We start from the raw sequence: 57,671 nt of genomic DNA, 5'->3' as shown, positions 1-57,671 counted from the left end.
TGAATATTTTGTTCATTACAAACCGACGATTCCGGTAAAAAAACCTTTTGTTATTGTAATAGAAACGACGGAGTCTGATGCTGATGGAGGACATTATCAGAAAGCAAAAACCTGAGTATTCCCGGCGGAAGGGCGTATAGCCTGTTGGACTGACTAAACCTTAAAGACCGCTTTTTCTCTTTAGAATTGAGAAAAAGCGGTCTTTTATTTTAAGAACGTTAGCAGAATTCCGGGAAGGGAAAAAGAAATAATTGTTTTGCAGAAATAAAAAAAATCATATATTAGCTATGTTTTTTAAGATTTATTTAAGATTTTTTGTGAAAAATTAAGAGTCAAAACGAACATTTAAGCGATTTTTTTTAAAACAAAATGTGTTCGTACCCGTTTTTAGTTTTTGCAAAATTTATCTTCGGAAAGAGGTCGTTTTTTAGCGGTATAAAATTGTAACAACCTTAATGTTAGAAATGTAAAGTCCATGCGCACAAGAGAGAACAACAGGGAGAAATTACTGGTGAAAGAACTGATGTGCCATAATGAAAAAGCGTTCCGGGATCTCTTTGATAGTTATAGCCAGGATGTATATGCGTATGGCAAAAGTATATTGAAGTATGACGTGTATGCCGAAGAGATTGTCCAGGATGTTTTTCTCAAAATATGGTTGAACAGGGAAAACCTGAATCCCGACCTGTCCTTCAGGGCCTACATATTCACTATAACCCGGAATCTTGCCATTAATTTTCTGCATAAGGTGGCAAATGACTGTAAGCTCCGGGAAGAAATATTCTATGGCAGGGGAGAAACCTATAACCACGCAGAAAACAGGATCGATGATGCCTATTATGAGAAGATCAGGCTACAGGCCATAGCAAAACTCCCGCCTAAAAGAAGACGTATTTTTGAACTGTCCAGAAAAGAAGGCAAGAGTTACGAAGAGATAAGCAGTGAGTTGGGAATTTCCGTAAGCACCGTAAAAAACCAGATGAGCAGCGCATTGGAAACCATCCGGAACTTTCTTTTTTCACATAGCGACGTCACTTTTATAATTGCAGCCTTTCTCCTGGGAAACCTGTGATTTTCATCTCCATCTCCGACATTTTTCCACTGATAGAACAACAACCGGAGTATCAAATCTTCATAAAAAGAAAAAAAATCCGTTTCGGAATAGTACCAACGGAATTTTCAACTGTATTATATATACAAAATGTGCTCGAAAACATTTTTTAATGAAAGATCATAAAAATATACGCGGACTCTTTAAAAAATATTCTTTGGGACAATGTTCGCCGGAGGAGATTGCAGAGATCGTAGCGTATTTAAAAACACATAAACATTCGGAAGAAATACCTTCGGTTGACGAAGTATTGGTCATGCTCAGGGAAACTCCCCGGATGGAAGAAAGTACAGCCGATGATGTTTACAACCGGATACGGAAAAACGCTAAAGTTATAGAGAGAGGGAAAGCGGGAAAACAGGTGCGGAGAAAATATTATATGGCCGCAGCAATGGCCGTAGTTCTGATCTCCGCAGGTAGTCTTTTCTTCGGAAGTTCCCTATTAAGAAAAGACCGGGTGATTGAGGTTCACGAGGAAATTACCCTCGAGTTGGATAACGGGCAAATAAAAGTTATAAAACCCGAAGGTTCCGGGGAAGTGCATAATGCTTCCGGCCTTGTAGTGGGGAAACAGGATAAAAACCGGATTTCCTATGTTGCAAACGGGAAGAACGAAAAGCATATTTCCTATAACACTTTAAAAGTTCCTTACGGAAAACGTTTCGATGTGGAACTCTCGGACGGCACTATAGTATATCTGAATTCGGGCAGTTCTCTGAAATATCCGGAAAATTTTCCCGGTGAAGGCAGGAGAGAAGTAGAGCTCACCGGAGAAGCATTTTTTGAAGTGGCCGAAGATAAAGAACATCCTTTTGTGGTAAATACGAAAGAATTAAATGTAAAAGTATTCGGCACCCGTTTCAATATCTCCGCCTACCCGGAAGATTATCTCACCGATGTGGTATTGGTGGAAGGGTCGGTAGGCATGTATGAAGATATACGGCATACGGAGAAAGGGACCATGCTGACCCCGGGTCACAAAGGAAGTTTTCACCGGAATGACAAAAATATAGATATAAGTGCGGTAGAAACTTCGGTTTACACTTCGTGGATAGGCGGGGAACTGGTTTTCCGGAATATGACATTCGAAAATATTCTCAAAAAGCTTGAAAGACAATATAATGTCGATATAACTATGGAAAACAGAACTCTCGCCGGGGAAGAGTTCAATGCCAGTTTCGACCGGGAACCTGTGGAGGAAGTACTGGAATATTTTAAGATGACTTATGGCATTCGGTATACGGTAGAAGGAGACAACATAACAATAAACTAACACTTAAAACTTAAATATCTATGAAACGACCAGTAAGCGAATAGCTATTATCCATGGCACTAATGCTGTTCAGGCAGGATCATCAATAAAAAATCGGAAAATGTTGGACCATTTTCCGATTTGAAAATGGTGATTAAATCAAAATTTAACCACACTTAAACACATTTAAAAGTATGAAAAAATTTCTTTCCGGAAGGAAGGGGTGGATGTTGCATGTCAAATTTAAAACAAAAATGAAGATCAGTACCATACTCTTGAGTATTGTATTGTTGACAGCACAGGCAAATACTTCCTATTCCCAAAAATCCAGGATATCCCTGGATATGCATAACATCACCATAGAACGTCTGATAGATGTTATAGAAAGTAAGAGCGATTACCATTTTGTGTACAAGACCAGGGATGTAGACCTGGAACGGAAAGTATCCGTCAAAGCCGAGGAAGAAGAGATCACCTCGGTGCTGGACCGCATTTTCGGAAACACCGGAACGACATATAATATTGTAAAAAAACAAATATTTCTCACCGTTAACGAAGCAAAAGAAAAAGAGAATGGCCAGGGAATCACGGAAAGCCGGCAAGTACAGGTAAGCGGTACAGTGAAGGACGGGAATGGAAATGCTCTGCCCGGTGTGACTGTCATGGAGAAAGGTACACAAAACGGAACAGCGACCGATTTTGACGGGAATTACGAACTTCTGGTCTCGGGGACAGATGCTGTATTATCCTTTAGCTATATTGGGTTTGTAACAAAAGAAGTCCCTGTAAACGGCCTTACCGCGATAGATGTGGTCCTGAAAGAAGACGTTTCCGAACTCGATGAGGTTATCGTAGTGGCATACGGAACACAGAAAAAGGAAAACCTTACGGGTGCCGTAGTTTCCGTAAGCAGCGAAAAACTGGCTAACCGTCCCGTAGCCTCCACGCAAAATGCCCTTCAGGGAATAGCTCCCGGGGTAACCATACTGCAACGCCCCGGGGATGTAGGACGTAATTCCGACGGAACAAGCGGCAATACCGGAGGGATAACCATAAGGGGACGCAGTAACCTCGGTTCTCCCGGTCCTATGTATGTCATAGACGGAATCCCTGCAACATCACAGGAATTTGCATCGTTGAATGCCAATGATATAGCCAGTATGTCAGTACTTAAAGATGCTTCTTCTGCTGCACTTTACGGTTCACGCGCGGCAAACGGGGTCATTGTGGTTACGACCAATCGTGGAGGAGGGGAAAAGGCCACCGTACAGTTCAATACGAGTTACGGGTGGCAATCCGCTACCAAATTACCCGATTATGTGAATTCTGCGGACTATGCTGCTTTGTATAATGAAGCATTGGGCAATAAAGGAAGAGATCCGTTATACACCGAAGACCAGATAAGAAGATTTGCAGATGGTTCCGAACCGGATCTGTATCCGGATACGGACTGGTATAAGACCGTACTGCACTCGGCAGCGCCACAAAGGGAAGCCAGTCTTAATATCAGTGCACCGGGGAAAATCACCAATTACTATCTGGGCCTCACATATTTTGACCAGGAATCCCTGATACCGGGTAAAAAACAGGACCGTATCGTTGCCAAACTCAATACCGAAAGCAATATCGTAGAGAACCTGTTGAAAGTCGGAACAAACTTCTCTTTTATCAAACAAGATTTTGATCGGGACGGAGGGAACATGAGCTGGACGGAACTCAACCGTTCTCTTCCTACATCGGTAGTACGCCAGTCCAATGGAGAGTGGGGTTCCATAGACGGAGGGGTGGCCAATGCACAAACGGCACGGCGCAACCAGTTACGTATACTGGAAGAAGGAGGAAGCGGCTGGGACAGGGACAATTACCTGCAGCTTGCCGCCAACGCCTCGCTTACTCCCCTGGAAGGACTGACCATTAATGGACTGACTTCCCTGAAGTATACCAATTCCAATTCCTGGTCTTTTAACAGTACCATGGATCCCATAAACAATTTCCTCACCGGGGATGTAATAAACTCCACAAGGGTAACGCCCAATGAAATGACGGAATACTGGAGAAAAAGACAGGAATTCCTCATCCAGGGAACTGTGGATTACGAACGCCGTTTCGGAGAGGAGCACTATGCGAAGATCACCGTAGGAGCAAGCCAGGAAAGCAATGTTTTCAGGACCGCTTTTATCGGGAGGAAAAACTTCCCCAACAACGATATGGAAACCGTGGGCAGTGGCTCCGGGAATTCGGAAGACATAAGTTCTGACGATGACGGACAGGCCAACAGGAGCAACCAGGAAGAATGGGCCATGCGCTCCTTTTTCGGAAGGTTAAATTATATGTTTGCCGATAAATACCTGCTCGAAGCCAATACACGTATAGATTATTCTTCCCGTTTTCATCCCGATCACAGGCGTGCCGTATTCCCGTCTTTCTCGGCCGGGTGGATTGTTTCAAAGGAATCCTTTATGGAAAATATTTCCTGGCTCGATCACCTGAAAGTCCGTGGATCCTGGGGTTCACTGGGGAATCAGAATGTGGTCAGAATAGGTAACTATTTCGATGTGCTGAACCTCGATTACGCCTATAATTTCGAAGATACTGCACAAGGAGGAGCCTGGCAGAGCAGGGGTTCTAATATTTCAGCCACCTGGGAAAAAGTGAAAATGCTGGATATAGGGCTTGATATTAACCTCTTTGGTAACAGGGTAAATATTGTAACCGATTACTATGTTAAAAGAACCGAAGGAATACTTACGCAATTACCTGTACTGAGTACTTACGGATTTCCGAATAGCGGCATTCCTTATGTCAATGCCGCCGAAACCAGGAACAAGGGCTTTGAATTCGCTGTTAATTATTCCGATAGGATAGGAGAGAATTTCCGGTTTACTATCGGCGGAAACCTTTCCACTATAGATAACGAGATACTGAACCTGGGACAAGGTGTCGAGGAAAGGATAAACAGCTACTGGATAGAAAGAGTAGGAGGATCCGTAGGTGATTTTTACGGTTACCGGGCCGATGGGCTTTTCCAGGATGTTGCCGATGTGGAAAATCACGCGTACCAGTCGGCCGCGACTGCTCCCGGAGATATCAAATACGAGGATATTAACGGCGATGGGGTGATCAATGCCGAAGACCGTGTAGTTATCGGTAACGATGTTCCGTGGTTCAATTACGGTTTTAACCTGAGTGCCGAATACAAAGGGATCAGTTTTGAAGTACTTACCTATGGGGTTGGTAAGGTAAAGACCTACCTGGCCAATGAAGCGTCCTTCCCTTTCTTTAATGGCGCGGGGATAAAAGAAGAACTCAAAAACAGGTGGACGGAAGCCAATCCCGATCCGGATGCAGATTTTCCACGGTTATTACTGTCCCAGGACGGAACGCATAATTACGAAAACATATCCTCCTTCTGGTTATTCAATGCTGCTTATTTCCGGGTACGTTACATTACCCTCGGGTATACTTTTCCGGAGGAGATCAGCAAAAAACTGGGAATGACCATGCTGCGCGTATACGGCACCTCCAATAACCCGCTTACGTTCATGGCAGACAAACGCCTGGCTGATTACGATCCGGAACTGGGATCGGGCCGGGGAGGTTATCCCGGGATAAAGACCTTTTCCCTCGGATTTAATTTCAGGTTTTAACCCCTTGTTAATGGTATAAAATATAAAAAATGAGAAAGACAATTCTATATACATGTACGGCACTTATAATGCTTACCGTATCCTGTTCCGATGATTTCCTGGAAAGACCACCGTTGGATGATGTTTCTGAAGAAACGTTTTGGAAAACGGAAGAAGACCTGTACAAAGCTGTAAACGGTATCTACAGCCAGTTGCCCGCTGAGGGATTTATCTATGACGACGGTTCTTCCGATAATGCGCATGCACAATATCCCTGGGAAAGTAAAGCTACGGTGATCTCTGCAGGAAGTATAATCACTGCAGATAATGCAGGCTGGGGATATGAAGATAAACGCCGGTGCAATTATTTCCTGGAAAATGCGGATGCCGTGGAAAATGCAGACCCGGACCTGCTCAACAGGTATAAAGCCGAAGTACGCTTTGTACGGGCATATTCCTATTTCCGGATGATGTGTAAGTTCGGTGCCGTTCCACTGGTGACCCGTACTCTCGAAATAGATGAAGTGGATATTCCCCGTACCCCGAGAGAAGAAGTACTGGACTTCATTGTAACGGAACTGGATGCGATAGCGGAAATTCTTCCGGTAACTTACCCGGGAGGAAAACCCGATGAAAAAGGCAGGATCACCCGTGGGGCAGCCCTGGCCCTCAAAGCAAGGGCCCACCTCTATGAAGGACAATGGCAGGCAGCCGTAGATGCCGCTCAGAAAGTAATGGACCTGAGGGTATATGACCTCTTTGAACTGGATGCCGAAAGCGAGATCAACCTGGAAGATAATTATAACCATTGGGTAGACTTCGACAATGAAGAAGACGAGCAGAACTTCAGACTGGGCTTACGCAGTTATGAGGCATTATTTCACGAAGAATACGAAGGAAATAACGAAGTGATCCTGGACAGGCAACGTATAGCCCAGATAGATGACAATTTTCTCAATACCTATCTGCCTCCCGGAACTATCGGGGGATGGAGTTCCGTAACTCCCACACAGGAACTGGTAAACAGCTACAACAATTATAAGACAGGAGAACCGGTAACCCTTCCCGCACCGGAGCAAAGAGCCGGATGGTATAACAGCGGAGACCCTGCCTTTGAAGAAGAATTCCGCAACCGGGACCCGCGCCTGTACGCAACCATAATGTTTCCCGGGGCACCGTGGAATGCCATAGAAGACGGATTTACATTCGAATGGGTACAAGGAGCTTCCAACATGTCTCAGACCGGTTATAATTTCCGGAAACTTGTCGATCCGAAGATATACCGGGAAAATATAGGGAACTACGCCAATGTTATTCTCCTGCGCTATGCCGAAGTCCTGCTGACCTATGCCGAAGCCAGAAATGAACTGAGCGGTCCCGATACCGGTATATACAATGCCCTGGACCATGTACGGGAAAGAGCGGGAATGCCGCCTGTAGACAGGAATGTATACAATACGAAAGAAAAGCTACGGGAAGTGATCCGCAACGAAAGAAGAGTGGAACTGGCCCTGGAAGGTCACCGGTATATGGATATCCGCAGGTGGAAGATCGCCCCGGAAGTGATGAAGAATATCAAAAACCTGAAAAATACCATTGCACAGGACCGGGTATGGGAAGATAAATTATACCTCATGCCCGTACCGCAATCGCAAATGGACCTGTCCGAAGGTGTATTGGAACAAAACCCGGGTTATTGACAATCGTGGTTTGATATGGTGAAATGTTCAATAATAAACCGGGAGACAAAACATAAAGTCCGATTTGAGTTGACCGGATCCGGTTGACAGAGTTAGTTAGTTGACAGGCTGTCCCCTGTCTGAAGGCAGGGGGCAGTTTTTAAAAGAACAAGAAATATTAGAACAATCGCAATACTCCGAAATTACACCTAAACAGAATTTAACCACTAAACTTTATAAAAATGAAAAGAAAAATTATTTTCAGAATTATGGCCCTTATGGCTATGGTATTGTTTTACGCCTGTGTACCGGACGATGCCGTGCCGGAAACTCCGGATAATCCCGATGAGGTAAATTATACCTCCGATTACGCTTATAACCTCAATGTCATATACTTTGTGTCCAGTGACAGGCAGGTCAACGAGGATTACGAAGAGAGAATCAGTAAAATTATGCTGGAGGGACAACAATTTTTTGCCGACTGGATGCAACATTGGGGCTACGGTAATAAAACCTTCGGGTTGCTGAAGGACGAGATTAAACAACGGGTAAAAATCCATCTTATTCAGGGAGAAAAAAGTTCCGAAAATTACCCTTACGAGGGAGGAGCATCGGCAGTAAAAGAAGAAATAGATGCCTATTTTGCCGAGCATCCGGAAGAAAAAGGCAGTGATCACAACCTGATTATCTGTGCGGTAAACGAAAAACTCGACGAGGGAGAGGAAATGGAAGTCGGCGTCCCTTTTTACGGAATCGGACGGGATGCCTACGCACTTGATTATCCAGGGATGAGTTACGATAACCTCGGAACCGGGGGAGATGTGGGGTGGAAAGCTACCGTGTGGATAGGCGGACTGTATCACGAAATGGGACATGGCCTTAACCTGCCGCATTGCGGGTCTACATTAACCGAATCCGAAAGTAGCGATTACGGAACATCCCTCATGGGGCCGGGAAATTCCACTTTTGGCATCAGCCCTACATTTCTGGCACATTCCAGTGCGGCTATAGTGAATAACTGCCAGGTTTTTTCCAAAGAAAATAAAATGTTTTATACGGATACAAATGCTCATGTAAACGCACTACGGGCCTATTACGAAGACGGGGATATTATCGTTTCCGGCACCTATGTGAGCGATGTCCCGGTGACCGATATTACCTATTACCACAAACCGGGAACTGATCCCGGGGGATACCGCGCCGTTACCTGGGTAGGTGAGCCATTGGCAGATAACAGCTTTTCCATTCGTATGCCGGTATCCGAATTTAAGGAAAAAGAAAATGACGAATATACTTTCAGTATTATCCTGCACCACGAAAACGGAAACAATACCTGGACAGGCTTCAATTATGCCTTTCAATCCGGTGTGCCCGATATAGACATTAGTATAGGACAGCAGAATATTTACGATAAAAGTAACTGGCAGGTAACGGGCTTCAGTTCCGAAGAAACGGTTAACGAAGACGGAGCAGTCATTAACATTCTGGACGGTAGCCCACAGACTTACTGGCACTCCAGGTGGAATACCAATACGGCCGGATATCCTCACTTTTTGACTGTAGATACGGGGGAAGAACTTCAAGGTAAAGGGTTTGTCATTCACCAGCGCGTGGGACGAAGGGCTGTTAAAGCATATGAAATAGAAGTAAGCAATGATAACGCCTCCTGGGAAACTGTGATACAGGGAGACCTGGAAGATACCTATGAACAGGTCATAACGCTGGAAGGAGAAAAGAATTTCCGCTATTTCCGGTTTACGGCCAAATCCTCTCATGACGGTGAACAATTTGCCGCATTGGCGGAAATCGGGGTGTATTACTGAAAAAAGTCATACATCTTGTATTAACCCCTGAAACTTATTTATTAACCATAAATCCAGATACTTATGAAACATTTTCATGTAAATCTTAACCTGGTTATGCTGCTCCTGGTCTTTGCCGGGGGAGTATTTTCCTGCGGTGTTCCGTCCGAAACAGACCCGGATGGGCCTTCCGTTCCCGATGACAGTGAAATAATTGTCAAAGAAATCCTGGAATTTAACGAAACACCTTCAGGCACACAGGAAGCAGCAAGGCTCGGTCAGTCCAATCCGGCTTCCGATTTCACGCCTACGGGTTTTTATCTCCCTCCGAATACCGAACTTGTTGTAAAGGTAGACCAGTTAGAGCCGGGAAGCGGCACTCCCGTATTGCTTATAGGTTCGTATTCGAGGTACGAAGCCAAGTGGAACCCGACGGAAGTAGCGCTGACCGATGGCATCAATACGGTTACCGGCGATGAATACGGAGGCATTATGTACATACGGTACAATACCGGTGAAGGCAATATAGCTTCCGGACAGGTTCGTATCGAGTTTATGGACGGACATCAACCCATGCCGTATTTTGTACACGGAGAAACGACCAATGGGCAATGGCAAACCATGCTAGATACCTGGACAGATGCTCCAGATGTATTGTTGGTTAGTGACAAAGCCATTATAGTAACCTCAATGGACAAAGCCCTTCAGTACCGCGATGAAGATCAGAACCAGTTACTTACTACTGCTGAACAGATACTGGATGCCGAAGCGGCCATAAGCGGCCAGGACGGTTCCGCACCGGAGCACCAACGGAATACCCATCGGTTACTGATGACGGAGACGGATATGGAAGATACTTTTATGGCTGCTACATGGTACCGAACCTGGTACCATCAGGATGTGGTAAACCATATTCTTACGGTGGACGGACTGGGTAACGACGGCTGGGGTCCCTGGCACGAATTGGGGCATATGCACCAGCAGGGGGCCTGGACGTGGGACGGATTGGGTGAAGTAACCGTGAATATTTATTCCCTTGCGGCAGAAAGAGCAATGGGTGTAACTCCTTCACGGATGGTCAGGGACGGCGTGTGGTATGCTGTAGCCGACTATCTTGCGTTGCCTGATGAAGAAAGGGATTTTAACAGTGGTGCGGCAAGTTTATTTGTACGTCTCGGTATGTTTCAGCAACTATGGCTTGCGTATGGTGACACTTTTTTTCAGCAGCTGCATAAACAAACCAGGGAAGAACAGCCCAACCCGGGAAGCACGGAAGCCGAAATGCGTTATTTTATGCTGAAAGCCTGTGAAATATCCGGTAATGACCTGGGTGATTTTTTTCAGAAATGGGGACTGAAAGTAAGTACCTCCGTTTATGATGAAATCGCGACGTTAAACCTGCCGGAACCGGAAGAGGACCTGACGGAACTGACAGACGATCCGGACTGGGAAAGCCGATGGCTGATAACAGATTACAGTTCCCAGGAAACGGGTGGCGAAAACGGAAGGGCTTCCAACATTATAGATGGTGACCCCGCAACATACTGGCATTCGCAGTGGTCCGGTGATAACGCGGCAGAATATCCGCATCATGTGAGTGTGGACATGAAAGGAACTACTGCGGTTAATGGTTTTACCTTAACACAACGCGACGGCCAGCGAAAAGTAAAAGACATGGAGATACTGGTTAGTAACGACGGTACGAACTGGGAAAGTCTCGGAGATCATGTGCTGGAAGAAACCGCTGCACCACAGAATATAGACCTTCCGGAAAGCAAATCTTTCCGGTATTTTAAACTGGTCATGAAATCGGCTTACGACGGACTTCAGTTTGCTGCAATGGCCGAGGTTACGGTATACTAAACCTGCTTAAGCTATACTTTTTTATGTACAGGCCCGGTGGTATTCCGGGCCTGTTTCTTTGTTATTTGCTATACGCCAGGTATTCTGGCCGTAGCGAGGAGATGCTGTCCGGTGTTGCTCCGGAAAGTCTCTTTTCTATAAATGCGGAGAAATCATACCGGTTTTCTCCCGGATAGTTTGCTGTGCAGCATTGGCATGGTGCGGATGTGGACATGGCTATTTGTTTTTAAGATTTGACTTTTGTACATAATTTTTAACCGATTCCGGTACCGGGATATTTCCCCCCAGTAGCGGATCACTGACCGGCATTCCGATAGTTTCGGATACCGGGATAATACCTGCCCATACAGGCAGTTGCAGGTCTTCTTTTTCGTCAACGACATCGCCTGTACGTATTTTTGCAGAGGCGGAGTCTATTTTTATTTCCATGACGAGGGTGGCACGGAGTTCTTTATCATTAGGCTGCCGTACATGTTCCCAGTGGTCCGGTACCATATGGTTTATAATACACCGGAGCGCATGCATTTTTTCATGATCCTCTTCTATGGATTTTACATTGCCAAAGATGTTTACCGACCGGTAATTGGCCGAGTGATGAAATGCAGACCGGGCCAGTACAAGTCCGTCCAGGTGCGTTACGGATACGCAGGCTTCCCCTGCTTCCAGGAGACAGGACATCATCCGGTTTTTTAACGAACCGTGTATGTAAAGTTTATCCCCGTCCCGCCCATATGCGGTAGGGATAACAATGGCCTTTCCATTCCAGGTATAGGCAATATGGCATAAGAATCCGGCATCGAGAATACCGTTTATTTCTTCCTGGTCATAAGAAGCCCGTTTTGGGCCCCGGGTCACTTTGTTTAAAGCGGAAATTCCATAATCCGGCATAATGTATCATTTTTTGATTAAGGATATACTTGTCATATATTACCCCGAACGAGACCAACAGGCTCGTGATGTATGGGAAAATTACATGAATTCGCTATAAAACACAGTTCGGAAGCCTGGTGGTGCAAAGCATCCAGTTTCTCTTTCATGGATTCCTCCTGTACCGTTACTTTCGGATGAAGAATTACCTTTGTAAAATGCCCGCCACCACCTGCGGTCTCTTCCATAAAGCCCGTGGCGCCGTCTTCGTAGTCCGTAACGATTACCCCGGCCTGGACGCACATATGCAGAAAAGAGAGCATGTGGCAGGAAGATAACGCGGCTACAAGTAGTTCTTCCGGGTTGTGCCTGGTTTTATCCCCAAGGAAAGAAGGATCGGAAGAACCCGAAATATCCGGTTTTCCATCCGTTAGTATGGTGTGGTTACGGTCATAGGCCCTGTAGCTACTGGTCCCGGTTCCTTTATTTCCCGTCCACTTTACCGTAAGTTTATATTCGTGTACTTTGGTCATGATTTCACCCTTTAAAATATATTATGTTTAAGGATTTCAATAATATATTTTGATTTATAGGATCAAAAGTAGTAGTTTTATGGGGTGTTTTAGTGGTCCGGTTTTAATATATAAAGTAGTCCGGTTATGATTCCTTACAAAACGATTATACGATTAGATAAAAAAGCCTGTGCGCCTTTGTACATTCAGTTGTGCAACCAGATCATTCAATTGATAAAGGGCGGGGTACTGCTTCCTTCCACCAAATTACCCGGAACGAGGTGGATGTCAGATACGCTTGACATTCACAGGAAAACCGTTATAGCCGCATATGATGAATTGATGGCACAGGGGTGGACCGAAGCCTGTCCGGCCAAAGGAACTTTTGTAAACGGTTCGCTCCCCATTATAGAGCAAAGATCTCTTCCGGGCACAGGGTGGAAGGAGGAAATGCGAAAAGCTAAAACAACTTCCGGTTTCCCTTTTGTACACCGGGAACATCTGAACAGCAGGGATGCCGAATTTCCCGAAGAAGGTATTATAGCCTTTAACGACGGGGTACCGGATAACCGTATAGCACCCATCGAAGAGATCGCCAGGGAATACCGGAACGTCGTAAAAAAATCGCACAATCGCAAACACCTTTCCTACGGTTCCGTATATGGTAATATGGAATTACGGGAAGTACTTACCGACTATCTCAACGATACCAGGGGATTAAATACCTCTCCGGAGAATATACTGATTACAAGAGGCAGCCAGATGGGGATTTATTTGTCCTCCCGGTTGTTGTTAACAGGTGGTGGGAATGTGATCGTAGGAGAAACGAATTACCGGTCGGCAAATAAGGTATTTATCGAATCTGGGGGAACATTGAAACGGGTGAGGGTAGATGAATGCGGAATTGTAACCGATGATGTGGAAAGACTATGCAAGGCGGAAAAAATCCGGGCGGTTTATGTTACTTCGCACCATCATCATCCTACTACGGTTACCCTTTCCGCACACCGGAGGATGCATTTGCTGGAACTTTCGCAGAAATATGGTTTTGCCATAATAGAAGACGACTACGATTACGATTTTCACTACAGCAATGCACCGATATTGCCCCTGGCGAGTAGCGATGCGGGGGGGAACGTAGTATACATAGGAGCTTTGTGTAAAATTGTAGCCCCCGCTATCCGGATCGGGTATATGGTGGCGCCGAAGGATTTTACGGATGAGGCTGCGCGGCTTCGAAGGGTTATAGACAGGCAGGGCGATGCGCTCCTGGAGCTTACCCTGGCCCATATGATCCGGGATGGGGAAATACAGCGGCATAGTAAAAAAGCGCTGAAAGCGTACCATGAACGAAGAGACCTGTTCTGTTCCCTGTTGCGTGAAAAGCTGGGGGACTATTTTGATTTCGAGATCCCGGAAGGAGGAATGGCCGTATGGGTAAAACTAAGGGGAGGGCTTAAATGGGATGAGGTAAAAGCAGAAGCAGCCAGGTATGGTCTAAGACTAGGAGGCTATTGCGGAGATGAAGAAGACGATATAGACGCGCCTTACCCTGGAATTCGCATGGGATTTGCGGCATTGAATCCCGATGAAATAAAAGAAGCCATTACCAGGTTGGAAAATACGATGAAAGCATTCCGCCCCAAATATGAAACGGCGGGGTCGGCATCCGGGGCCGGAGGACTCCGGGTATAATTTTATCACAAGCCCGTGACAAAGTTTGATTTTTTAGGGGGCGGTTGTCCTTTATACAATAAAAAAGCGGGAGATTCGCCGAATCTCCCGCTTTCATTATATAATATGAAGTGCGTAAAATCGATGTATATTATCCTTCGAAACCGCCCATATCGTCATCGCCGTTATTCCCTCGCTGTCCTCTTTCACGTTCTTTTTTATTGGGCTGGTTGAAGCGGTAGGTAAAGGAAAGGGTAAACTGGCGTTCTCTCCACTGGTTTTCACTTTCTCTCAGGAAAGTCTCCGTAGCGGTATCCATACGCATTTTTCGTGAGTTGAATAAGTCGCTTACATTCAGGGACACAGTACCTTTATCCTTGAGAATATCCTTGCTGAATGCCAGGTTGGTAGAGAATATGCCCTTGTTTTCGTTCTGGGAGTTCCTGGAAGGCCCGCGGTAAAACAGAACGGTCTGGAAATCTACCTTCCAGGGCAGATTTATCTTGGAGTTCAGACGGGTAAACCAGCTGGTGTTGTCCGCGTCGAAACTTTGTTCATTATGGCTCCCCTTTAATTCGGACCGGAAGATATTCAGATCGCTGTTAATCCGCCACCAGCGGAAAGGCGAATACATCACTGCCACTTCAAACCCGAAACGGTTGTCCGTTGCCAGGTTAATCGGCGTACGTCTCAGAATAGGATCTCCTTCGTTGGTTACTTCTCCTGTAGCTTCACTGATAAACTGGAATACATCGGTAGCATGCTGATAGTATATAGAAGTATTGAAGGTGAAATTTTCCCATTGTTTCAGGTAACCTATATCAAACATATCGGAATAGCTGGGATCCAGGTCGGGGTTTCCTTCAAAAAAATTGGTCTTACTTTCCCGGGAAGGGAAAGGGTTCAGGAATCGCGACCAGGGGCGGCGTATACGTCTGTTGTACCCGAGAGTAACGGTTTCGTTTTCTCCGACTTCATATCCCAGGTTTACCGTGGGGAACAACTTGCTGTAATTTTTTTTCGAATCCAGGTCATAACCTTCCACGGCAACGGAAATATCGGTGATCTCCGTACGAAGCCCGAGCAGCATTGTCATTTTATCAAAGAACTTGGTGCCGTATTGTACATAAAAAGCATGGACATCCTGGGTGTAGTTGAACAGGTTTGTCAGGTTCTGATTTACGTAAAAGTCTCCGTTGGCATCCTGGTTTTCTACCCGGTAGTCGTTGGACATATCCAGCAATTCCCCCCGGTAGCCCGCTTCGAATTGGGTGTTTTCTCCTATCGGATGAACATAATCCGCCTGGAGAAGTATATTTCTTTCGTCTTCAAGGGTGCTGAGTTTTTCGTAAAGCGTGGAATCGATGGGCATGGTGGTTCTCTCCATGATCAGGGAACGTTCGTCTTCCTTATTGTCACTGTGCTGCAGTATTACGGAGAGTTCGTGCCCATCGTCGTTGAACTTGTGAATGTAATTCAGGTTGAACTCTATGGTTTTGTCGAGTTCATCTTCCGAAGTATTCCGGAAAACATGACTGGTGAGCTCCCTGTCCGCATTAAACTTGTCCGTATAGTTCCGGGTAGAATTATCTCCGTTGTTATCCCGGTAAAATACGGAACCTACGATAGAATTTTTATCATCGATGTCATACTCTATACCGAAATTGGTGTTAAAGCTGTTTCTCTTGCGGTTGCGCTCCCTGGTTTCATTTAAAAATTTGTTGGCAATAGTATCCGAGCGATATTCCGTTTTATCAAAAGAGTTTCCGGGAGAATCACGATAATTGTATCCTGTGGTCGTAAAAAAGTTGAATTTCCCGGTTCGGTAGTTCAGGTTGGCGGAAATCCCGTGGTTGTCCGGTGTCCCGGTATTGGCAACGAAAGAGCCATTGAACCCGCTAAGTTTTCCTTTCTTTAGTATAATGTTGAGAATACCACCCGTACCCTGGGCATCATATCGTGCGGAGGGACTGGTAATAACTTCTACTTTTTCAATGGCATCGGAAGGTAATTGTTGTAGTACCTGTGTAGCACTTTGTCCAACCATACTGGATGGCCTTCCGTTGATGAGTATACGTACATCGTCATTTCCTCTGAGACTGACATTCCCTTCACCATCGACGGAAACAGAGGGAACATTGTCCAGGACATCGGCAACTGTTCCTCCCCTGGTAGTAAGGTCCTGGCCTACGTTATATATTTTTTTGTCCAGACGAAGTTCTACCGTAGTGCGCTGGCCGACAACTTCTACTTCGTCCAGCTGGGCCACATCGAGGGAGAGGGGGAGAACCCCGAAGTCTCTGGAACTTGTTATGGATTGGTTTTTAAGCGTAAAAGGACTATACGAAATAAACTCTACACTAACATCATAATTTCCGGGGCTTACTGTTACGTCGAATTTTCCATCCGCACCGGTCATTCCTCCTGTTACCATATCCGGATTGTCCAGGCTTCGCAACACCATGGTGGCAAATTCCAGGGGAGTTCCGGTTTCTTCATCGACAACTGTTCCGGTAAGGGTGACCGAATTCTGGGCAAAAGAGTATTGCAAAAGGAAAATACTCAGTAATAATAAGATTCTTTTCATTACTTAGGTGAGTTACTTTTTAAGATTTTTTAGTTAGATCGTAAAATTAGGGCAAGGTTTAAGGGGACTTGGTTAAATGTTTGTTAAATGTAAATTTTAACATTTAACCCTGCGAACACCTTATTTTACTGGGAATGGAGCAAAACAAAACCGCCGCGTTTGTACGCGGCGGTGATGGTATTATTTTGATCTTCCGGGAAACCGAAACTATCCCAAAAACGGGTATCGGTAATCTTCCGGAGACACGAAAGTTTCTTTGATAAGTCTCGGTGAAACCCAGCGGAGAAGATTGAGCATAGAACCCGCTTTGTCGTTGGTCCCGGAAGCCCTTGCACCTCCGAATGGCTGCTGTCCGACAACGGCTCCGGTAGGTTTATCATTGATATAAAAGTTACCCGCGCTGTTTTCCAGTGCTTGGGTAGCTTCGTCTACAGCGTAACGGTCATTGGAGAAAACAGCTCCCGTAAGTCCGTATTCCGATGTGGTATCTACGAGTTGCAGGGTTTCTGTCCATTTTTCGTCTTCGTAGACATAAACAGTAACTACAGGTCCGAACAATTCCGTGGTCATGGTCTTGTATTTCGGGTTTGTTGTCAGGATTACCGTAGGCTGGATAAAGTACCCTTTGGATTTATCGTAATTTCCTCCAATAACGATCTCCGCATCCTGGTCTGCTTTTGCCTGGTCTATATAACTGGCCAGTTTATCAAAAGAACCTTCGTGGATAACAGCCGTAATAAAGTTGCTCATATCCTCGGGAGATCCCATTTTAAAGGATTCCACATCGGCCTTAACGAAGTCGAGCACTTCCTGTGCTATGGATTTCGGAAGATATACCCTGGAAGCGGCGCTGCATTTCTGTCCCTGGAATTCGAAAGCTCCCCTGGAAATTGCGGTAGCCACCTGCTTTGGTCTGGAATTCGGATGGGCGATGATAAAATCTTTTCCCCCGGTTTCCCCTACGATCCTCGGATACGTTTTGTACGTGTTTATGTTAGAACCTATTTTGGTCCATATACTTTTAAATACATTGGTAGAACCGGTAAAGTGTATCCCGGTAAAATCCGGGCTTGCCAGTACGGTGTCGGTGATCATTACGGGATCGCCGTAAACTACGTTGATCACGCCGTCCGGTACCCCGGCTTCTTTAAATACGTCTACGATAACTTTGGCTGAAAATATCTGGCTGTCACTAGGCTTCCACACCACAACATTTCCCATCATGGCCGCACTGGCAGGAAGGTTTCCGGCGATGGCAGTAAAGTTAAAAGGAGTAATGGCATAAACAAACCCTTCCAGCGGACGGTATTCCACACGGTTCCAGATACCTTCGGAAGATTCCGGCTGATCGTTGTATATCTGGGACATGTATTCCACATTAAACCTCAGAAAATCCACGATTTCACAAGCCGAATCTATTTCTGCCTGGTAGATGTTCTTGGATTGTCCTATCATGGTGGCCGCGTTCATTTTGGCGCGGTAAGGTCCGGCTATAAGATCGGCAGCACGCAAAAATACGGCGGCACGTTGCTCCCAGGTAAGGGCAGCCCATTTTTTTCTGGCTTCCAGGGCATTAGCAATAGCTTTTTCTATATGTGATTTTTCGGCGAGGTGGTATTGTCCTATCACATGCTGATGGTCGTGCGGCGGAGTGATGGACCTGGTGTCCCCGGTACGGATCTCTTCGCTGCCTATGTATAGCGGAATGTCTTCCGAACCGTTAAAGTAAGCTTTGTACTGATTTAAAACTTCTTCTCTTTCCGGGCTCCCTGGGGTGTATGACTTTACGGGTTCATTGACCGCCACGGGAACGTGAAAAAAACCTTTTCCCATTTCTCTGATTAAATTTTAAGTGTTTAGTGTATCCTTTTAAATCCTGGCCTCTGTTACAGGAATATTGTGTAAATGAACAATATGGAGCCAAAGGTAAGAAATACGGAAGGGTTTCAACGGCATTTAACAAAGAAATTTTCCCGTTCAAATGGGGAGTCAACGGTTGGAAAAATAGGTATTTAAAGGTGTGGTGTGGTACTCGTTGCAAACGAGCACCAGAGGAGAAGTTTTTAGTACGGATTACTCAAAGTCGAGACCGGCAGAATTAACACAATATCTCGTTCCGGTTTCCGTAGGCCCGTCATCGAAAACATGGCCGAGGTGCCCGCCGCAGTTGGCACAGCGTATTTCGGTACGTATCATACCATGTGAAGTATCTTTCAGGTATTCTATACTTCCTTCTATGGCCTGGTCAAAGCTGGGCCAGCCACAGTTGCCCGAAATTTATGTGTACTTTCAAACAACGGGGTATTACAGGCGGCACAGCAATAGGTCCCTTTTTCAAAATGCAGGTTGTATTTTCCCGAATGCGGAAATTCGGTGCCTCCTTGTCTTAACACCCGATAAGACTCCCGGGAAAGTTCGGCTTCCCATTCTTCTTCGGGTTTGGTTACGGGGTAATCTTTGTCTGGCATGGTGATGTGCGGGATTGGAGTTGTAAAGTTACGGTTGTGAAATTATTTATCCAATAAAAAAGGGCGATTATCCATATGTTCAGGATAATCGCCCTTTGATTACTATGTATCTTGACCGTTATTTTAAAATGACTCTTTTAGTTATGGTTGCATTTCCTATATGAAATTTTACAATATAGATATCATTACTTCTGTAGTTAGGAATATTAATTTCTGTTTGAATTTTGGAATTTGTGATTTTTACATCCTTATCATATAGCTTCTGTCCTGAAGAACCGGAATAAATAGCAACTTTAGCTTTGGGCAATGAAGTTTCACCGATCTCATAACTGAGGTTGATAATTCCATTGGTTGAAGGGTTCGGGTAAATTTGGAAAGTTGAATTAGTATCTACTCTTTCAACAGAAGATTTGGAATTTATAGTATTATCTATCCTTGATGAAGGGGAATTAACTTGAATACTAACAGTATTACTTATATTCTCCTCGGCACCGTAGGTGTATACAACTCTTCTATACGTATTTATGGATGACGAAGGAAATTTTGGCGGCTGAAAATCTTTACTAGTTTCTCCTGCGATATCTGAAAATCGTCGATTTCCAGTATGTTTTTGCCATTGATAAGTATAATTACCGTTTCCCCCTTGAGGAATACTCCCATTTACAATTGCAGGGGTTTTATTAATATCGATAGTTTGATCTCCCGAAATGGTATTATTAGTTATGATTGCGGTCGGTTCTTTAACAGTTATGGTAATGACATTGCTATAGCTATTTTCGGCTCCGGTTGATCTAACTATTCTTCTGTATTGAGTGGTAATTTTGAATTTTTCTTGTAGAGTGTAATTTTTAGAATTCGAATTATATATACTACGCCAGCTACTTGCATTATAATCTTTTGTTTGCCACATATATGTGTAATTTCCATTTCCTCCGTTTGGAGTAGACCCTATAATTTCTGAGGGTATTGAATTGTACTCTATAGTTTGATTTCCCGTTATAGAGTTATTTTTAATAGGCCCCTCGTGCTTCACTGTGATAGTTATCACATTACTGGCACCAATAATCTTTCCAAAAAGGGCTAATCTCCTAAGTTGATGTGTTTCTCGTGCGATAAAATTATAATCTTTGGAAGCGGCTCGAATATCTTGCCAAGATGATCCTTTTTTTTCTTGCCATTTATAAGTGGGGGAGCCCTCTCCTCCTGAAGCTTGGTTTCCCGTAACAGTGGCGCGTTGACCATATAATATTGTTTGATCTCCGGAAATGGAATTATTAATGGGTACAAATGTAATAGTAACTTCATTACTAGTACTGTTTTCAGAATTTCCGGAAGTTACGATTCTTCTGTACTTTGTTGTCTCTTTAAGAGTTGGTGGCTGATAATTTTTTCCTGCTGCATTTGAGATATTAGACCAATTACCACTTTTTCTATGTTGCCATTGATATTTATATTGACCATTTCCTCCTGTAGGAGTACTACCTATTAATGTAGAAGGAATAGTTTCTGATCCTACTGATTGATTTCCGGTTACAGTATTGTTATCTACAGGTTTATATTTTATTTTTATAGGAATTTTATTGCTTTTGGTAGTACCATAGTTTGGAATACTCATTTCTGCTAACAAAGTAGAACCATCGGGGTAATTAGATGCTGACAAAGTTTTATTGGTGAAAGTCTGACTTCCCTGGTATCTAGGAGATATTGCCATAGTTCCTAAAACAGAAGTTATCATTGACGAACCGGGCATCATGATTCCGATATTGGCAGAACCTCCGTAATCAATTCCTCCTGTATTATACTCGACGGTAAAATCGATCTTAACACTGCTACCCTGAGGAATTTCTATGGCTCCACCACTTATAGCAGAACCTCCGGAGTATTTAACATTGCTAATTTTAATAGTTTGGGAATAGGTTGTCGAGGAGATAATGGACAACAACAATACTAACAAAAAATAATTTTGTTTCATAAGATAAGTAGGTTAAATTGGGATTGGAAATATTTATTGATTTTTTGATCTATAGGACTTTAGCTCATGAACTACAGATTCATAATCATTAAGATTTACATTTGCACTGTTTATAAAGTCTGAAGGGGCAACTACAACTCTGAGTAATTGGTCTTGAGTGTATTCGTTACTCAGAGTTCCAAAGTCTTCAATATTTCCATCTAAGAAAATAGAGACTTCCCCAAAAGTATGATCGTAATTATATTCAAGAATATCGCCATTGGTAAAATAGACCCTTTGAGGAAGAAGTTTCCAAATATTAATGTCTCCTTCGGGGTCTTCATAGAATTCATCTGATTTGTAGACTAAAACACCATCTGATTCAAACACTTCTATATCTTCATCAGCAAAAAAAAGTGTATATCTATAATCGTTACTTCCGTTGAAGTTTACAGAAAAATCATAGGTTAAGCCAATCTCTCCATCCAATCCATCCTGTCCGGGAGGCCCCTGATCTCCTTCGCATGAAACAAATGTCAGTGCGCTTACCAATACTAATGCAAGAATTTTTTTCATCGCTTTTGTTTTAAGTTTGGATAAAGGTAATAATTTTCTCTATTACCCGGGCATCCCCGAGGATTTTTCTGTGCCCCAACCCTTTGGTGATCATCAGTTCGCCATGACTCAGGTTTTGCAATATGTTTTGAGCAGCACTGACCGGCACGTCCAGGTCTTCTTCATCGTGAAGTATCAATACGGGTATGTGTACTTCCCTGGCAGCTACGCTGGCGGAGAGATCGTTGATATCAAAACCGACACGTTTGTCAAACGAGATTTTCAGGGAATGTCCTATTTCTTCTTTTAACCCCAGGGCCTTTACAAAATCGACAGCGATATCTGATACCATATCCCCGGCGCCTATGGTGACCAGTTTCCGGGCTTTCAGTCCTTTTTTTACCGCGTTGAGTACGGTCATCCCCCCGAGGGAGTGGCCGATGGCAATATCAAAGGGGCCGTATTTTTCTTCCAGGAATAGTGCTGCATCAATAAATTCGGACATATTGGAAGTTTTTCCTTCCGCTTTGCCATGTGCCGGGGCATCGAAACTCACTATGGCATATCCCGCTTTCCGGAGTGTATCGGCGATCTTTACGAGTTGTGTTCCCCTGCCGCTCCAACCGTGGACCAGGAGGGCTTTTTTGGTACCGTTCCCGTATTCGTAAACCATGATTTCCTTGTTCAGGACGGGGACGATTTCCCGGGTTTGCTTACTTTCTTCATCCATACGTTGTTCCCGTTTCGGGAGCCTGTATTTGAGAGGAGAAGTAAACAGTTTGGTGGCAAATTTTGTAGCAAGGGCAGGGGAGAGCGATTGCAGGAATTTCCCGGTGTATTTTATAGTACTCGGTATTTCTGCAGACTGCCGGTATCCGTTATTATTTGTCTTATCTTCCATAAATAAGTGGTTACGGGATGCAAGTTAGCGTATTGTTTTCAGGATACCATACCCTAGCCAGAGGTTTAACAATGTGTGTTGTTCGATCTTTATTCTTTCCCCCGTTTCTTCTTGTGTTTTTGATCTATTTCGGTAAGCGTTTTCCCCCGGTCGCGCCCGTAAAACAGGTGTTTTGGGCTACCGATGATCTGTGCGGAATAAATACCGGAATGCCCGGAAAAGAGGTAAGCCGTTACACAGGCAATGGCTATAAAAACCCCGCCTTCAATACCGAACAGTTCAATTCCCATAATAGTACAGGCTATAGGGGTATTTGTAGCCCCGGAAAATACGGCTACGAATCCCATTCCGGCCAGGAGTGCTGCCGGTAACGGGATGAAAAAGGATAAGGCATTTCCGAGTGTGGCGCCTATAAAAAAGAGCGGTGTAACTTCACCTCCCTTAAACCCGGCGCCAAGTGTAAATGCAGTAAAGAGTATTTTCAACAGAAAGTCGTAGGGGGGGAGTTCCGTTTCAAAGGCATCGACTATTGTAGGTATCCCCAGTCCTATATATTTGGTGGTTCCCATAAAATAGACCACAATGGCAAGAATGACTCCCCCGATCACGGGCCGTAACGGCGGGTATTTTATATTGGAACCGAACAGATCACTGAAAAAGTGCGTCGATCGGGAAAACAATAGTGCGGCAAGGCCGAAGACGATCCCGGCAAGTATGGCCCAGATGAGAAAAGGAAATTGCATGTCGGGGATGACGTCTATATGGTAATGTGTATGTCCCACCTGCCACCAATGGCAGGTATAATCCGCTATAACTGCAGTGATAAAACTGGGAAGGAGGGCTTCGTACCGCATTCTCCCGATGACCATGACTTCCAGGGCGAAGATGGCCCCGGCAAGCGGAGTTCCGAAAACCGAAGCAAACCCGGCACTAATACCGATAACCAATAATATTTTGCGATCTCTTGGCCGCAGCCGGAATATTTTTGTAAACTGGTCGGCAATGGCGCCGCCCATCTGCACCGCGGTTCCTTCACGCCCGGCCGATCCGCCGAAAAAGTGCGTGGCAACGGTACCGAATAAGACCAAAGGAGCCATTTTTAGCGGAATGATCTGCCTGGGACTGTGGAATTCTTCCAGTAGCTGGTTATTTCCTTTTACCACATCCTGTCCCCAATAATGATAACTGAGCCCTATGAGTAATCCCCCGAAGGGTAATAACCATATGATCCACGTATTGGCCTCCCGGAAATCCGTAGCCCAGTTGAGTGAAAACAACAGAAGGGCCGATGCTGATCCGGCCAGAATACCGACCAATGCGGATAATATAATCCATTTACCGATAAAGAAAAGGGAAGGGAGTTGTTCTACGGAACGCAGCTTTCTGGAAACTTCTTGTCGTGTCATAAATATGGCCTGTTATACATTATAGATTTTCCGCCGGTCACACACCTGGTGACGGTCGGGATAACAGGCGCCATCATCCCCTGTAAAAGGGCGGTTCAGGGCAGACACCATTGCCTCTGGTTGTAAATGAAGCACAAAAATAGTTAAAATCCCGGAATCTACGGGTAAAATTTAATGCAAACGGGCGAATTAACTTCCAGTTCCGTTTCAAAAGAAAGTTTTCCGGTTTCCCCGTCAATGGCGAATTGTACGATATTCCCGGAATCCTGGTTGGCGGCGTAGAGCTGTTTTCCGGAGGGGTGTATGGCAAAGTTCCGGGGTGTTTTTCCCTGGACGGACTGATGTTGTACCAGGGAGAGTTTTCCGTTTTCCTGATCTATGGCGTAGACCACAATACTGTTGTGCCCGCGATTGGAACCGTACAAAAATTTGCCGTTAGGGTGCACATGAATATCGGCGGCACTGCTGGATTTATTAAACGTTTCGGGAAGCGTGGAAATGGTCTGTATTTCGGAAAGCAGGCCTTTTTCCGCATCGTAAGAGAAAGCATTGACCGTATTGTAGAGTTCATTGATGAGATAAGCATATTTACCATTGGGATGGAAATCCAGGTGCCTGGGCCCTGCACCGGGCGCGGTGGATACAAAACCGTTGGAAAGAGGGATAAGTTTATCCTCTTCCCGGTCTATCTCAAAACTCCATATTTTATCACTGCCGAGATCGGGGACAAAAGCAAAGCGGTTGTCGGGAGACAGGACCACCGAATGCGGATGCGATTCGGACTGTCTGCCTTCATTCGGTCCCGATCCGTGCAATTGTACGGCGTCGGCCGGGGTTAGCATGCCTTTTTCATCACGTTTATACATTTTAACGACACCACCGGCATAATTTACCACAAACACGTAATCGCCCCCGGAATCCAGGTTTACATAGCAGGGAGCTTTGGCATCTGTGGACAATTCCTGGAGAAAGACCGGCTTTTGAAATTCGTCCAGTCCGTAAACGTGGATAGTACCGGTTTCTCCTTCGTTGGCAACTTCGCTTACGACATATAAATTCTCTTTATCCGGAGAAATGGCGAGGTAAGACGGGTTTACCACTTCCGCGGCGACGGTTTCCTGTACCAGTTTCCCGTTTTCGTCATCCCGTTCCAGTAAATACACTCCTTTTGCCTGTCCGTCCACATGGCCTTCTCTCCGGGTATATGTTCCTACGAAGGCATAGGAAGCTTCTTTTAATGTTTCTTTTTCCGGGGTTTGTACAGTCTTATTTGTGGAAATCCCGGATTCTTTTTTCTTGTCTTTACAAGCCAGGAAACTCATGGTACAGACCAGGAGTAACAAAGTTTTTTTTAACATAGGGTCGGGTTTATAAAGCAGGTTGATCTTTCGGATGATTTTATTATTGTTTATATGTACTGCAGAGTAACCAGGAATAATTATTTCGTTTTCCGGGGGGGGTACTCTTGCTCAAAATTCCTCACTTTCAAAAGTAAGTATTTTTTACAAATGTATTATCTTATCAGGTCTTTACTAATATTTCTTAACGGTTAATTCTTAATGTAAAAGAGGAAAATACCTCGTGTTTAGTTGTGTAGTAGGATTAAGTTTAATATATTGCGGGTATAAATAATTCAATATTTGATTTGGTATATCTTTTTATTTAACCTTAATTTTTAAATTTAGTTAGTATGTCATTTAAAGCAACTTTAGACGTAGGCGGTAAAAAAGTAAATATTTTAAACGCCAATTATGACCTGGCACAGGAAGTTGATGCCACGGGACGTCCTTCTTCCGTTACACGCGGAGGCAGGATTTACCTGACCGTTGAATCCACCGGAGATTCTTTCTTTTTTGAATGGATGACCAACAATTTCGAACGCAAGAACGGTGTTATCACCTATAGCAAACGCGATACGGATGCCAAACTCAGGGAAGTTCACTTCACCGAAGGCTATCTCGTAAAATACAGAGAAAATTTTGAAGCAGCAGGGAGGAATCCTTTAACGGAAACCTTTACCATTTCGTGCCGTGTTATCGCCAGTGGAGGCGGAGAGCACATGAACGAATGGGTATAACCTATCCCCTGATCTGATATTTTTTAATATAAGATCAAATCGAATGTTGTATAAGGGGGGGTGAAAGCTGCCCCTTTATTTTTTTATTTCAGTTCTCTTTCCCAAGCAATACTGATTCAGGAGGATACCGGAATATCCCTTTCGCGTATCCATATGTGCAGATAGTATGTGTATACTGTTAAACTGGCGTCTCCTATAAGCCGGGGTACGTTTTTTAACAGTTAGGCAATAGGCTGTACGATAGTATGTAACGATCGGTATATTATTTAAAAAACTATTTTAAACACGCTTCATACCATGAGTTTTTTGTCAAAATTTGTCATAGACGGCCAGGAAATGAATGTGCTGGATTATGAGATCATATTCGATCAGGATTCGGATATCAGCGATAAACCGTCTTCCGATCCTCGTGGCGGAAAGATACGCCTGGTGGTGGAATTGACCAGGAGTACCATGCTTTACGAATGGATGATAAGCAGTTCGCAAACCAAGAACGGCAGGATCATTTTTTACAAGCGGGACGCGTTGAGCAAGCTTCGGGAGGTAGAATTTAAACACGGGTATTGCCTGAATTACCGGGAACGGTTTTCCGCAGACAGTGACAAGCCCTTACGGGTGCAGATCGTGATCTCCGCCAAGGATATTGTAATTAACAGCATTCCATTCACTAAAAACTGGGCGCTCAGGACGTAATATTACTTTAACAGAAACATTATGAACGATGCCCTGACACGCAGGTTACTTCAAATAGCAGCCGATCATCATCAGCAACCGATGTTGATGACGAAACGTTGTCGTATTCGGCCCAATACCTTTTTGGGAGCGCAGGAGGAAGAAGATTACATGGAAGGAGGATGCGATAGTATGGGGGATAAAACGGATGTAATGAACAGTAAGTACGACCGTGACTATGGTGAGGTTGGGGTTATTGAACTGGAAGAAGTGATCGTGGTTGCACCCCGTAAGCTTAACAGGTGGCAGGTTGTAAAACTGGAAATACAGGTGAATGCCAGCGATATGGTCAACGATATAAGGAATGATGCCAGACAGCTTGGACAGTGGTTAAAGGCTTGCCTTTCCGGCCCGATGAGCCTTCGTGGTAACCGCATGTCGCGGGGCATCGGGGGGATGGGAATTCAATTTACATCTTCACCGGGAAAATCCGGGTTGACGGATACACCTGTAGCGGCGCCCGGCGTTGAAGTGATCACCCATAATGTGGATGCCTGGTGGGACCCTTTTATGACGTTATGGGGGCCATCTTTCCCCATAACCAATAGCACCCCTATGGTTCCGGATGCTGATGGGGTTGACCCTTGGCATGGGAATAGGAAGATGGAAAATGATGGGGTGAAGGAAATGAATTTCGACAGTATAAATTCAGAACTCATTTCTGTTAAATTAGATTATATACACCGGGTAGATTCACCGTCTTATACAAGTGGGGCGAGAAATGACTTTCGAATAATGATACCTAAAAAGGATACTCTCGTGCCAAGAAGGGATTCTATAGAGGTGATAAAAAATAATGATAGGATAATAAAGAGAAAAGTAGATTCGATAAGAAAAAAATATGGAGAATAGTATATACGCTTATGGCAAAATACGTTTATTGCTAATAGTGTTTTTGTTGGTTGTGATTTCCTGTGATAGAAACAGAAAACCTGATAATAAAAAGATAATTGACATTAACGAACAAAAAATTAAAAATATCGAAGAATTTGTAGTTATTGATTTTCCGGATACTGTTACCCTCGGACAGGGACTCATACCAGGAAAATTGTGGTATAATCTTGTATCGAGATTAGATACTATCAGACCTTCAAATATTGACGAAAGACATATTTATCTTCATATAGCAATTAACCCCAAAGAAGAATTTACAAGCCTGAAAGAGATAAAAAAGACTGAACATTTTATATATAAAGATACTATTGGATATGGTTACTTTTCATTTGAAGCAGTATTTACCAAACCCGGGAATAATTTACTGAATGGGGTTGTTGAGGATATTATTATCCAAAAAGGTGAAGATAAGGATGGAAATGTGAAAATGAGAACTAATGAAACCCTTATTTCCAAGGATGTATATGTAAAGGATACTATACATTAATATAATGGAAGGAATAAAAAGCAATAGCTTCATTATTTGTAGTGTATTTTTTAGTGGTTTGCTATTATTTTCTTCTTGTAACAAAACAAAAAAGAAGGAAGAAAAGAATTACACACCCAAAGTAGAAATTAAGTTTCCCGATTCTTTACAAACGAATACGGAAATGGAAGGAGAGATCATATACAGTTCGGATTTCGATACTGTAGGCCTGAAGAACGGAGAAAAAAGATATATATACCTGTATTTATCCGAAGGAGATAACCCTATATCGGATTTTCAGGAATTAAAAAAACAGGAGATGGAAACCTTTGTACCGATCAATAATGAACATTTGATCCCGGTCTATAATATATTATTCGAAAAAACGGGTAAGAAATTTGTTAACGGGGTTGTTGTAGACCAAATATTTAAGAATACAGGGGAGGAAAATGTAAAAATTTCTACATTGGAAACGAAAATAATTCATCCCATTGTTATCTACGATAGAAAGGATACGAAAGGAAAATAGTAACTTTATAAAGTGACATAAAACTTAAAATAGGTAGAACTACAGCCCCGATCTATAACAGAAATGAACTGAATATATACATATACTTTAACTAAAAAACACAGGCTATGGCAACCCAGACCAGTGTAATAATCCGCATAGATGGTGAGGACATCATAGAATTCGACAACCTGGAAATAACCCAGCAGGTAAACGGCCATCATACCTTTTCCTTTGTGGAGGTATTCCATAAGGGATTTTCCGAAAATGCCCTGGATAGGATGCAACGTTATATAGGTGGCGCCGTTCACGTGGAGATAACTCCCAAAAACTTCGGAGAAGGGGATACGCATGTATTTCGCGGGGTGGTAACCGACGCCAGCCTGGCCCGCGCCGGGGGAGACGCGGGCGGCATTGTCGTTTCCGGGCACAGTCCCACTATTTATATGGACGGTGTACCCAAGACCAGGAATTTTGTGGGAGAAAGTCTTACCAAGATCATCCACGAAGCTACCCGACTACACACGGGAAAGGTACGGTTTACCCAGAATGCGGACGACGAACAACCGGATTATATCGTACAGTATAAAGAAAGCGATTTCAACTTCTTACGCCGCCTGGCACAGAAAAAAGGACAATGGTTTTATTTCAATGGTGAAGAGCTGGTATTCGGCAGGCCGAAAGGCAGGCAGGTCTCCCTGGAATACGGGCGCACCCTGGAAGAGTTTGATATCAGGATCAGCGCCAGGCCACTTGGTTTTCAATATACCGGATATGACGCTGCTTCGGCTGAGGTGCAGCATGCCAGGTCTTCCGAAATAGGACACAATTCGCAGGGCCTTTTACAAAACATGGTGGAAACATCGGAAAAGATGTACCCTGAGGGGGAATCGGAGTTGTTTTACCATCATCCCCTTGCCGAGGGCAATGCCCGTAGCCACCTGCTGAGCAGGGTGAAGACTCAGGCTCAGGCAAGAGTCTCCCGCCTGGTACTTGCCACGGGAGTATCGGAAGATACGCGTTTTCATGTGGGAGATATTATAGGTATCAAAGAGCCGAAATTCGGCCTGACACAAAATCCCAAAGACCTGGTACAGGAAAAGTATTATGGCAATTATTACGTGACCTCCCTGACGCATCATTGCGATGGCAAAGGAAACTACAGCAACGAATTTACCGCGGTACCTGATTCGGTAGAAGTTCCCCCGTACACCAATATTTTCACACCACCCGTAGCCGAGACCCAGTCGGCCATAGTTACCGATAATAACGATCCCAAAGGATTGGGGAGGGTGAAGGTGAAATTTCACTGGGATTACGAAAGCCCGTGGATACCTATGGTACAACCTCACAGCGGAGGGAACAAAGGTTTTTACTTTATACCCGAAGTAGGAGAAGAGGTACAGGTGGCATTTGAAGGAGGCAATGCCGAGAAACCCTATGTTACGGGCGCCCTGTATAATGGCAAGCAGTCCAGCGGATACGCCACGGCGGAAAATGACTTCAAAGTGATCCACACCCGTAGTGGTCACATCATAAAGCTCAGTGATGCCAAAGGAGCGGAGAGTATAACAATTACCGATAAGAACAAGAATATTATTTTTATAGATACCGTAGGAAATAACATAGATATCACCGCCAATGAGACGATGACCCTGAATGCGAAAAACATGCAGATCAATGTGGAGGAAGACCTGGATATTCAGGTGGGGAATAACAAGTCGGAAATAGTGACCAACGATCATATGTTCAGGGCCAATAACAAAGATGTCAAGGTAAACGAGGAGATCAAGGTATTGAGCACTACTTATAAACAACAGGCACAGGAAATAATAACGGATACCAGCGGGGAAATAAAAACCAACGCAGGGGGGCTGATCACTATTGCCAGTGCTGAAGGAGTGGATTACGGAGAATAACAATTAGTATCATGGAAAATGCTAACGCTACTGTTTTATTAACCGCAGAAAGAGCAGGAGCCCCGGAACAGGAAAGCCGGGAGGTACTGAGTGGTGTAAATGTTCAGACTTCCACAGTGTATGTAGGGAAAGCGGATTATGAAGAAAACCTGTCCGAAGATGCTGTAAATGTCACCGTCGGGGTATTTTTTGACGGTACATGGAACAACCGTAGTAATACGGATTCGAGGCTGGAACACGAAAAAAGAGAAAATAACCTGTCTTTTGATGCCAGTCTCGCGGACAGGTATATCGAAGGGCAGAACAGTTTTGAAAATTACTATTCCAACGTAGCCCGGCTCGAACCTTTCTATGAAATTAAAAACGAGGAAAAGCAAAAGCAACTGGCTATCTACATAGAGGGAATAGGAACGGAAGATTTTGAGAAGGATACGACTTTCGGCGGTGGTTTCGGGACCGGTGGTGCCGGGGTACGGTCCAAAGTGGTGAAAGCCTGTGAAAAAGTAGTGGAAAATATAGGCAGAAGAAATCTTTTTGAAATAGACCTGTTGGTTCTCGATACCTACGGATTTAGCCGGGGTGCTGCCGCGGCACGTAATTTTGTGCATGAAGTAACCCAAAAGGAAGGAGACGTAAAGCAGGTTATTCAGGGTAATCCCCGTACACCTCCGCGTATTATAAGATATGATGTGGATAGCGGCGCTTTGGGAGAAGCGCTGGCAGAAGAAGGAATTGAAGCTAAAATGATCGTAGTCCGTTTTGTGGGACTATACGATACGGTGGCTTCCTACGGGCTGATCCACAGTAACGATACCCGCCAACTGAACCTGGATGCCATAAAAAAATCGAGAAACACCTTTCAATTAGCGGCTGCCGATGAGCATCGGGTAAACTTCAGCCTTACCAATATAGCCAGTGCCGGGGGAAAAGGAGTGGAAAAAGTTTTACCGGGAGTACATTCCGATATCGGAGGCGGTTATGAAGATAATGCGGATGAAGAACGTTTTCTCAACAGGAATGCTTCCATTTCTAACCTGGAAGAAGACCGTCAATTTTTAATTGAACAAGGGTGGTACCTTCCCGAAGAGATAAGGATCAACAATTTCTGGGGAAACCTGAACGGGAACAGGACCGGCATTAGCAGCAGGTACGGGGATATTCCGTTACATATCATGGCGGAATACAGCATAGCGAAAAAAGTAGCGATGGAAATGTCAAAACTGAGCAGAAAACATCCCGTAACCGGTGAACTGAGCGGTGTGAAGTCGCGTTTGGATGCCTATGTGAAAGGAGAGTTGGGACCGATGTCTTTTGAAAATGAGCAGGACAGGGAAACATTGCGATGGCTTCGGAACCGGTACCTGCATTTCTCAGCCTATTACAGTAACTGGCTTCCCGGACCTACATCTGTTATGCGGCCAAACTGGGAGAACGGACAAAGACAACGAGTAATACATAACGGATAAGAATGCGGATGAACATAATACGCAATATCATTTTAGTAACAGTGATAACAGGAGTGCTTTCCTGTACAAGCCAGACTACCATGGAAAAATATGAATGGATACCTTCGGTGTCTGCACCGAAGAATTACCCTATGGAGGTATATAAAGGAACTTTTTATTACGGGGATGACTCCTCGGTACGTATTCCCGCCGGGCATACCCTGGGGGCTAAAAACGGACAGGACTGGGGAATGCCCGGGCCGTCACATTACTCGGATGATGATAAAAGGGAAATTCCCGGTTCTTTTGATATCACCTGGTTATCTTATCGCGAAAACAAGTTTTATACGGGACGTTTTAAACTTCCGGAAGAAAAGATTGCAAAATTGTTCAGGGAAGGTTTTGAAGACCGGACGGGAAAGAAGAAGACTTACGATGTTATTAATGTGGGAATGGCTCCCGGAGGAAAAGTTGCCGTATGGATGGCAGGAAGCGGGAAAAAGGTTGAAATAGACTGGTTCCGGGCTAAAGACACAGTGATAACAAAAGAAGAGTTTATGCCGGATTCCGAAGTGTCTTTAGAGGAGCACATCCGAAGTACAATAGAAGAAGATGTGAAAGATGCCGTTCGGAAAGAACCGGTTCCCCTGGAACGATGGGACACGTACAGAAAGCGTTACCAATGGCATTCGGAAATGGTATTTTCCGGACAGGATGAAACCGTCTCCGAGATACTCATAACTTATTATAACGGGGAAGACCTGTTTACTACGGGAAATAATCCGGAGATTGTATCTTATGAAGAAAGAGCACTGCCAAACCATATCCTGGTAACCTGGCAGAACAATAAAGGTGACCGCTACAGGATGAAAGCCTATTTTGACGAAGGAGAGATATTTGAAGCCTTTAAAAAAGCTTTTGCGGAAAATAAAGAAGAACGGGTACAATTGGTGATCCGGGTGGAAGAAGGAAATACCGGTGCCCGACTGTTTCTGAAGGGAGAACAGGAAGAAATTCCGATAAAAAAGGCAGATGTAAAAGTATACCCGGTTTCCGGATAAACAACAACGTCCCATGAACCTGACCGAATCCAGAGAAACTTCTTATGTGCTCCGACTCCATACGGAGCCGGGAATACGCGGTTATGAGGCCTGGATAAAAACCCGGATCAAAAAGGGAGAACATTCCTTCTTTTCCGGAATAAAAACAGCGTATTCCCTGGAATGCAAAGGCTATTTTAATACGGAAATGCTGCGGTACCGGTTGAAATGTGAAAAACAAACCCCTGTAGATTCCAGGGGATTCCCCGTTAAAAAGGTCTCAAAAGCTATGCAGATAGCTTTGCAACTGGCCAGCGTTAATAATGACCTCACTTTTCAGGTAAGTCCCGGATTGAAGATATTGCGTTTGGAAAATACTGCTGAGGTCAGGGAAAAATGGAACAGGATAAAGCCGGACCTGGAGAAACGTTACCCGGACCTGAAGGAGTATATAGCCGATTATGAATGGCAATTAAAGGAGGACAATATACAACGGTGTTATACGGAAGATACTTTTTACCGTTTTTTGTTCCCGGACATATTCGACAAAGCACATTCGGAATATTTCACCACGAACCGGGAATTTGTTCTTCACGATGCTGTTGAAGGACTTTCGTTACCTGTTTTATGGCAGGGAAAACTAAAGGATTTTTACCGTATTCTGGATACCGGGAAACTGGAATTCCGGGGAAAGTTACAGACGGACCATCCGAAATTCCCGGGAAAAAAGCTGAACCTTCTGGTCGGTAGCCTGGCGGATGAAGGAAGTCAGCATGCATTGTCGTTTGACTATTCCGGGCATTACGACCTTAAACCGAAGTCCGGGAGGATAGAAGGAGGAGAAGTGAAAACCCTGGTGACCATAGGGGACATTTACAGAAAAGAAACCGAAACCCGTTTAAAACTATTGAGAGATGAGCGATAAGATCTATGTATGTGACGGAGCAGTATTACAATGTGATCAGGGCTTTACTCCTGCCGAACTCAAGGTGACCGAAAACCGTAAAATATGGGTGCAGGGAAAACTCAAGGCTACAGATATGGACAGGCAGGTACCCAAAACCTTCGGAAAGTGCAAATTGAAGCCTACTAACAGTGATTATCTGCCATGTGTGCCTGCATTGCAAAAATGGACAAAGACCAGTAAAAAAACTACTCTGGGCAAAAACAAAAAGTTCCTGTTTCACGATTCCGAATGTATGTGCAGCACGGGAGGAAAAATTACCATTACCGATCCGTTGCAGGTAGACAGTGCCGGAAGCGTAGCAGAAGAATTTATACAAATAGCCCGGATGCTTCCGGGAGCAATATTAGGTGCTGACCATGCACCTAAAGTGGTGGAGAGTTACTGGATGGATGAGGAGGCTTCCCGAAAAATAAAGAATTCAGAGTACGGGGAGAATGCCTGTTTTTTCGTGCGCACGGAAAATATAGACACCGGAGAAGTCCTGGAGATAGAAATGACAGATAAAGAGAGACAGGACTTAGACGATGGACGGCAACAAATAATTTATTCCGGGATAGTACAGGCGGATGGTACCGCAGAATTACAATCTATAAGCATAAATAAGATCTGGCAACAAACTGAAAAAGAAACATAACAATGGCAAGGACTTTGGTAATAAATAAAATAAGGGCCGGAGGACGGGAATTTGTAGTTAATGAAGAGTTGCAAATATCATCGACACTTAAGAAGTTCCTGGTTCATTTTAGGCGACCAAGGAATTATCAGGGAGAATATGGTTTTGATTGGTTAAGGGATGAATATATTTATCCTATAAAGAAGGTTACTAATGATAATAATGGCTATCCTATAAATGCACCTACTCCACTATGTTTGAATCCTTCTGCTCTTAAAGAAGAGTATAGTAAAACAGATATTGTTAATCCAATTTCCCCTTATGGTGTGGAATATTATCCGGCATGGCTAGCTATTTTTCCTCATACTACTACATCTCAGTTTGCCCATGGGTCACGTATGCACCGTAATGGAGTTAACTTAGATCTTGAAATTGAAGAATTGGAATCATTAACGAGTGATGATACAGAAATTATATTCGAATCAGGAAATACTAATCTCATTGTCTTTCCGGAGAAAATTGCGTTAAAGAATCTAATAAGTGTTAAACAAACAAAAAAACTTGGAGGTAATAATATAAGAGACTTTTATCTGGCAGAGAAGGCAATAAACATAAAATCACAAAATGCATCTTTAAATGAGCATGTGGAAATAAAAGTATTTGCAAAGTTAGGAAAGCAAAAGGAAGAAGTGGGAAAGCTAATGGTTTATAAAAATAATATCATACCAAAAGCAGAAATCGTTGCGGTTAATGTAATTACCGAAAATTCAAAAGCCAGTCTAAGAAATGATTATCAATTCCTGTTCAAAAACCAATCTTTTAATCAGGCATTGATAAGAGCCGAAGTTAAAGTAGATACTCATTTTGATATAAAAAGTTTACCCATTTCAGATCAAGATGTAATTGCTTTTAAAAATAACTACTTAAATACTTCTTCCAATATTGGGGTGGGAAGATCTGACTCATTTAAAAAAGATTTGATTACTCTGTATGAAAAATTCGGGAAACATTCTCCTGCCAATAACTCTAGGATAGACAGTAATGTAAATAAACGTACTTATTTGTTTTACACAACCATAAGGGCTCAGGATAATATTCCTGGTGGAGGATGGCAGAGAATTCAGGGAACTTGTTCTGCCGAGAACAATTATGATTCCAACGGCAATTTAACAGGTATAATCTGGGGGAATGCTTATGTGATTTATGCCACAGCACTTCAGGAAAAAAGAACCGTATTACATGAAGCAGCACATTCTTTTTCTCTAACTCATACATTTCAGGAAGGAACTATAAAAGCCCCTCATATATTTTATAAAGGTTTTACAGATAATATAATGGATTATGTAAATCAAGTAGGGGTTTCTACTCGAAATCCTTTTGAAACCAACGATAAAATGAATTCGTTTTTCAAATGGCAATGGAATATCATGCGCAAAGATAGAAGTCTGATTTTTAATTATTGAAATATGCAATATTACATCACTTTAATTTTTTTTCTGGCCGGATCTTGTTTTCAGATGAATAAAACTGATAATACAGATGCCGTGATTGTACAAAAGAAGGTGACAAAAATTACTTGTTATCTAATTACCCTGGAAGGAGAATATAAAATATATACTTTAGAAAAGGATTATATATATATCCCTTCCAAAAATCCACAAAAAATAACTTTAACACAGGAAAAAGCATGGGAAGTCCCGAAGGAAATTATGTCAACAGATAAGAAATATGGCTGTGGGACATGTACGGATCAAATAGACTATAAGTTTATTTTTGAAAGTAATGACACGAGTCAAACAGTCTGGGAAATAGATCCGGGATCCAGACCTGTTCCGGATTTTGATGATTATTTTGATATTTTAATTGAGATGTATAATGAAGTGGTAAATAATTAATTTTTTGGAATGTTACAAAATGTATTGAATAAATAGAAGAAAATATTTTGTGTCAAAAAGGACAAGTTGAAAAAACTAAAGGTATTCATATGTATTGTATTAAATCTGGGACTTGTTAAATGTAAATCTCAGAGTATTAATCATTCAGATCCGGATAAGACATACTTCTCTATAGAAACTGATAGTTTGCATTGTGGAGATAATAATTTTGTTTTTGTTACTCAATATATAAAGTTTATTCATCCTGATAGCGGTGTCAAGACCCAAGCTAATAAGAGTCTACACAATCTTTTAACAGATATATATGATGAAGACGAAGGAGAAAATATTAAGGAACTTAATAGAAAATGTTGTGCAAAGCCGGATTTATGTGATTTTAATATTCAGGAGTACCGGATTAGTTTTCAAAATAATAATGTAGCAAGTATTTGCTTTAGAAATTATATGTATGGATTTACTCCCGGAGATTTTAATCAGAGTATTAACTTTGATCTGAAAACCGGAGAAATATTAGAGATTAATGATATTTTTTCGAAGGAGGGAATATCTTATATTGTAGAAGATACGAATAGAGCAATAGAATCTGCTATTCGTGAGGAAAAGAAAACGATGACAGAGAATGAATTGGTGGATGTAGAGGACATATTTAATAATTATACAATGGATAAAGAATCTATTCGGAATTTTATCCTGTTGAAAGAAGATGGGCAATTATATATAAAGTTTTTGTTTTCCTTTAATGGAGCGGATTTTCAAAACCAGCTTTTACCCGTCATTGACTTAAAATATAATTTGAAAAAACTGAACTCTTATCTTAAAGAAGGTTTTTGGTAGCAGATAGGGTTGTGATAAGGCGATTTAAACTGGATACATTTGCCTTATTAAGTATTAACTTGACTGATGATAAAGATTTTATACATTATATTGTTCCTTTGTTTTCTTTCCTGTAACTCACAGGAAAAAGAACAAAAAGATCCAAAGATCGTAACACCGCAAGTATCATTAAACAAGCCCATAAAGGTGAGTTTTTACGAGTTTAACAACTCATCTCCAAAGAATTTTGAGATTGAAAAATACAATATTCTGGAGATGGATAATGATAGTGTTTATCTTGTAGAGGAAATATGGGAAAAAGGAGAACTGATGGAGAAAGGAATTTTAAAATCCTATGCAGCGTCAAATAATACATTCTTATCAAAAATTTTAAATTTAAAAGAGTCATTTAAAAAATCGGGCACTTATGGGGAAAATGATGGGGGGGGAATAAGTGTTAAAATCTTTACCACTAAAGACACTATTTATGGGAAATTAAGCAACTTAAAAAAAGAGGTACCAGATGATTTAGAAATGGTTTATAATAAATTTCAGGAGATCAAATTAAAAATAATACAAGCAGACTAAATGGAACTTATATTGAGAATGTCCGGATTGTCATACAACAGGCAAGAGTTCTATTACTTCCCAATCACCGCAATAGCCGCTATTTCAATCATCAGGTCTTCGTTTATTAACCGGGTAACTTCTACGGCCGTACTGGTAGGAGGCATTTCCGGATTTATATATCGATCCCTGACTTTCCGGAAGTCGGCCAGTCTGGAAATATCCGTAAAATAACAATCGATCTTAATGAGATTGTCCATGGTGCCGCCCGATTTTTCTACGAGGGATTTTATATTCCTGAAAACCTGATCGGTCTGTTTTTCAAAGTTGTCGATGCCTACAATTTTTCCCTCCTCATCAACCGCTATTTGCCCGGATAGGATAACCATTTTGGATGTTCCCATGTCTATTTCCACACTGTGAGAATATCCTCTTTCGGAAACATCGATAAACCTGGTTTTACTTTTTGGGGACGTACAAGCAAAAAGTAACATGGACAGAATGCATAGATATATTATTTTCATAATGTTGGGATAGAGATGTTTTTTGAGATTAACCATATATATGGTTTCGAAATTACAGATTAATATCTTTTCTCCCAAACACTAGATGAGAACTAAAGGGACAAATACCATGCGGTATCGATCCCTTTGATTCCTGCTAAGGCAATTGATAATTTTTCAAGGTAAACTGCTCGGTAAATCCCATTTTCATATAAAGGCCTTTTCCCATAGCGGAGGCTTGCAGGGCGGCATATTCGGCTCCGTGATCCAGGGCCCGGTTAAGCGCAAAGTTCATGATCTCTTCCGCGAAACCGTTTCTTCGCATTTCCGGAAGGATACCTACACCGTGTATGCCGGCTACTTTTCCCGTATAATGTATAATAGCCGTGCCTATTGGTCTGTTCTGGTAATAGGCGAGATAAAAATGGACTTTACCGGGCGTTGCTTCCCATATATCTTCTCCTATGCGATATCCGAAAGCGTTCGGGTATAATACGGCCCAGGTTCTGGCTTCGTAATTGTCGGAAACCGGGCGGATGTCCAGACGGTTTTGTTGGGGGAGGTGTTGGGTAAGAGGCATGGACATTCCTACCTGTTCAAAGGTTTTTGTAAAACCATGAGATTCCAGGAGCAGGGGAGTTTCACTTTGATAAATGTCCCAGTACGGTAACGTCAATTTTACAGAAGCAGATCGTATGATCCGGATTATGTCCTTAATGCTGCTTTCCGGAATGTCCCTGTTGGGCCATATGCGATTGGGCCAGTCGGAACCGGGAACAATGGCATAGTCAAAGTCTTGTTCATGATTATACATCCCGAAGGGAGTACTTACCGTTTTCCATAAAGAGGTCAGATTGTGTATGTTTTCCTGTGTTTTCATTTTTATTTCATGTTAATTAGTAAAATTCCTGCCATCATAGACAGGACTCCCAGAATTCTTTTTACCGTTATAGGCTCCGTAGGTAAATGTAACCATCCGAAATGCCCGGCTATAACGGCAAATATAAGCTGTCCGCACAGCCCGAGAGAGATCATCGTAGATACCCCGAGTTTGGGAATAGTATAGTAATACAAGCTGATTCCGACAACGGAAAACAGGCCTCCCGTAAACCATAGGTAAAAGGGAATATGCCTGATCATTTCCCTGTCCGGAAGTTTTTTCAGGCTGATTGCGGCTATAATCAATGCAAATACGGTATTGAAAAAAAACGCAATGACAGATGCCAGCAGGGGACTTTTTAACAAAACCCCGAGACGGGCATTATAACCTCCCTGGATAGCCAGAAAAATGCCCCCGATAAACGCCAGTGCGGATAAGTTTAACTGGTTCATTTAGCCGTGTATTAAAGTTCTACGAATAAGTCTTTCGGATGTTTCCGAACTTTTTTCTGGTACTGGGAACTATCTTCGGGTGACCTGTAACCGATAGTTACGGCAACGGAAGGACTAAGTCCCATGGCGGAAAGACCGAGAATCTGGTCGTATGCCTCCGGATCAAAACCTTCCATAGGGCATGCGTCAATCCTGAGTTCGGCACAGGCAGTGAGCAGATGGCCCAATACCAGATAGGTTTGCCTGGCGTTCCACTCTTTCTGTTCATGTAGGGGCTTTTCCAGCAATTTCTGTGTTACAAAGTCCCCGTACCCTTTCAGATCTTCCACTGCGACATCCTGTATTTCAGCCCGAAGCCTTATATATTCGTCTACGTGACCGGCATTTGCTTCCGTATAATGACATAAAACTATAAGATGAGAAGCATCGGTTACCTGGCTCTGGTTCCAGGAGGCCGGCAGGAGCTTTTTCCGGATTCCCGGTTCCGATATAATAAATGCCTTGTAAAGTTGCAAACCATAAGAAGTTGCGGATAACCGGATAGCTTCTCTTAATTTATTCAGATCCCCGGGAGAGATCTTCCTCGAAGGATCAAATTTTTTGGTAGCATAGCGCCACGTCAGATTTTCTGTTAATTGCATACCTTTTTTCTTTGTTCGTTAATCCTGGATTACTTGTGTTACCGGTAAACACTCATTGATGCATCGGGACAAAAGTAATTCCGGGAAATAAAGTATGCCTTTACATAGGTTGATTTCGGAATTTATTTTAATTTTTTTCGTATCCTGCTCAATTGCGTTGGAGTAATACCCAGGTGGGATGCAATATGTAATTTAGGGATGCGCCGGTCTATATCCGGATGTTTTTCCAGTAGTTTCACATAACGGTCGGTGGCATTTTCCATGACAAAGGATATTTCCCTTTGTTCCTTTTCTATGATCCAGTTTTTTTCGATATAAGCGATATAGAAATTTCGGATATCCTCTTTTTCCCGGATAAGTTTGCGGTAACCTTCATATTCGATGTCTAATAGTACGGAGTCTTCCAGGGCTTCAATGGTGAAGTAGGAGGGAGAATTTTGGAGCAGCGAAGCTTTGGAAGCTGAAAAATTCCCTTCCATAAAGAGATTTTTATTGTACACATTACCGTCCGGATCCGTAAAATATATTCGCATGGCGCCCTGGCAAATAAAATGAAGGTACCTTGCTATCTGCCCCTGGCGAAGTATTACTTCTCCTTTCTCTATATTCCGGCACCGGGTTATGGAATGTAACAAGGACCAGGAATCATCGCTTATGGAAGTGTAACGTTCCATTACGGTTCTCAATTGTTGCATATATTTATCCTGGTCTGTCATAAGGAGTGATCAGTATAACGAAGAACACAATATAGCCACCACAATGGCCGTCCCGAAACTGAGCAGGGTGCCGATGAGGATATACTCGGTGAGCTTTCGGTCTTTGGCTTGGGTGAGGTCGCTGAAACGGAATATGGATTTGGCTGCGATAAGAAATCCTACGCCTTCCCAATGCCCGCTAACGATAAAAATAAATACGAGCAATCGTTCCAGTATGCCGATGTATTTCCCGGCATTTTCCAGGGAATCGTCTTTTTCCATATCTGTTTTCGGCGTATAGACAGAGATGGTTATTTTAATGAGGATGGATGTCGGAAATGTGAGGAACAGTCCGCCTGTAAGTAGTAGCAATGATGTTTCGGACAGGGAAAACGAAGGGGCTTTACCCAGCATTAAACACCATACGATAAAGATGACCAGGAGATGTAACAACTGGTCTATGTAGAAAAGCAGCCTTTTGGTTTTTGGGGTCTGCAATAACAGTTTGCCCGCATCTATAAAAAAATGGGTAATGCCTATGATAAGCGGAGCATACCAGAATCTGGCATCCCATAAAAAAATAAGGGTAAGCATGGCGTGCAGGATAGCATGTATGTACAACTTTCCGGAAGCCAGCTTTTTTTCTTCTTTTTCCCGGACCCAGCGGTCGGTTTGCAATATAAAATCGCCGATGAGGTGTGCCAATAAGAGTTTTAGTAATAGTACCATAGGGCAGAAAGTTTTCAGTGTTCGGTTTTCGGGCTTTGGCAGGTGTGTAAAATATGATTTTGCTTTCGGGAATTACATAATTACCCGGGGGCGTGTTCTATGTAATCTACCTTAAGCCTGTACATACGGTCCAGGGCCATGATTTCGTCCAGATAAGCCCTTTTTTGCCGTTCGCTTACCGTGTTTTGTTTAATGTTTATAAGATCTCCGAGTTCCTGTTGGGAAATTTTCGGGTTGTCAATAGTTAGTTTTACAATTTCGGCGGAGTTTGTGGTCCAGTTATCCATAGCTATAAGCCCGAGGCGGAAATACAGGTTTAACTCCTCGTCTATAGTATGTATCCCGGTTTTTATAGCCAGGTTTTTCTTTTCTTTTTTTAAGGTTTCAAACAATTCCCCCGAAAAAATAAAAGCTCCCCCGTTGGATTCGGAGATCGTGGTCCCTTCGTGGGTTTTGTTTCCTATTCCGATAGCCATTCGTACATCGAGCCCTTTGATCTCTTTCAGACAGGCTTTGATGTAAACTGCTGTTTGAAAAGCGTTGTAATAATCCTGTATTTCTACCTGAAAACTATCGCCCCGGAATATTTCCCAGTATTTGGGCGCCACCGATACATGAGACAGCGTTTCCTTTAATACGGAAAGCCATTGTGCGTTAGAAAGAGCCTCGCGGGAATTGATGATATCTCCGGTTATAACACTGGTCATATAGCAAATATCTGTTAAAAAAGCGATATTTACAAATATCGCTTTTAAAAACGATTTATCTATTTATCGTCTTTTTAAACGATACTTAATTTTATCGTGTAATTAGACGATGTTTAATCAAAAAGGAAGAGACTAGTCAATGATATCTATTTTTATTTTATATTTTTTGGAGATATCTGCCGTGCTTGTAGTAAGGTGTACGGTAGATGCGTGGGCTTGTCTTTCTTTTCGCAGTTCCATACGTTTGATGCTTTTGTGAATACGGTGTAATTCTTTTTCCGAACGTATAATAAGGCCCGGGACATTTACATTTTTGCCGTTATCGTCCTTGGCTACCATAGTAAAATACGAAGAATTACAATGTTTTACGGCACCGGTTTGTATGTTTTCCGCCTCAACCCGTATACCTACTATCATGGAAGAATTCCCTGTAAAATTGATAGACGCTTTCATCGTTACCAGTTCTCCGACCTCTATGGGCTTGAGAAAATCTACCGTATCTACAGAAGCAGTTACACAGTAGGCCCCGGAGTGTTTGGAAGCACATGCAAAAGCGATCTGGTCCAGAAGGGAAAGAATGTATCCGCCGTGTATTTTACCACTGAAATTGGTGTGAGAGGGTAGCATCAGTTCCGAAATGGTGACTTCCGATTCTGCTACGGTCTTAAAAGTAATAGCCATATTTAGAATTTTCTTTGGTGCGGAGAAGGTTCTTCCACTACGTTGGTTACAAAATATTTGGTATCGCCAAGCCAGAAAAAGGTGGTCATACGTTCTACATAATCTACTTTAACGTAGCGCCCCTGGAGTTCTTTGAGGTCTTCTATTACCTCTTTATCCCCGGGCAACACGGAAAAGCTGAATATCTGCGCTCCGGATATTCCCTGGCTGATTTCGCCTTCCCAGGTCTTTACCATAACCCCTTTGTGGCTTATTTTAATCAATTCTCCCGAACGCACCCCTGTACTGTATGGTACAAAATAGATAAAGGCATAGTAAATGAGAAATAAAGCTACAACGGATAGCAGGATAATAATAGCGGCTTTTTTCATATACAGATAGATAAAGTTTTGTTGGTATTATTCGTCTTCCTCGTTTTCGCCGGCACGTCTTACAATAGCTTCGGGGAGTGATTTTTTGGCTTTGGCTCCCATTTTTTTCAGTTTTTCGATGCTGGTAATAATATTACCCCTGCCTTCAAAGAGTTTGTTCATAGCCCCTTTATACTCGGTTTTGGCCTCATCCATTTTTTTGCCTACTTTGGTCAGGTCCGTTACGAATCCTTCAAATTTATCGTAAAGGGCTCCTGCCTGCCTGGCTATATCTATGGCGTTGCGCTGTTGTTTTTCGTTATTCCACATGGTGTCTATGGTCCGCAATGTTGCGAGCAGAGTAGAAGGGGTGACAATGACGATGTTCTTGTCAAAAGCTTTATTGTATAGCGAATTGTCCTGGTTAATCGCGATGGCAAAAGCGGGTTCAATCGGAATGAACATAAGAACGAAATCCGGACTTTCCATTTCGTAGAGGTCTTCATATTTTTTTCCGGAAAGTTGCTCTATGTGTCGTTTTATAGAGTTGACATGTTCTTTCATAAAGAGCTCTTTTTGCTCTTCTTCCGCATTTACAAAACGTTCATAAGCGGTAAGGGATACCTTGGAGTCTATTACCATCTTCTTACCGTCCGGCAGGTGTATAATAACATCCGGGAGTACCCTGGAACCGTCTTCTTTGGTAAAACTCTGTTGTATTTCGTATTCACGTCCTTTTTCCAGGCCACTTTTTTCGAGTACGCGCTCCAGTACCAGTTCGCCCCAGTTCCCTTGCATTTTACTGTCCCCTTTCAGTGCCCTGGTAAGGTTTTCCGCTTCCTGGGTAATCTTCAGGTTCTGGCTTTGCAGGTTTAACAGTTGTTCTCTTAATGCCGAATGTATACTTATACTTTCTTTCTGGCTTTCTTCTACCTTTTTTTCGAAGAGCATGATCTTTTCCTGCAAGGGAGAGAGTATGTTTTTTATATTCTCTTTGTTTTGCTGGGTGAATTTATTACTTTTTTCATCCAGTATTTTATTTGCCAGGTTCTCGAATTCCCGGGTAAATTTTTCCTGGAGTTTTTCTACTTCTTCCTTCTGTTCCTCGTTCTTTTGCCGGAGGTTTTCCAGCTCCGCTTCCCTTCTGGCAAGTTGAAGGCCTGCAGCTTCTTTTTCACGTTGAATATCTGCCTTTTCCGCATGCAGTTTTTCCACATCGCCGCGTAGCCCGTTTATTGCCGATTGCAACTGGTTTTCCCTCTCGGCCCAGGTACTGGTGCGGGTTTTGGATTTTAGTCCCTGTATGTATATACCTGCAAAGACGCCCGCGACAACGGATATGGCAGCTATGATAAAGAGAAGGAGACTTTCAGTCATTTATATGGCTATTTTTTTGATAGGGTATTTATTTCCCAAAGATAGAATTTTTTAATTTACACCGTTAAGCCTGTTATGGCTTATTTAAAAAACAATATACTTGTTATTTTATACGGAAAGTCCCGGTGTTCCGGTCAAATTCAATAAGATCGGGTGGGAAGAGACGTTGAAAACTACCTTTTTCTATCAGTTGGCAGGGAGTGCCGAAATCTGCCCGGTTTTCTGTCATTACCAGCATTTTATCACACAATTGTATGGAGAGGTCAATTTCGTGTGAAGAATAAAGGATACTCTTCCGGGTCTGATGCGCCAGGTCTTTGAGAAGTTTGAGGATGTAAGTTTTGTGATAAACATCGAGGTGAGTGGTGGGCTCATCCAGGATAATTACCGAGGTGTCCTGTGCTATGGCCCTGGCTATCATGACTTTTTGCAGTTGTCCGTCACTCAGGGCATAACATTTCTGGTGTTGTATATTCTCCAGGTTGAGCAGTGCGATGGCTTCTTTTATTTTAAGGGAGTCCCTTTTGGTCAGGTTACCTATCCAGTTCGTATAGGGTTGCCTGCCCAGAGCTATGGTTTCGGCAATGGTAAGGTTCCTGGAAGGCAGCTGTTCGGTGAGTACCAGGCTTATTTTCCGTGCGAGTGCGGTATGGGTATACCGGTTTAAAGGCTTTTGTTCCAGGATTACGCTCCCCGAAAGGGCAGGTTGTATTCCGGAGAGGGTTCGTAACAGGGTAGATTTTCCTATACCGTTTGCACCTATAATCCCGGTAAGTTCCCCACGGTTCAGATTAAACGAGATATCCCGGGCTATTTCGGAAACCTGTTTTCCGGATGTGTAACCGACCGACAGGTTTTCTGCCCGGAGAACTGTGCTCTTAGCTTCGGATGTAATGTTTTCTGTCATGAGGACTTTCCTTATTCCTTCCGTTAAAAGATCATTTTTCGTTTGCGTACCAAAAGCCATACGACTACCGGTGCTCCGACAATAGAGGTAATGGCATTGATAGGTAGGGTATGTTCGTTGGCAGGCCACTGTGCTATGGCATCACATACCAGCATTAAAACCGCCCCGTAAAGAATAACAGCCGGTAATAATATGCGGTGATTGGTGGTATTAAAAACCTGCCGCGTAAGGTGTGGCACTGCAAGTCCTATAAATGCTATGGGCCCTGCAAAAGCAGTAATGCCCCCTGCCAGGATGCTGGTAGCCGCTATGATCAATAACCTGCTTCGCCGGATGTCGGTTCCCATACTTCTGGCATAATTCTCACCGAGTAAAAGGGAATTCAGGCTTTTGAGGGACAACACACTCATTACAATTCCGCTCAAGACCAGTACGGATAGTAATAAAAGTTCATTCCACCCGGTATTTCCCAGGCTTCCGAAAGACCAGAATATATATTGTTGCAGCTTTTCCGCGCTGCTGAAATAAGACAATACGCTCACCACCGCAGAGGTTATGCTGCCAAACATAAGCCCTATGATGAGTATGGCCATCGTATCCCTTACTTTTAAAGATACGGAGATTACGGCAAGAAGTACCAAAAAGCTTCCGGCAGTGGCGGCTATGGCAAAAGAAACGCTACTCAGAAAAAAGGAGATACCCAAGGTAGAGGCCCCCATGATAAGAAGTGCTACACCCAAACTGGCTCCGGAACTGATACCCAGCACAAATGGCCCGGCAAGGGGATTGCGGAACAGGGTTTGCATGAGAAGTCCGCTTACAGCCAGACCGGACCCCGTAAGTACAGCCATAATGGCCTTTGGCACCCTGTAATTTAAAATAATGTAATCCCATGCGTGTTTCTCCGTTTCTCCGTTGAACAATACGGATACGATCTGCCCGAAAGGAATACGGACCGATCCCAGGCTGATGTTTACAAGGAAACACAGAACAAGGAGTAAACCGAATAGTATAAAGGGGATCTTATATGATTTTTCCGGGTTCAAATTATTTACCTGTTTTATTCGTCCAGAGGTTTAAAAAAGAAAGGTTCGTATTCCGGAAGTTTCTCCGGGTGAAAGATGTGAATGAGGTCTTTGAGGATAATATCCGGGCGGTTAGGGCCTAACTCAAAATATAACATTCCCCCTCCGGCTCCCTTGGTTTTGCTGTAGGTATATATCGTTTTCTCCCGGAAAGGCTTAAACTCCCTGTAATGTGGGTTGGTTGCTTTGAGCTCTTCATATCCTGTAAACAGGGTAGGGGATATCCAGAAATCAGCTTCGGCGGCCTTGTCCAGGACACTTTCGAAATTAAGGAAGAGACTTCCTGTATCGTCCGTATCTTCCCAGAGATAATCTCCTCCGGCATCCTTTATGAATTGTGCGGCCCAGCTTTTCCCCCCGGGCAGTATCCACACGTCTTTATGCATGGCGCCGCTTAGTACAGTGGGTTTTTCCTTAATGTCCCCGGCCAGTTTTTTGGCATGGAGATATTCGTTTTCGATATGGGTGAAAATACTGTCTGCTCGGGATTCTTTACCGAAGAAAGGGGCGAAGAATTTGATCCATTCGGCTTTTCCGAGTGGGGATTCTTCTACCCAGTCCCCGTTAAAAGCTACCGGAATCCCGGATTTTTTTATGGTTTCGTAGGCTTTGTTGCCACCGTTGAGAGCAAAACCTACAACTACATCGGGCTGTAAGTTTATAAGTACTTCCGTATTGATACTTTCGTTATTTCCCAGTTCCTTTATGCGGCCGTTGTCCACATTTTTCCGGGTCTTTTCGGATGATATGTACCGGGTAGCCGGGAATCCGGTCAGAAGGTCTTCCGTGCCAAGTGCTTCCAGGGCAGGAATATGTGTTGTGGAAGTTACCACGATGCTTTGCACAGGGATTTCTACCCGTACATCATAATCTATGCTATCCGGAACAGATTTACCTTTTTCCGTGAGTATATAGGTGAAACTTTCGCTGGAATCCGGCCAGGGAGCGGTTACTTTTATCCGGGTATAGGTGTCAAAGCGGGTAATCTGGAACCCCTTGGCGTAGTTCACCCGGATTTCCGTACCCTCTTTGCCGGAAATCTGTGGTTTTTCCCTTTTACAGGCAAACAGGCAGAGGGATAACAGGACAGTTATAGTAAAGGTTCGAATCATACTTCAAAAGTAAGATAAATTATGCAATGCGTATAATTGTGGTGATGCCCGATAGTTCCGAAGCGGAAGGGGGAAAATGCAAAAGGGAATCAAAAATTATGTATATGCAACTAAGAAAATAGGATTTTACGCACCACTTTCAGGATAGGAAGGAAGAGTTAAAACAGGTCTCCGGGAAAATTATCTTTGCTAAGTTAACCCTTTGTTAAATCTTCTATAGACACTCCGAATGTTTGTGTATTTTAGCACGAAAGTTTCTAATTAACTAAAATAATCACTTAAACCACAAACGAAATGATGAAACATTTAATGGAAAAAGTCCTGGTGGTTATTGCTTTCTTCTCTATCAGTGCATATGCACAGGAAGCCGATGACAATAACCAGGGGCTGTTTGACGAATTTATGTATAACCGGGGCAATACTTATCGCTCTGCTTCCGGTGTCCCCGGCCCGGAATACTGGCAGAATGGTGCCGATTATAAAATTGAAGCGGAACTGGACGATGAGGCCGATTATCTGAAAGGAAAGATCACCATCACATATCACAACAACAGTCCGCAGCCTTTGGATTTCATCTGGCTTCAGATGGATCAGAACCGTTTTACGGAGGATTCCAGAGGAACTTTAACCACCCCTATCGAAGGAAACAGGTATTCCGGAGATGTAGACGGCGGATATAAAGTATCGGGTGTAACTGCTAAAGCGGGACGCAGGGGAAAAGCGTCTTCCGAATATATCATCACGGATACCCGTATGCAGGTGTTCTTTAACGAACCTGTTCCTGCAAAAGGGGGAGAAGCTACCATATCTATGAACTTCGAGTTCAAAATACCGGAAAAAGGTATGGACAGAATGGGGCGTCTTAATATGAATAAAGGTGTTGTGTATTCCCTGGCACAATGGTACCCCAGGGTTGCCGTTTTTGACGATATCAAGGGATGGAATGTGGAACCTTATCTCGGTGCTGGTGAATTTTACCTGGAATACGGAGATTTCGATTATAAAGTTACCGTTCCTTACGACCATATCGTAGTAGGGTCCGGAGAGTTGGTGAACGCCGGCGATGTGCTGACCAAAGAACAGCAGAACCGGATGAAAAAGGCTTCGGAAAGCGATGAAACCGTATATATTGTTACTCCGGATGAAGTGGGAAACACTTCAGCTACCCGGCCAAAACAAGATGGCAAGATTACCTGGCATTTTAAAATGAAAAATACCAGGGACATTGCTTTTGCAAGTTCGAAAGCATTTATATGGGATGCGGCACGTATCAATCTGCCCAGCGGAAAAAAAGCGATGGCACAATCCGTATATACCGATGAGAGCGATGGCGAGATGGCCTGGACACGTTCTACGGAATATACCAAAGCTTCTATTGAGCACTATTCCAAAATGTGGCATGAGTATCCTTATCCTGTGGCTGTAAATGTTGCTTCTAACGTAGGAGGTATGGAATACCCCGGAATTGTTTTCTGTGGATACAAGGCAAAAACCGCCGGGTTATGGGGAGTTACCGATCACGAATTCGGTCATATCTGGTTCCCGATGATCGTAGGTAGCAACGAAAGACGTTACGCATGGATGGATGAAGGATTCAATACCTTTATCAACCACTACAGTACGGAAGCTTTTAATAACGGTGAATATCCTTCAAGGTTAGAAGCCAGAAGGTTGGTTGGCTGGCTTACGGATAAAAGCCGGGAGAGTATCTCTACCTATCCGGATGTTGCACAAAGTCATAACCTGGGTATGATAGCATATTACAAACCGGCCATAGGGCTAAAAATGCTCCGGGAATATATTTTGGGACACGAGCGTTTTGACAATGCTTTCCGGGCATATATCAAAGCATGGGCATACAAGCACCCGCAACCGTCAGACTTTTTTAATATTATGGAAAATGTTGCCGGAGAAAACCTGAACTGGTTCTGGAAAGGCTGGTTTTACGGTAATGACAACATAGACCTTTCATTGGATGGTGTTCGCCAGATAGACGGAGGATATCTCCTTAACTTCGGTAACAGGGGAGACCTGCCGATGCCAGTAGTTTATGAAGTTACTTATGCTGACGGAAGTAAGGAAAGAAAAACACTTCCTGTTGAAGTATGGCAACGTGGAGCAGCATGGACTCACCTGCTGAAAGTGGATAAGGAAATAAAGAAAATAGAGATAGATCCGGATAAGGAACTTCCGGATGTAAATATCTCCAACAATAGCTGGCCGTCCGAATTTTAACCGGATAGCAAGCAGGTAAAGAAAAAACCGCGGGTCATTTAAAAGATCCCGCGGTTTTTTTATATTGTTTTTTGTGATTTAGTTTTCGTTTTCTTCTCCTTCCTGCTCATCCGGCCATTCGAAAAAACTAAATATGCAATTCCCGTATTTCTTTTCAAAGCTGAAATAAGGCAGATGTTCCATTTTTGTAAATTTGGAGTGTTCCACGATAAGAAAACCACCTTCTTCCAGTAGGTCGTTAGCAAAGACGAGCTCCGGTATCCGGGCGAATTCTTCCGGGGCCATTTCGTAAGGAGGGTCAGCAAAAACGATATCCGTTTTGGTACGTACCTTGTCCAGAAAACGGAATACATCACTTCTAACGGCACGTATGGGGAGATCCAGCTCCCGGGATGTTTTCTGTATAAACTGCACACAACCCGGATGGGCATCTACACTGGAAACGGCCTGACATCCGCGGCTGGCAAATTCATAACTGATATTGCCCGTGCCCGAAAAAAGGTCGAGAACAGTTATTTCCTGCAGGTAAAAGCGATTTTCAAGAATATTGAAAAGTGCTTCTTTTGCAAAGTCCGTTGTGGGACGGACAGGTAGTTTTTTCGGGGCCATTAACCGTTTCCCCTTATATTTTCCTGAGATAATGCGCATTTTTAAAAAGAATTTACGGAGATAAACTCCTTGTGGGGCTCCAGAAGTTCTATTCCTCCCGCCAGGTGATAACGACAATGGTTATTCCCGAAGTGTACGTTTCTTATATAGGTGTATGCTATAGTGTACAAGGCATCACCTTCATGAATTTCACCGAGGAGGTAGAGCGGAAATTCATCCGGATTGAGTTCCAGTTGCTCGGCGGTGAACAGGATGTAATAGATAAAATCCTCTTTGTTAGTGTATGTAAATGTATTGTATAATAATAATTTTCCGTCCCTGAGCACCACAATTTCAAAATGTTCTTTCTCCACATGAACATACATGCTTGTGCCCTTTCCGGAATTATTCTGCAATAGGGTTTCTGTGAGGATGCTGGAAAAATGACGGTATTCGAATTCTCCGAAACGGTCAAAAATATAGTTATTGATGTTTACAAACGGAATGTAAACATTGATTAGTCCCAAAGAACCGATGTCGTCATACGTAATAAAATCGGTCTCAAATATCTTTACATCGAATTTCAGATATTCGGAAAGATTTTTATCACTGAAAAGGGGTTTCGGAACAAATGTTGACAGGTTATTGTTGTGAATGACATATACCTTTTTAAAAGGTTGTTCCAGTATTTCCAGTTCCCCGAACAACTTTTCCGTTTCCTTGAGCATTGCCTGGGGAGTTGTTACTTCTGCGAAAGGATGGTGTTCCAGTGAAAAAATGGTTTTACTGAGACCGTCCAGTATACAAAAAGAAAGTCCACTCAAGCTTACCTGAATGGACAATTCGTTATAATTAGTTGTAGTATATGTACTAATCTCTCTTTTTTGAATCATAAATCATTGGCCAGTTACCCGTTGTTTTTACCTCGTTCATGGAACCTACGATTATTTCCGGTCCGTTTACATCATCTACGGAGATAACTTGTTTTTCTCTGGCTACAAGATCTTTAGGTTGGTCGTGGAGTATGACATCCTTGTCTACTTTTGCCTCGAAAACGGAAGCCTGGAATCCACTTCTGCTGATAGTCCCTGCTTTCATGGCAAACTTCTCGTTGTTAGGAGCATAAGGTATATCCATCAGGGTTTTATAGCGATCGGAATTTTTGAACAGCGAATCTTTTACTGCGACAAAACCTAAGGTGTCGATAATTTTTGCCTCTTTTGGCATATCAATTCTATATACCGGATCGTACTCTACCCAACTGGTATCTCTTTGTTGTATAATTGCAAACTCGGCTGTGTCTATAAACTTAATCAGACCATTGAAATCCTTGGCGAATTTACCTGTAACGGCACGGTATGCTTCCTGGGCGTCCCTGATTTCCTTTAGTTTGTTGATAACCTTGGCATAGCGCTCTTTCTTCACTTTGTCAAATTCAATAGGGTCGTTAACAGACCTGTAAATTTTGTAGGCGAAGAAAATACTCAGGAGCCATAAAGCAATTTGTATCGCTGTTTTCATTTTAATCTTTTTGATTTTAGTTTAAAGAGGTTTTACGCAAAACTACAATTTTTTTTTATTCAGAAAAGTTTTTCCCCTTAAAAATGAGTTCGACCTTCCAAAGTTGGAGATTATCTGGTAAAGATGCAAAAATCATTCCTTTTTTCTGCCTTTTTCTGAAAATGTATTTAAAAGAGTTCGGGTATCTGCGATCTGGTTAATCGTAAATCTATTTGTACTTTTGACGGAAGAAGCGATTTTTATGAATGCACCTTTGTTTTACAGAACCATAATAAAAACATTTCCACATACACCTACCCTGAAACAGGAAATGGCACTCCAGCAGTTGTCAGAGTATATTTTTTCGGTAGCGGACGATAAAATATTTCTTTTAAAAGGATATGCCGGAACCGGAAAGACAACGATTATAGGAGCATTGGTAGATAACATGCGTGGCAATTTCAAAAAAACCGTTCTGCTTGCACCGACGGGACGTGCCGCGAAGGTAATTACTTCGTATGCGGGAACCACGGCCTTTACCATTCACAAGAAGATATATTTCCCGAAAAAGGAAAAAGGCGGCGGGGTTAAGTTTGTGCTACAGCCCAATAAACACCGGGATACCTTATTTATTGTTGACGAAGCTTCTATGATACCCGATCTGCCCGGAGATTCCAAATTGTTTGAAAACGGCTCTCTTCTGGATGACCTTATGCAGTACGTTTATTCCGGGCATAACTGTAAACTGATGCTTATAGGAGATACGGCACAGTTACCCCCGGTTAACCTGGATATAAGCCCTGCTCTGGACGAAAATACACTCTCCCTGCATTACAATAAAGAGGTGTACAAAGTAGAATTGGATGAAGTGGTCCGGCAACAACTGAATTCCGGAATATTGTACAATGCCACGAATATACGGGAATGCCTTGCCGGAGACAGTGTTTTTGATTTCAGGTTCGAACTGGACGATTTTAAGGACATAATACGGCTTACCGACGGCTATGAAATACAAAACGCCATAGACGAAGCATATGGTAAGAACGGGAAGGAAGAAACCGCTATTATAGTAAGGTCCAATAAGAGGGCTAACCTGTATAACCAGCAGATCCGGAACAGGATACTGTTTCTCGACAACGAACTGGCAACAGGAGATTATCTCATGGTTGTCAAAAACAATTATTTTTGGGTGAAAGCCACGAGCGAAGCGGGTTTTATAGCTAACGGGGATATTATAGAAGTGCTGGAGATATTCGGTATTAAAGAACTTTACGGGTTTAAGTTTGCCGAGGTAAAGGTCCGTATGGTCGACTACCCCGACATGCCTCCGCTGGAAACCGTATTGCTGCTCGATACTATCCACGCGGAAACTCCGTCATTGCCTTATGAAGATTCCAACAGGCTTTATCAGGAGGTCATGCAGGATTATGAAGAAGAAACATCCAAGTATAAGAAATTCCTGAAAGTAAAGAACAACAAATATTTCAACGCTCTACAGGTTAAATTTTCCTATGCCATTACCTGTCACAAAAGCCAGGGAGGGCAATGGGATACCGTTTTTATAGAACAGCCTTATCTTCCGGACGGCATTAACCGGGATTACCTGCGGTGGTTATACACGGCAGTGACCCGTGCAAAGAACAAACTCTATCTCATAGGTTTTAAAGATGATTTTTTTATAGAAGGATGATTTCTTATTTTTGGAAATAAGGTAAAACAAGTACGCATGATAACAACCGAAACCATTATTAGTATATTTCTGGGGATAGGACTTGCAGCCAGTGTAGGCTTTCGTGTTTTTTTACCTTTACTGGTGTTGAGCTTTGCTTCCTATTTTGGTATGTGGGAGCTCAATGAAAGCTGGCAATGGCTCGGAGGGCTTCCCGCGCTTATTATATTAAGTGTGGCGGTTATTGCTGAAGTTTTTGCATACTACATTCCCTGGGTAGATAATTTACTGGACGGTATAGCCCTTCCCCTGGCCGGTCTTGCAGGTACGTTAGCAGTAGTATCCACCACAGCAGGCCTGGATCCGGCTATGACCTGGACCATAGCACTGATCGGGGGAGGAGGAACTGCCACGGCTATTAAAGGAGCATCTTCTGCCACACGGCTTACATCTTCCGTAACTACTGCAGGGCTTGGCAACCCGATAATTTCTACCATAGAAACCATAATTTCCGCAATCCTGTCGGCCATTTCCATATTTCTTCCCATGGTAGCTGTAATATTCGTTATTGTAATTCTGTTTATAGTATTCCGTTTTTACCGGAGAATACGTCCCGGAAGACGGAGATAGGCAGGTGTCCGTTTTGATGTTCGTCCGTTTTCTGACTGCGAAAAAACATATGGTAATAATTTTCCCGGCTAACTGGAAATAATTATTTTTGATCTTTGAATTTAAAAGTCCCGGCAGAGGATATATCCGTTCTTTTTTATAAGAGTATATGACAAAAAATTAATTTCGATAACTCCTCGATTTGTACCCCTTCCCGATAGAGTCATCGGGACTAAAGAAAGCCTGATTTTCCAGGAAACCAGGTGAAAATAATTTTTGTCATATATTAAACCGTTCTTTGTTAAACGGTTGCTAAAAGAAAGACATGTTAAAAAAAATCTTTCGGGGCAAAGCCAGGTAATGAATAAGGGTATTAAAACTTCGGATTTTCCTGCTTTAGGCATAGAAACTCCGTTTTATTCGACAATTAGTATATGAAGATCATAGCAATGATACCGGCCCGCTACGCAGCTACCCGTTTTCCGGGGAAGCTGATGCAGGACCTCAATGGAAAACCCGTAATCCTGCGAACCTATCAGGCAACGGTGGAAACCGGACTTTTCGATGATGTTTTTGTGGTTACGGACAGTGATATTATTTATCAGGAAATTACCGGTAACGGAGGAAAAGCCATAATGAGTATACGAGAGCACGAATGTGGAAGTGACAGGATCGCGGAAGCAGTTGAAGGACTGGATGTGGATATCGTAGTTAACGTGCAGGGAGACGAGCCTTTTACCGAGAGAGAGAGCCTTGGTAAAGTTATAGAAGTCTTCCGCGAAGATCCGGAGAAAGAAATAGACCTGGCGTCTCTCATGACAGAGATCAAAGACTGGGATGAGATAAGCAATCCCAATATCGTAAAGGTAATTGTAGACCACCGCAGTTTTGCACTTTACTTCTCACGTTCCCCCATACCATATCCCAGGGCAAAAGAAGTGGGGGCCAGGTATTTTAAACACAAAGGTGTCTATGCTTTCCGGAAAAGTGCCATTATGGACTTTTACCGCCTGCCCATGTTGCCACTTGAAGCTTCCGAAAAGATAGAAGCGATACGTTACCTGGAATACGGGAAAAAAATAAAAATGGTAGAAACCGGAGTAGAAGGAATAGAAATAGATACTCCCGAAGATCTGGAAAGAGCAAAAAAAGTATGGAAGTAAATTACCGTGACGTTAAAGTAATTGGTTTTGATGCGGACGATACCCTATGGGTAAATGAAACATATTTCCGGGAAGCCGAACAGAAGTTTGCCCGGCTGTTGTCGCATTACGAGACAGAGAATAAAATAGACCAGGAACTGTTTAAAATGGAGATAGAAAATCTCCATCTGTACGGGTACGGTGTTAAGGGCTTTGTGCTTTCCATGATAGAAAGCGCTATAGATCTTTCCAACGGAAAAATAACCGCCGCAACCATATCGAAAATTCTGCATCTGGGTAAAGAGATGATCTCAAAACCCGTGGAATTACTGGATGGAGTGGAAGAAGTACTTCATGTACTCCACGATAAATACAGGCTTATAGTACTTACCAAAGGAGATCTTCTCGATCAGGAGCGAAAAATGGAACGGTCCGGACTTTCGGAATACTTTCATCACATAGAAGTGCTCAGCGACAAAAAAGAAGAAAATTACCGGAATTTGCTGGAGCACCTGGAAGTAAAAACCGAAGAATTTCTTATGATCGGAAATTCTTTAAAATCGGATGTATTACCTCTGGTGAACATAGGGGCACATGCGGTTCACGTACCTTTTCATACTACCTGGGTACACGAAACCGTAAAAGAGAGTGAAAATAACGGAGGGTATAAGACTCTTAACAACATTAAAGAAATATTGAACTTTTTGTAGTGTTTAGAAAATCGGAGAAGATAAACCGGAAGCGGAAAGAACACTTTCGGTTTTTTTGTCTCGATTGCGAAGAAGATACTGCCTGTTTTCCGGAAAAGACTATAAAGAAATAGAACAAGGTGTGCAATACCGAGGGGTTTAAACCGTCCGAAAGGGGATGATATTATCCATTATCCGGTGATCTCTCGGGTACGGTTTACCTCTTTATCATATGCAGGAAGTTTTAGGTTAAAAGATACCGCCCCCTAAAATACCTTTCAAGCAGGTATTACAAAAAGACGGTAAGAAATGGATTCCCATATCGGTGCATATACATCACCGTATTGATGGGATTGCCGGCCAGTTCCGGAAAGAATTGAATAAATAGAACACAAAAAGCAGAGTTATGAATTTTAGAAATTTTCCTATGGTGCCCAGGGTTATCTTTGGCCGTGGCAGTTTTGACCAGTTGGAAGAGATAATTGCTCCCAAACGTACCAAAACAGATTCACCGTTTATTTTTCTAGTAGATGATATTTTTGAAAATACCGATCTGGAAAAAAGAATACTGCTACATAATAAAGATAAAATTATTTTTGTCAATGCCGGGACGGAGCCCAAAACATCACAGGTAGATGCCCTTAAGGACCGGATCACAGAGGAATTTGACTTATTGCCTTCGGGAATAATAGGCATTGGCGGAGGAACGTTAATGGACCTGGCCAAAGCAGTAGCCATCATGCTTACTAACCCCGGATCTTCTGCAGATTACCAGGGATGGGATTTAGTGAAAGTTCCGGCATTGTACCATGTCGGGGTCCCGACCATTAGTGGTACAGGAGCCGAAGTTTCCAGAACTACGGTGCTGACCGGCCCGGAGAAAAAACTGGGTATTAATTCGGACTACACACCTTTTGATCAGGTGGTGCT

The 57,671-nt window shown here is 43.1% G+C and carries 53 protein-coding genes, 1 pseudogene and 1 riboswitch (2 of these 55 cut by a window edge); of the genes and pseudogenes, 28 read left to right on the top strand and 26 right to left on the bottom strand.

Annotation, left to right across the window (positions count from 1 at the left end; genetic code table 11):
* The 7 genes from ACVBDU_RS05200 to ACVBDU_RS05170 all read left to right on the top strand — a co-directional run.
* Positions 1-115, top strand: partial view of an alpha-L-fucosidase gene (locus ACVBDU_RS05200; RefSeq protein WP_447178701.1) — the 3' portion only. It extends 1,331 nt beyond the left edge of the window; the window shows 115 of its 1,446 coding nt (coding positions 1,332-1,446); its start codon lies off the left edge, out of view; it ends in the stop codon at positions 113-115.
* 360 nt (positions 116-475) lie between these two features.
* A complete protein-coding gene (locus tag ACVBDU_RS05195; RefSeq protein WP_447178700.1) occupies positions 476-1,072 on the top strand; it encodes an RNA polymerase sigma-70 factor in 597 nt (198 codons plus the stop codon).
* A 151-nt stretch (positions 1,073-1,223) separates the two neighbouring features.
* Positions 1,224-2,384 carry a FecR family protein gene (locus ACVBDU_RS05190; protein ID WP_447178699.1) on the top strand — a complete coding sequence of 387 codons (1,161 nt, stop codon included), beginning with the start codon at positions 1,224-1,226 and terminating at the stop codon, positions 2,382-2,384.
* Positions 2,385-2,557: 173 nt separating this feature from the next.
* Positions 2,558-6,010: a TonB-dependent receptor gene (locus ACVBDU_RS05185; RefSeq protein WP_447178698.1), complete on the top strand. Its 3,453-nt coding sequence runs from the start codon at positions 2,558-2,560 to the stop codon at positions 6,008-6,010.
* 29 nt (positions 6,011-6,039) lie between these two features.
* The gene (locus tag ACVBDU_RS05180) at positions 6,040-7,689 is read left to right on the top strand and encodes a RagB/SusD family nutrient uptake outer membrane protein (RefSeq protein ID WP_447178697.1); all 1,650 of its coding nucleotides are present in this window, start codon (positions 6,040-6,042) and stop codon (positions 7,687-7,689) included.
* Positions 7,690-7,910: 221 nt separating this feature from the next.
* A complete protein-coding gene (locus ACVBDU_RS05175) occupies positions 7,911-9,491 on the top strand; it encodes a discoidin domain-containing protein (protein ID WP_447178696.1) in 1,581 nt (526 codons plus the stop codon).
* A 63-nt stretch (positions 9,492-9,554) separates the two neighbouring features.
* A complete protein-coding gene (locus ACVBDU_RS05170; protein WP_447178695.1) occupies positions 9,555-11,333 on the top strand; it encodes a M60 family metallopeptidase in 1,779 nt (592 codons plus the stop codon).
* Between the two features lie 216 nt (positions 11,334-11,549).
* Here ACVBDU_RS05170 and ACVBDU_RS05165 read toward each other — a convergent pair whose 3' ends face one another.
* A complete protein-coding gene (locus tag ACVBDU_RS05165) occupies positions 11,550-12,221 on the bottom strand; it encodes a pyridoxamine 5'-phosphate oxidase family protein (RefSeq protein ID WP_447178694.1) in 672 nt (223 codons plus the stop codon).
* 32 nt (positions 12,222-12,253) lie between these two features.
* Entirely contained in the window at positions 12,254-12,733 is a 480-nt protein-coding gene (locus tag ACVBDU_RS05160; RefSeq protein ID WP_447178693.1) for an OsmC family protein, read from the bottom strand.
* 126 nt (positions 12,734-12,859) lie between these two features.
* On the opposite strand from ACVBDU_RS05160, the gene ACVBDU_RS05155 reads away from it, so the two are divergent.
* Complete coding sequence (locus ACVBDU_RS05155; protein ID WP_447178692.1) at positions 12,860-14,407, top strand: aminotransferase-like domain-containing protein; 1,548 nt, start codon at positions 12,860-12,862, stop codon at positions 14,405-14,407.
* 130 nt (positions 14,408-14,537) lie between these two features.
* On the opposite strand, the gene ACVBDU_RS05150 is transcribed toward ACVBDU_RS05155, so the two are convergent.
* From ACVBDU_RS05150 to ACVBDU_RS05115, 8 genes and pseudogenes are all read right to left on the bottom strand, one after another.
* Complete coding sequence (locus tag ACVBDU_RS05150; protein WP_447178691.1) at positions 14,538-16,973, bottom strand: TonB-dependent receptor; 2,436 nt, start codon at positions 16,971-16,973, stop codon at positions 14,538-14,540.
* 207 nt (positions 16,974-17,180) lie between these two features.
* Positions 17,181-18,806, bottom strand: a complete 1,626-nt coding sequence (gene pruA / locus ACVBDU_RS05145) for an L-glutamate gamma-semialdehyde dehydrogenase (protein WP_447178690.1) — start codon at positions 18,804-18,806, stop codon at positions 17,181-17,183.
* A gap of 240 nt (positions 18,807-19,046) precedes the next feature.
* Positions 19,047-19,441: pseudogene (gene msrB, locus ACVBDU_RS05140) on the bottom strand (peptide-methionine (R)-S-oxide reductase MsrB).
* Positions 19,442-19,559: 118 nt separating this feature from the next.
* Entirely contained in the window at positions 19,560-21,413 is a 1,854-nt protein-coding gene (locus ACVBDU_RS05135; protein ID WP_447178689.1) for a DUF8696 domain-containing protein, read from the bottom strand.
* Positions 21,414-21,446: 33 nt separating this feature from the next.
* The gene (locus ACVBDU_RS05130; protein WP_447178688.1) at positions 21,447-21,968 is read right to left on the bottom strand and encodes a collagen-like protein; all 522 of its coding nucleotides are present in this window, start codon (positions 21,966-21,968) and stop codon (positions 21,447-21,449) included.
* Between the two features lie 10 nt (positions 21,969-21,978).
* Positions 21,979-22,848 (bottom strand): alpha/beta hydrolase, encoded by an 870-nt coding sequence (locus ACVBDU_RS05125; protein WP_447178687.1) that lies wholly within the window; start codon positions 22,846-22,848, stop codon positions 21,979-21,981.
* 89 nt (positions 22,849-22,937) lie between these two features.
* Complete coding sequence (locus tag ACVBDU_RS05120; protein ID WP_447178686.1) at positions 22,938-24,254, bottom strand: chloride channel protein; 1,317 nt, start codon at positions 24,252-24,254, stop codon at positions 22,938-22,940.
* Between the two features lie 57 nt (positions 24,255-24,311).
* Positions 24,312-24,378, bottom strand: a riboswitch (Fluoride riboswitch).
* Between the two features lie 34 nt (positions 24,379-24,412).
* Complete coding sequence (locus tag ACVBDU_RS05115) at positions 24,413-25,612, bottom strand: lactonase family protein (RefSeq protein ID WP_447178685.1); 1,200 nt, start codon at positions 25,610-25,612, stop codon at positions 24,413-24,415.
* A gap of 332 nt (positions 25,613-25,944) precedes the next feature.
* On the opposite strand from ACVBDU_RS05115, the gene tssD (ACVBDU_RS05110) reads away from it, so the two are divergent.
* From tssD (ACVBDU_RS05110) to ACVBDU_RS05045, 14 genes are all read left to right on the top strand, one after another.
* The gene (gene tssD / locus ACVBDU_RS05110; protein ID WP_447178684.1) at positions 25,945-26,331 is read left to right on the top strand and encodes a type VI secretion system tube protein TssD; all 387 of its coding nucleotides are present in this window, start codon (positions 25,945-25,947) and stop codon (positions 26,329-26,331) included.
* Positions 26,332-26,628: 297 nt separating this feature from the next.
* A complete protein-coding gene (tssD, locus tag ACVBDU_RS05105; protein WP_447174186.1) occupies positions 26,629-27,024 on the top strand; it encodes a type VI secretion system tube protein TssD in 396 nt (131 codons plus the stop codon).
* A gap of 21 nt (positions 27,025-27,045) precedes the next feature.
* Positions 27,046-27,915 (top strand): hypothetical protein, encoded by an 870-nt coding sequence (locus ACVBDU_RS05100; protein ID WP_447178683.1) that lies wholly within the window; start codon positions 27,046-27,048, stop codon positions 27,913-27,915.
* Positions 27,905-28,444, top strand: a complete 540-nt coding sequence (locus tag ACVBDU_RS05095) for a hypothetical protein (RefSeq protein ID WP_447178682.1) — start codon at positions 27,905-27,907, stop codon at positions 28,442-28,444. The genes ACVBDU_RS05100 and ACVBDU_RS05095 overlap by 11 nt, the downstream gene beginning before the upstream one ends.
* Before the next feature lie 4 nt (positions 28,445-28,448).
* Positions 28,449-28,952 carry a hypothetical protein gene (locus ACVBDU_RS05090; RefSeq protein WP_447178681.1) on the top strand — a complete coding sequence of 168 codons (504 nt, stop codon included), beginning with the start codon at positions 28,449-28,451 and terminating at the stop codon, positions 28,950-28,952.
* Between the two features lie 107 nt (positions 28,953-29,059).
* A complete protein-coding gene (locus ACVBDU_RS05085; RefSeq protein ID WP_447178680.1) occupies positions 29,060-30,850 on the top strand; it encodes a type VI secretion system Vgr family protein in 1,791 nt (596 codons plus the stop codon).
* A gap of 11 nt (positions 30,851-30,861) precedes the next feature.
* Positions 30,862-32,316: a T6SS phospholipase effector Tle1-like catalytic domain-containing protein gene (locus ACVBDU_RS05080; RefSeq protein WP_447178679.1), complete on the top strand. Its 1,455-nt coding sequence runs from the start codon at positions 30,862-30,864 to the stop codon at positions 32,314-32,316.
* Positions 32,317-32,324: 8 nt separating this feature from the next.
* Entirely contained in the window at positions 32,325-33,356 is a 1,032-nt protein-coding gene (locus tag ACVBDU_RS05075; protein WP_447178678.1) for a DUF2931 family protein, read from the top strand.
* 13 nt (positions 33,357-33,369) lie between these two features.
* Positions 33,370-34,260, top strand: coding sequence for a hypothetical protein (locus ACVBDU_RS05070; protein WP_447178677.1), 891 nt, complete (start codon positions 33,370-33,372; stop codon positions 34,258-34,260).
* Complete coding sequence (locus ACVBDU_RS05065; protein ID WP_447178676.1) at positions 34,250-34,936, top strand: DUF4280 domain-containing protein; 687 nt, start codon at positions 34,250-34,252, stop codon at positions 34,934-34,936. The genes ACVBDU_RS05070 and ACVBDU_RS05065 overlap by 11 nt, the downstream gene beginning before the upstream one ends.
* 2 nt (positions 34,937-34,938) lie before the next feature.
* On the top strand, positions 34,939-36,378 hold the full coding sequence (locus tag ACVBDU_RS05060; protein WP_447178675.1) for a hypothetical protein: 1,440 nt from the start codon (positions 34,939-34,941) through the stop codon (positions 36,376-36,378).
* A gap of 54 nt (positions 36,379-36,432) precedes the next feature.
* On the top strand, positions 36,433-36,810 hold the full coding sequence (locus ACVBDU_RS05055; protein WP_148044314.1) for a hypothetical protein: 378 nt from the start codon (positions 36,433-36,435) through the stop codon (positions 36,808-36,810).
* A gap of 66 nt (positions 36,811-36,876) precedes the next feature.
* Positions 36,877-37,644, top strand: a complete 768-nt coding sequence (locus tag ACVBDU_RS05050; protein ID WP_447178674.1) for a hypothetical protein — start codon at positions 36,877-36,879, stop codon at positions 37,642-37,644.
* Positions 37,645-37,710: 66 nt separating this feature from the next.
* Positions 37,711-38,211, top strand: coding sequence for a hypothetical protein (locus tag ACVBDU_RS05045; RefSeq protein WP_447178673.1), 501 nt, complete (start codon positions 37,711-37,713; stop codon positions 38,209-38,211).
* A 53-nt stretch (positions 38,212-38,264) separates the two neighbouring features.
* On the opposite strand, the gene ACVBDU_RS05040 is transcribed toward ACVBDU_RS05045, so the two are convergent.
* From ACVBDU_RS05040 to ACVBDU_RS04980, 13 genes are all read right to left on the bottom strand, one after another.
* Complete coding sequence (locus tag ACVBDU_RS05040; RefSeq protein ID WP_447178672.1) at positions 38,265-38,714, bottom strand: RidA family protein; 450 nt, start codon at positions 38,712-38,714, stop codon at positions 38,265-38,267.
* A gap of 136 nt (positions 38,715-38,850) precedes the next feature.
* Positions 38,851-39,573 carry a GNAT family N-acetyltransferase gene (locus tag ACVBDU_RS05035; RefSeq protein WP_447178671.1) on the bottom strand — a complete coding sequence of 241 codons (723 nt, stop codon included), beginning with the start codon at positions 39,571-39,573 and terminating at the stop codon, positions 38,851-38,853.
* Between the two features lie 2 nt (positions 39,574-39,575).
* A complete protein-coding gene (locus ACVBDU_RS05030) occupies positions 39,576-40,025 on the bottom strand; it encodes a DMT family transporter (protein WP_447178670.1) in 450 nt (149 codons plus the stop codon).
* An 11-nt stretch (positions 40,026-40,036) separates the two neighbouring features.
* Positions 40,037-40,666 (bottom strand): NAD(P)H-dependent oxidoreductase, encoded by a 630-nt coding sequence (locus ACVBDU_RS05025; RefSeq protein WP_447178669.1) that lies wholly within the window; start codon positions 40,664-40,666, stop codon positions 40,037-40,039.
* Between the two features lie 122 nt (positions 40,667-40,788).
* Positions 40,789-41,361 (bottom strand): Crp/Fnr family transcriptional regulator, encoded by a 573-nt coding sequence (locus ACVBDU_RS05020; protein WP_447178668.1) that lies wholly within the window; start codon positions 41,359-41,361, stop codon positions 40,789-40,791.
* A gap of 30 nt (positions 41,362-41,391) precedes the next feature.
* On the bottom strand, positions 41,392-42,090 hold the full coding sequence (locus ACVBDU_RS05015; protein WP_447178667.1) for a DUF3307 domain-containing protein: 699 nt from the start codon (positions 42,088-42,090) through the stop codon (positions 41,392-41,394).
* 80 nt (positions 42,091-42,170) lie between these two features.
* Complete coding sequence (locus ACVBDU_RS05010) at positions 42,171-42,797, bottom strand: transcriptional regulator (RefSeq protein ID WP_447178666.1); 627 nt, start codon at positions 42,795-42,797, stop codon at positions 42,171-42,173.
* A 132-nt stretch (positions 42,798-42,929) separates the two neighbouring features.
* Entirely contained in the window at positions 42,930-43,478 is a 549-nt protein-coding gene (locus tag ACVBDU_RS05005) for an acyl-CoA thioesterase (RefSeq protein ID WP_447178665.1), read from the bottom strand.
* Between the two features lie 2 nt (positions 43,479-43,480).
* On the bottom strand, positions 43,481-43,849 hold the full coding sequence (locus ACVBDU_RS05000; protein WP_447178664.1) for a 6-phosphogluconate dehydrogenase: 369 nt from the start codon (positions 43,847-43,849) through the stop codon (positions 43,481-43,483).
* 27 nt (positions 43,850-43,876) lie between these two features.
* Complete coding sequence (locus tag ACVBDU_RS04995) at positions 43,877-45,205, bottom strand: DNA recombination protein RmuC (protein WP_447178663.1); 1,329 nt, start codon at positions 45,203-45,205, stop codon at positions 43,877-43,879.
* A gap of 103 nt (positions 45,206-45,308) precedes the next feature.
* A complete protein-coding gene (locus ACVBDU_RS04990; RefSeq protein WP_447178662.1) occupies positions 45,309-46,112 on the bottom strand; it encodes an ABC transporter ATP-binding protein in 804 nt (267 codons plus the stop codon).
* 23 nt (positions 46,113-46,135) lie between these two features.
* A complete protein-coding gene (locus ACVBDU_RS04985) occupies positions 46,136-47,158 on the bottom strand; it encodes a FecCD family ABC transporter permease (RefSeq protein WP_447178661.1) in 1,023 nt (340 codons plus the stop codon).
* Between the two features lie 14 nt (positions 47,159-47,172).
* On the bottom strand, positions 47,173-48,309 hold the full coding sequence (locus ACVBDU_RS04980; protein WP_447178660.1) for an ABC transporter substrate-binding protein: 1,137 nt from the start codon (positions 48,307-48,309) through the stop codon (positions 47,173-47,175).
* Between the two features lie 297 nt (positions 48,310-48,606).
* On the opposite strand from ACVBDU_RS04980, the gene ACVBDU_RS04975 reads away from it, so the two are divergent.
* Entirely contained in the window at positions 48,607-50,544 is a 1,938-nt protein-coding gene (locus tag ACVBDU_RS04975) for a M1 family metallopeptidase (protein ID WP_447178893.1), read from the top strand.
* Positions 50,545-50,622: 78 nt separating this feature from the next.
* Here ACVBDU_RS04975 and ACVBDU_RS04970 read toward each other — a convergent pair whose 3' ends face one another.
* From ACVBDU_RS04970 to ACVBDU_RS04960, 3 genes are read right to left on the bottom strand one after another with little or no spacing between them, the layout of a single operon-like run.
* Complete coding sequence (locus ACVBDU_RS04970; protein ID WP_447178659.1) at positions 50,623-51,192, bottom strand: RsmD family RNA methyltransferase; 570 nt, start codon at positions 51,190-51,192, stop codon at positions 50,623-50,625.
* 2 nt (positions 51,193-51,194) lie between these two features.
* Positions 51,195-52,025: a DUF3822 family protein gene (locus tag ACVBDU_RS04965; protein ID WP_447178658.1), complete on the bottom strand. Its 831-nt coding sequence runs from the start codon at positions 52,023-52,025 to the stop codon at positions 51,195-51,197.
* The gene (locus ACVBDU_RS04960; protein ID WP_447178657.1) at positions 52,003-52,653 is read right to left on the bottom strand and encodes a hypothetical protein; all 651 of its coding nucleotides are present in this window, start codon (positions 52,651-52,653) and stop codon (positions 52,003-52,005) included. Before ACVBDU_RS04960 ends, ACVBDU_RS04965 begins: the two co-directional genes overlap by 23 nt.
* A 241-nt stretch (positions 52,654-52,894) precedes the next feature.
* Here ACVBDU_RS04960 and ACVBDU_RS04955 point away from each other — a divergent pair, with 241 nt between their 5' ends.
* The 5 genes from ACVBDU_RS04955 to ACVBDU_RS04935 all read left to right on the top strand — a co-directional run.
* On the top strand, positions 52,895-54,322 hold the full coding sequence (locus tag ACVBDU_RS04955) for an ATP-dependent DNA helicase (RefSeq protein ID WP_447178656.1): 1,428 nt from the start codon (positions 52,895-52,897) through the stop codon (positions 54,320-54,322).
* 39 nt (positions 54,323-54,361) lie between these two features.
* Entirely contained in the window at positions 54,362-54,931 is a 570-nt protein-coding gene (locus ACVBDU_RS04950) for a DUF4126 domain-containing protein (RefSeq protein ID WP_447178892.1), read from the top strand.
* Between the two features lie 413 nt (positions 54,932-55,344).
* The gene (gene kdsB / locus ACVBDU_RS04945) at positions 55,345-56,073 is read left to right on the top strand and encodes a 3-deoxy-manno-octulosonate cytidylyltransferase (protein WP_447178655.1); all 729 of its coding nucleotides are present in this window, start codon (positions 55,345-55,347) and stop codon (positions 56,071-56,073) included.
* Positions 56,064-56,762 carry an HAD family hydrolase gene (locus ACVBDU_RS04940; protein WP_447178654.1) on the top strand — a complete coding sequence of 233 codons (699 nt, stop codon included), beginning with the start codon at positions 56,064-56,066 and terminating at the stop codon, positions 56,760-56,762. The genes kdsB and ACVBDU_RS04940 overlap by 10 nt, the downstream gene beginning before the upstream one ends.
* Before the next feature lie 385 nt (positions 56,763-57,147).
* Positions 57,148-57,671, top strand: partial view of an iron-containing alcohol dehydrogenase family protein gene (locus ACVBDU_RS04935; protein WP_447178653.1) — the 5' end (the start) only. 556 nt of this gene lie beyond the right edge of the window; 524 of the gene's 1,080 nt are visible here — the first part of the coding sequence; the start codon lies at positions 57,148-57,150; its stop codon lies beyond the right edge, outside the window.

This window comes from Sinomicrobium endophyticum (genome assembly GCF_052983315.1).
Note: the sequence above shows the minus strand (reverse complement) of the source record. Positions and strands in the feature narration are given on the sequence as shown.

What these genes read in the sequence shown, in the direction of transcription:
- ACVBDU_RS05195 (WP_447178700.1), top strand. Translation starts at nt 476, where the DNA reads ATGCGCACAAGAGAGAACAACAGGGAGAAATTACTGGTGAAAGAACTG.
- ACVBDU_RS05190 (WP_447178699.1), top strand. Translation starts at nt 1,224, where the DNA reads ATGAAAGATCATAAAAATATACGCGGACTCTTTAAAAAATATTCTTTG.
- ACVBDU_RS05185 (WP_447178698.1), top strand. Translation starts at nt 2,558, where the DNA reads ATGAAAAAATTTCTTTCCGGAAGGAAGGGGTGGATGTTGCATGTCAAA.
- ACVBDU_RS05180 (WP_447178697.1), top strand. Translation starts at nt 6,040, where the DNA reads ATGAGAAAGACAATTCTATATACATGTACGGCACTTATAATGCTTACC.
- ACVBDU_RS05175 (WP_447178696.1), top strand. Translation starts at nt 7,911, where the DNA reads ATGAAAAGAAAAATTATTTTCAGAATTATGGCCCTTATGGCTATGGTA.
- ACVBDU_RS05170 (WP_447178695.1), top strand. Translation starts at nt 9,555, where the DNA reads ATGAAACATTTTCATGTAAATCTTAACCTGGTTATGCTGCTCCTGGTC.
- ACVBDU_RS05165 (WP_447178694.1), bottom strand. Translation starts at nt 12,221, where the DNA reads ATGCCGGATTATGGAATTTCCGCTTTAAACAAAGTGACCCGGGGCCCA.
- ACVBDU_RS05160 (WP_447178693.1), bottom strand. Translation starts at nt 12,733, where the DNA reads ATGACCAAAGTACACGAATATAAACTTACGGTAAAGTGGACGGGAAAT.
- ACVBDU_RS05155 (WP_447178692.1), top strand. Translation starts at nt 12,860, where the DNA reads ATGATTCCTTACAAAACGATTATACGATTAGATAAAAAAGCCTGTGCG.
- ACVBDU_RS05150 (WP_447178691.1), bottom strand. Translation starts at nt 16,973, where the DNA reads ATGAAAAGAATCTTATTATTACTGAGTATTTTCCTTTTGCAATACTCT.
- pruA (WP_447178690.1), bottom strand. Translation starts at nt 18,806, where the DNA reads ATGGGAAAAGGTTTTTTTCACGTTCCCGTGGCGGTCAATGAACCCGTA.
- ACVBDU_RS05135 (WP_447178689.1), bottom strand. Translation starts at nt 21,413, where the DNA reads ATGAAACAAAATTATTTTTTGTTAGTATTGTTGTTGTCCATTATCTCC.
- ACVBDU_RS05130 (WP_447178688.1), bottom strand. Translation starts at nt 21,968, where the DNA reads ATGAAAAAAATTCTTGCATTAGTATTGGTAAGCGCACTGACATTTGTT.
- ACVBDU_RS05125 (WP_447178687.1), bottom strand. Translation starts at nt 22,848, where the DNA reads ATGGAAGATAAGACAAATAATAACGGATACCGGCAGTCTGCAGAAATA.
- ACVBDU_RS05120 (WP_447178686.1), bottom strand. Translation starts at nt 24,254, where the DNA reads ATGACACGACAAGAAGTTTCCAGAAAGCTGCGTTCCGTAGAACAACTC.
- ACVBDU_RS05115 (WP_447178685.1), bottom strand. Translation starts at nt 25,612, where the DNA reads ATGTTAAAAAAAACTTTGTTACTCCTGGTCTGTACCATGAGTTTCCTG.
- tssD (WP_447178684.1), top strand. Translation starts at nt 25,945, where the DNA reads ATGTCATTTAAAGCAACTTTAGACGTAGGCGGTAAAAAAGTAAATATT.
- tssD (WP_447174186.1), top strand. Translation starts at nt 26,629, where the DNA reads ATGAGTTTTTTGTCAAAATTTGTCATAGACGGCCAGGAAATGAATGTG.
- ACVBDU_RS05100 (WP_447178683.1), top strand. Translation starts at nt 27,046, where the DNA reads ATGAACGATGCCCTGACACGCAGGTTACTTCAAATAGCAGCCGATCAT.
- ACVBDU_RS05095 (WP_447178682.1), top strand. Translation starts at nt 27,905, where the DNA reads ATGGAGAATAGTATATACGCTTATGGCAAAATACGTTTATTGCTAATA.
- ACVBDU_RS05090 (WP_447178681.1), top strand. Translation starts at nt 28,449, where the DNA reads ATGGAAGGAATAAAAAGCAATAGCTTCATTATTTGTAGTGTATTTTTT.
- ACVBDU_RS05085 (WP_447178680.1), top strand. Translation starts at nt 29,060, where the DNA reads ATGGCAACCCAGACCAGTGTAATAATCCGCATAGATGGTGAGGACATC.
- ACVBDU_RS05080 (WP_447178679.1), top strand. Translation starts at nt 30,862, where the DNA reads ATGGAAAATGCTAACGCTACTGTTTTATTAACCGCAGAAAGAGCAGGA.
- ACVBDU_RS05075 (WP_447178678.1), top strand. Translation starts at nt 32,325, where the DNA reads ATGAACATAATACGCAATATCATTTTAGTAACAGTGATAACAGGAGTG.
- ACVBDU_RS05070 (WP_447178677.1), top strand. Translation starts at nt 33,370, where the DNA reads ATGAACCTGACCGAATCCAGAGAAACTTCTTATGTGCTCCGACTCCAT.
- ACVBDU_RS05065 (WP_447178676.1), top strand. Translation starts at nt 34,250, where the DNA reads ATGAGCGATAAGATCTATGTATGTGACGGAGCAGTATTACAATGTGAT.
- ACVBDU_RS05060 (WP_447178675.1), top strand. Translation starts at nt 34,939, where the DNA reads ATGGCAAGGACTTTGGTAATAAATAAAATAAGGGCCGGAGGACGGGAA.
- ACVBDU_RS05055 (WP_148044314.1), top strand. Translation starts at nt 36,433, where the DNA reads ATGAATAAAACTGATAATACAGATGCCGTGATTGTACAAAAGAAGGTG.
- ACVBDU_RS05045 (WP_447178673.1), top strand. Translation starts at nt 37,711, where the DNA reads ATGATAAAGATTTTATACATTATATTGTTCCTTTGTTTTCTTTCCTGT.
- ACVBDU_RS05040 (WP_447178672.1), bottom strand. Translation starts at nt 38,714, where the DNA reads ATGAAAATAATATATCTATGCATTCTGTCCATGTTACTTTTTGCTTGT.
- ACVBDU_RS05035 (WP_447178671.1), bottom strand. Translation starts at nt 39,573, where the DNA reads ATGAAAACACAGGAAAACATACACAATCTGACCTCTTTATGGAAAACG.
- ACVBDU_RS05030 (WP_447178670.1), bottom strand. Translation starts at nt 40,025, where the DNA reads ATGAACCAGTTAAACTTATCCGCACTGGCGTTTATCGGGGGCATTTTT.
- ACVBDU_RS05025 (WP_447178669.1), bottom strand. Translation starts at nt 40,666, where the DNA reads ATGCAATTAACAGAAAATCTGACGTGGCGCTATGCTACCAAAAAATTT.
- ACVBDU_RS05020 (WP_447178668.1), bottom strand. Translation starts at nt 41,361, where the DNA reads ATGCAACAATTGAGAACCGTAATGGAACGTTACACTTCCATAAGCGAT.
- ACVBDU_RS05015 (WP_447178667.1), bottom strand. Translation starts at nt 42,090, where the DNA reads ATGGTACTATTACTAAAACTCTTATTGGCACACCTCATCGGCGATTTT.
- ACVBDU_RS05010 (WP_447178666.1), bottom strand. Translation starts at nt 42,797, where the DNA reads ATGACCAGTGTTATAACCGGAGATATCATCAATTCCCGCGAGGCTCTT.
- ACVBDU_RS05005 (WP_447178665.1), bottom strand. Translation starts at nt 43,478, where the DNA reads ATGGCTATTACTTTTAAGACCGTAGCAGAATCGGAAGTCACCATTTCG.
- ACVBDU_RS05000 (WP_447178664.1), bottom strand. Translation starts at nt 43,849, where the DNA reads ATGAAAAAAGCCGCTATTATTATCCTGCTATCCGTTGTAGCTTTATTT.
- ACVBDU_RS04995 (WP_447178663.1), bottom strand. Translation starts at nt 45,205, where the DNA reads ATGACTGAAAGTCTCCTTCTCTTTATCATAGCTGCCATATCCGTTGTC.
- ACVBDU_RS04990 (WP_447178662.1), bottom strand. Translation starts at nt 46,112, where the DNA reads ATGACAGAAAACATTACATCCGAAGCTAAGAGCACAGTTCTCCGGGCA.
- ACVBDU_RS04980 (WP_447178660.1), bottom strand. Translation starts at nt 48,309, where the DNA reads ATGATTCGAACCTTTACTATAACTGTCCTGTTATCCCTCTGCCTGTTT.
- ACVBDU_RS04975 (WP_447178893.1), top strand. Translation starts at nt 48,607, where the DNA reads ATGAAACATTTAATGGAAAAAGTCCTGGTGGTTATTGCTTTCTTCTCT.
- ACVBDU_RS04970 (WP_447178659.1), bottom strand. Translation starts at nt 51,192, where the DNA reads ATGCGCATTATCTCAGGAAAATATAAGGGGAAACGGTTAATGGCCCCG.
- ACVBDU_RS04965 (WP_447178658.1), bottom strand. Translation starts at nt 52,025, where the DNA reads ATGATTCAAAAAAGAGAGATTAGTACATATACTACAACTAATTATAAC.
- ACVBDU_RS04960 (WP_447178657.1), bottom strand. Translation starts at nt 52,653, where the DNA reads ATGAAAACAGCGATACAAATTGCTTTATGGCTCCTGAGTATTTTCTTC.
- ACVBDU_RS04955 (WP_447178656.1), top strand. Translation starts at nt 52,895, where the DNA reads ATGAATGCACCTTTGTTTTACAGAACCATAATAAAAACATTTCCACAT.
- kdsB (WP_447178655.1), top strand. Translation starts at nt 55,345, where the DNA reads ATGAAGATCATAGCAATGATACCGGCCCGCTACGCAGCTACCCGTTTT.
- ACVBDU_RS04940 (WP_447178654.1), top strand. Translation starts at nt 56,064, where the DNA reads ATGGAAGTAAATTACCGTGACGTTAAAGTAATTGGTTTTGATGCGGAC.